Origin of the sequence: Catonella massiliensis (genome assembly GCF_016651435.1) — a bacterium.
In the GTDB taxonomy this organism is placed as follows: Bacteria; Bacillota; Clostridia; order Lachnospirales; family Lachnospiraceae; genus Catonella; species Catonella massiliensis.
This window is the reverse complement of the sequence record NZ_JAEPRJ010000001.1, coordinates 1,325,112-1,382,782: the sequence shown is the minus strand read 5'-3', so window position 1 is coordinate 1,382,782 and position 57,671 is coordinate 1,325,112. Positions and strand designations below refer to the sequence as shown.

56 protein-coding genes (2 of these 56 cut by a window edge) are annotated in these 57,671 nt (G+C 37.5%); 54 read left to right on the top strand and 2 right to left on the bottom strand.

Annotated features, from left to right (window positions below; genetic code table 11):
- Nucleotides 1–878, top strand: the 3' portion of a protein-coding gene (locus JJN12_RS06225; RefSeq protein WP_208428875.1) for a cysteine desulfurase family protein. Its footprint begins 304 nt before the window's first position; only the last 878 of its 1,182 coding nucleotides appear in the window; the start codon falls outside the window, past its left edge; its stop codon occupies nucleotides 876–878.
- Nucleotides 878–2,083, top strand: coding sequence for a tRNA uracil 4-sulfurtransferase ThiI (gene thiI / locus JJN12_RS06220; protein ID WP_208428874.1), 1,206 nt, complete (start codon nucleotides 878–880; stop codon nucleotides 2,081–2,083). The genes JJN12_RS06225 and thiI overlap by 1 nt, the downstream gene beginning before the upstream one ends.
- 56 nt (nucleotides 2,084–2,139) lie before the next feature.
- On the opposite strand, the gene JJN12_RS06215 is transcribed toward thiI, so the two are convergent.
- Nucleotides 2,140–2,373, bottom strand: coding sequence for an HPr family phosphocarrier protein (locus tag JJN12_RS06215; protein WP_208428873.1), 234 nt, complete (start codon nucleotides 2,371–2,373; stop codon nucleotides 2,140–2,142).
- A gap of 108 nt (nucleotides 2,374–2,481) precedes the next feature.
- On the opposite strand from JJN12_RS06215, the gene mtaB reads away from it, so the two are divergent.
- The 49 genes from mtaB (at nucleotide 2,482) to trmD (ending at nucleotide 53,774) form a co-directional block, all read left to right on the top strand.
- Entirely contained in the window at nucleotides 2,482–3,858 is a 1,377-nt protein-coding gene (gene mtaB / locus JJN12_RS06210) for a tRNA (N(6)-L-threonylcarbamoyladenosine(37)-C(2))-methylthiotransferase MtaB (protein WP_328706791.1), read from the top strand.
- 99 nt (nucleotides 3,859–3,957) lie between these two features.
- Complete coding sequence (locus JJN12_RS06205; RefSeq protein ID WP_208428872.1) at nucleotides 3,958–5,250, top strand: methionine gamma-lyase family protein; 1,293 nt, start codon at nucleotides 3,958–3,960, stop codon at nucleotides 5,248–5,250.
- A 73-nt stretch (nucleotides 5,251–5,323) separates the two neighbouring features.
- The gene (locus JJN12_RS06200) at nucleotides 5,324–6,178 is read left to right on the top strand and encodes a YitT family protein (protein ID WP_208428871.1); all 855 of its coding nucleotides are present in this window, start codon (nucleotides 5,324–5,326) and stop codon (nucleotides 6,176–6,178) included.
- Between the two features lie 303 nt (nucleotides 6,179–6,481).
- Nucleotides 6,482–8,233, top strand: a complete 1,752-nt coding sequence (locus JJN12_RS06195) for a peptide ABC transporter substrate-binding protein (RefSeq protein ID WP_208428870.1) — start codon at nucleotides 6,482–6,484, stop codon at nucleotides 8,231–8,233.
- Nucleotides 8,234–8,295: 62 nt separating this feature from the next.
- Complete coding sequence (locus JJN12_RS06190) at nucleotides 8,296–9,240, top strand: ABC transporter permease (protein WP_208428869.1); 945 nt, start codon at nucleotides 8,296–8,298, stop codon at nucleotides 9,238–9,240.
- 9 nt (nucleotides 9,241–9,249) lie between these two features.
- On the top strand, nucleotides 9,250–10,191 hold the full coding sequence (locus tag JJN12_RS06185) for an ABC transporter permease (RefSeq protein ID WP_208428868.1): 942 nt from the start codon (nucleotides 9,250–9,252) through the stop codon (nucleotides 10,189–10,191).
- A gap of 17 nt (nucleotides 10,192–10,208) precedes the next feature.
- A complete protein-coding gene (locus JJN12_RS06180; protein WP_208430341.1) occupies nucleotides 10,209–11,213 on the top strand; it encodes an ABC transporter ATP-binding protein in 1,005 nt (334 codons plus the stop codon).
- Nucleotides 11,214–11,225: 12 nt separating this feature from the next.
- Nucleotides 11,226–12,248, top strand: coding sequence for an ABC transporter ATP-binding protein (locus JJN12_RS06175; protein WP_208428867.1), 1,023 nt, complete (start codon nucleotides 11,226–11,228; stop codon nucleotides 12,246–12,248).
- A gap of 186 nt (nucleotides 12,249–12,434) precedes the next feature.
- On the top strand, nucleotides 12,435–12,731 hold the full coding sequence (locus tag JJN12_RS06170; RefSeq protein WP_208428866.1) for an IreB family regulatory phosphoprotein: 297 nt from the start codon (nucleotides 12,435–12,437) through the stop codon (nucleotides 12,729–12,731).
- Complete coding sequence (gene ruvX / locus JJN12_RS06165) at nucleotides 12,731–13,153, top strand: Holliday junction resolvase RuvX (protein WP_208428865.1); 423 nt, start codon at nucleotides 12,731–12,733, stop codon at nucleotides 13,151–13,153. Before JJN12_RS06170 ends, ruvX begins: the two co-directional genes overlap by 1 nt.
- A 19-nt stretch (nucleotides 13,154–13,172) precedes the next feature.
- The gene (locus tag JJN12_RS06160; protein WP_208428864.1) at nucleotides 13,173–13,481 is read left to right on the top strand and encodes a DUF1292 domain-containing protein; all 309 of its coding nucleotides are present in this window, start codon (nucleotides 13,173–13,175) and stop codon (nucleotides 13,479–13,481) included.
- A 41-nt stretch (nucleotides 13,482–13,522) separates the two neighbouring features.
- Nucleotides 13,523–13,984: a Fur family transcriptional regulator gene (locus JJN12_RS06155; RefSeq protein WP_208428863.1), complete on the top strand. Its 462-nt coding sequence runs from the start codon at nucleotides 13,523–13,525 to the stop codon at nucleotides 13,982–13,984.
- A 295-nt stretch (nucleotides 13,985–14,279) separates the two neighbouring features.
- Nucleotides 14,280–15,935 (top strand): ribonuclease J, encoded by a 1,656-nt coding sequence (locus tag JJN12_RS06150; RefSeq protein ID WP_236013855.1) that lies wholly within the window; start codon nucleotides 14,280–14,282, stop codon nucleotides 15,933–15,935.
- Between the two features lie 17 nt (nucleotides 15,936–15,952).
- On the top strand, nucleotides 15,953–16,417 hold the full coding sequence (locus JJN12_RS06145) for an endolytic transglycosylase MltG (protein ID WP_208428861.1): 465 nt from the start codon (nucleotides 15,953–15,955) through the stop codon (nucleotides 16,415–16,417).
- Entirely contained in the window at nucleotides 16,417–17,067 is a 651-nt protein-coding gene (locus JJN12_RS06140; RefSeq protein ID WP_208428860.1) for an O-methyltransferase, read from the top strand. Before JJN12_RS06145 ends, JJN12_RS06140 begins: the two co-directional genes overlap by 1 nt.
- A 36-nt stretch (nucleotides 17,068–17,103) precedes the next feature.
- Nucleotides 17,104–18,333 carry a peptidase U32 family protein gene (locus JJN12_RS06135; protein ID WP_208430340.1) on the top strand — a complete coding sequence of 410 codons (1,230 nt, stop codon included), beginning with the start codon at nucleotides 17,104–17,106 and terminating at the stop codon, nucleotides 18,331–18,333.
- A 9-nt stretch (nucleotides 18,334–18,342) separates the two neighbouring features.
- The gene (locus tag JJN12_RS06130; protein WP_208428859.1) at nucleotides 18,343–20,064 is read left to right on the top strand and encodes a phospho-sugar mutase; all 1,722 of its coding nucleotides are present in this window, start codon (nucleotides 18,343–18,345) and stop codon (nucleotides 20,062–20,064) included.
- A gap of 30 nt (nucleotides 20,065–20,094) precedes the next feature.
- A complete protein-coding gene (pepF, locus tag JJN12_RS06125) occupies nucleotides 20,095–21,894 on the top strand; it encodes an oligoendopeptidase F (RefSeq protein ID WP_208428858.1) in 1,800 nt (599 codons plus the stop codon).
- Between the two features lie 173 nt (nucleotides 21,895–22,067).
- Nucleotides 22,068–23,672 carry an ATP-binding cassette domain-containing protein gene (locus JJN12_RS06120; protein WP_208428857.1) on the top strand — a complete coding sequence of 535 codons (1,605 nt, stop codon included), beginning with the start codon at nucleotides 22,068–22,070 and terminating at the stop codon, nucleotides 23,670–23,672.
- Nucleotides 23,673–23,773: 101 nt separating this feature from the next.
- The gene (gene yfcE / locus JJN12_RS06115; protein WP_208428856.1) at nucleotides 23,774–24,325 is read left to right on the top strand and encodes a phosphodiesterase; all 552 of its coding nucleotides are present in this window, start codon (nucleotides 23,774–23,776) and stop codon (nucleotides 24,323–24,325) included.
- Between the two features lie 2 nt (nucleotides 24,326–24,327).
- Entirely contained in the window at nucleotides 24,328–25,005 is a 678-nt protein-coding gene (locus JJN12_RS06110) for an HAD family hydrolase (RefSeq protein WP_236013715.1), read from the top strand.
- A gap of 178 nt (nucleotides 25,006–25,183) precedes the next feature.
- Entirely contained in the window at nucleotides 25,184–26,080 is an 897-nt protein-coding gene (locus JJN12_RS06105) for a sulfide/dihydroorotate dehydrogenase-like FAD/NAD-binding protein (protein WP_208428854.1), read from the top strand.
- 27 nt (nucleotides 26,081–26,107) lie between these two features.
- Nucleotides 26,108–27,505, top strand: coding sequence for an NADPH-dependent glutamate synthase (gltA, locus tag JJN12_RS06100; protein WP_208428853.1), 1,398 nt, complete (start codon nucleotides 26,108–26,110; stop codon nucleotides 27,503–27,505).
- Nucleotides 27,506–27,840: 335 nt separating this feature from the next.
- The gene (rpmB, locus tag JJN12_RS06095) at nucleotides 27,841–28,026 is read left to right on the top strand and encodes a 50S ribosomal protein L28 (protein ID WP_208428852.1); all 186 of its coding nucleotides are present in this window, start codon (nucleotides 27,841–27,843) and stop codon (nucleotides 28,024–28,026) included.
- Nucleotides 28,027–28,219: 193 nt separating this feature from the next.
- The gene (gene pyrE, locus JJN12_RS06090; RefSeq protein WP_208428851.1) at nucleotides 28,220–28,894 is read left to right on the top strand and encodes an orotate phosphoribosyltransferase; all 675 of its coding nucleotides are present in this window, start codon (nucleotides 28,220–28,222) and stop codon (nucleotides 28,892–28,894) included.
- Between the two features lie 317 nt (nucleotides 28,895–29,211).
- Nucleotides 29,212–30,030, top strand: a complete 819-nt coding sequence (locus JJN12_RS06085) for a hypothetical protein (protein WP_208428850.1) — start codon at nucleotides 29,212–29,214, stop codon at nucleotides 30,028–30,030.
- The gene (locus JJN12_RS06080; protein ID WP_208428849.1) at nucleotides 30,027–31,643 is read left to right on the top strand and encodes an ATPase, T2SS/T4P/T4SS family; all 1,617 of its coding nucleotides are present in this window, start codon (nucleotides 30,027–30,029) and stop codon (nucleotides 31,641–31,643) included. Before JJN12_RS06085 ends, JJN12_RS06080 begins: the two co-directional genes overlap by 4 nt.
- Nucleotides 31,624–33,219 (top strand): hypothetical protein, encoded by a 1,596-nt coding sequence (locus tag JJN12_RS06075; protein WP_208428848.1) that lies wholly within the window; start codon nucleotides 31,624–31,626, stop codon nucleotides 33,217–33,219. The genes JJN12_RS06080 and JJN12_RS06075 overlap by 20 nt, the downstream gene beginning before the upstream one ends.
- 26 nt (nucleotides 33,220–33,245) lie before the next feature.
- Nucleotides 33,246–33,653 carry a hypothetical protein gene (locus JJN12_RS06070; RefSeq protein WP_208428847.1) on the top strand — a complete coding sequence of 136 codons (408 nt, stop codon included), beginning with the start codon at nucleotides 33,246–33,248 and terminating at the stop codon, nucleotides 33,651–33,653.
- A gap of 135 nt (nucleotides 33,654–33,788) precedes the next feature.
- Entirely contained in the window at nucleotides 33,789–34,265 is a 477-nt protein-coding gene (locus JJN12_RS06065; protein WP_208428846.1) for a hypothetical protein, read from the top strand.
- 46 nt (nucleotides 34,266–34,311) lie between these two features.
- A complete protein-coding gene (locus JJN12_RS06060) occupies nucleotides 34,312–34,797 on the top strand; it encodes a hypothetical protein (RefSeq protein ID WP_208428845.1) in 486 nt (161 codons plus the stop codon).
- 9 nt (nucleotides 34,798–34,806) lie between these two features.
- A complete protein-coding gene (locus JJN12_RS06055; RefSeq protein ID WP_208428844.1) occupies nucleotides 34,807–35,223 on the top strand; it encodes a hypothetical protein in 417 nt (138 codons plus the stop codon).
- A 2-nt stretch (nucleotides 35,224–35,225) separates the two neighbouring features.
- Complete coding sequence (locus JJN12_RS06050) at nucleotides 35,226–36,728, top strand: hypothetical protein (RefSeq protein ID WP_208428843.1); 1,503 nt, start codon at nucleotides 35,226–35,228, stop codon at nucleotides 36,726–36,728.
- Nucleotides 36,729–36,730: 2 nt separating this feature from the next.
- Nucleotides 36,731–39,985, top strand: coding sequence for a DUF5704 domain-containing protein (locus tag JJN12_RS06045; RefSeq protein WP_208428842.1), 3,255 nt, complete (start codon nucleotides 36,731–36,733; stop codon nucleotides 39,983–39,985).
- Between the two features lie 248 nt (nucleotides 39,986–40,233).
- Complete coding sequence (locus JJN12_RS06040) at nucleotides 40,234–41,325, top strand: prephenate dehydrogenase (RefSeq protein WP_208428841.1); 1,092 nt, start codon at nucleotides 40,234–40,236, stop codon at nucleotides 41,323–41,325.
- Between the two features lie 16 nt (nucleotides 41,326–41,341).
- Entirely contained in the window at nucleotides 41,342–42,259 is a 918-nt protein-coding gene (locus tag JJN12_RS06035) for a diacylglycerol/lipid kinase family protein (RefSeq protein WP_208428840.1), read from the top strand.
- Between the two features lie 5 nt (nucleotides 42,260–42,264).
- A complete protein-coding gene (locus JJN12_RS06030; RefSeq protein ID WP_208428839.1) occupies nucleotides 42,265–42,744 on the top strand; it encodes a methylglyoxal synthase in 480 nt (159 codons plus the stop codon).
- A 3-nt stretch (nucleotides 42,745–42,747) separates the two neighbouring features.
- Nucleotides 42,748–43,773, top strand: coding sequence for a tRNA preQ1(34) S-adenosylmethionine ribosyltransferase-isomerase QueA (gene queA, locus JJN12_RS06025; RefSeq protein WP_208428838.1), 1,026 nt, complete (start codon nucleotides 42,748–42,750; stop codon nucleotides 43,771–43,773).
- A 212-nt stretch (nucleotides 43,774–43,985) separates the two neighbouring features.
- On the top strand, nucleotides 43,986–45,086 hold the full coding sequence (hrcA, locus tag JJN12_RS06020) for a heat-inducible transcriptional repressor HrcA (RefSeq protein ID WP_208428837.1): 1,101 nt from the start codon (nucleotides 43,986–43,988) through the stop codon (nucleotides 45,084–45,086).
- 14 nt (nucleotides 45,087–45,100) lie between these two features.
- The gene (gene grpE, locus JJN12_RS06015; protein WP_328706790.1) at nucleotides 45,101–45,682 is read left to right on the top strand and encodes a nucleotide exchange factor GrpE; all 582 of its coding nucleotides are present in this window, start codon (nucleotides 45,101–45,103) and stop codon (nucleotides 45,680–45,682) included.
- A gap of 71 nt (nucleotides 45,683–45,753) precedes the next feature.
- Nucleotides 45,754–47,622 (top strand): molecular chaperone DnaK, encoded by a 1,869-nt coding sequence (gene dnaK, locus JJN12_RS06010; RefSeq protein WP_208428836.1) that lies wholly within the window; start codon nucleotides 45,754–45,756, stop codon nucleotides 47,620–47,622.
- Nucleotides 47,623–47,805: 183 nt separating this feature from the next.
- Nucleotides 47,806–49,074, top strand: coding sequence for a molecular chaperone DnaJ (dnaJ, locus tag JJN12_RS06005; RefSeq protein ID WP_208428835.1), 1,269 nt, complete (start codon nucleotides 47,806–47,808; stop codon nucleotides 49,072–49,074).
- A gap of 119 nt (nucleotides 49,075–49,193) precedes the next feature.
- Entirely contained in the window at nucleotides 49,194–49,943 is a 750-nt protein-coding gene (locus JJN12_RS06000) for a hypothetical protein (RefSeq protein ID WP_208428834.1), read from the top strand.
- 129 nt (nucleotides 49,944–50,072) lie between these two features.
- Complete coding sequence (ylxM, locus tag JJN12_RS05995) at nucleotides 50,073–50,429, top strand: YlxM family DNA-binding protein (protein ID WP_208428833.1); 357 nt, start codon at nucleotides 50,073–50,075, stop codon at nucleotides 50,427–50,429.
- An 11-nt stretch (nucleotides 50,430–50,440) separates the two neighbouring features.
- On the top strand, nucleotides 50,441–51,781 hold the full coding sequence (ffh, locus tag JJN12_RS05990; protein ID WP_208428832.1) for a signal recognition particle protein: 1,341 nt from the start codon (nucleotides 50,441–50,443) through the stop codon (nucleotides 51,779–51,781).
- Between the two features lie 77 nt (nucleotides 51,782–51,858).
- Nucleotides 51,859–52,101 carry a 30S ribosomal protein S16 gene (rpsP, locus tag JJN12_RS05985; RefSeq protein ID WP_208428831.1) on the top strand — a complete coding sequence of 81 codons (243 nt, stop codon included), beginning with the start codon at nucleotides 51,859–51,861 and terminating at the stop codon, nucleotides 52,099–52,101.
- A gap of 18 nt (nucleotides 52,102–52,119) precedes the next feature.
- Nucleotides 52,120–52,347 carry a KH domain-containing protein gene (locus JJN12_RS05980; RefSeq protein ID WP_208428830.1) on the top strand — a complete coding sequence of 76 codons (228 nt, stop codon included), beginning with the start codon at nucleotides 52,120–52,122 and terminating at the stop codon, nucleotides 52,345–52,347.
- Nucleotides 52,348–52,493: 146 nt separating this feature from the next.
- On the top strand, nucleotides 52,494–53,039 hold the full coding sequence (gene rimM, locus JJN12_RS05975) for a ribosome maturation factor RimM (RefSeq protein ID WP_208428829.1): 546 nt from the start codon (nucleotides 52,494–52,496) through the stop codon (nucleotides 53,037–53,039).
- Nucleotides 53,040–53,048: 9 nt separating this feature from the next.
- Nucleotides 53,049–53,774, top strand: coding sequence for a tRNA (guanosine(37)-N1)-methyltransferase TrmD (trmD, locus tag JJN12_RS05970; protein WP_208428828.1), 726 nt, complete (start codon nucleotides 53,049–53,051; stop codon nucleotides 53,772–53,774).
- Between the two features lie 323 nt (nucleotides 53,775–54,097).
- Here the strand turns inward: trmD and JJN12_RS05965 are convergent, their stop codons facing one another.
- Entirely contained in the window at nucleotides 54,098–54,358 is a 261-nt protein-coding gene (locus JJN12_RS05965; protein WP_208428827.1) for a helix-turn-helix domain-containing protein, read from the bottom strand.
- A gap of 264 nt (nucleotides 54,359–54,622) precedes the next feature.
- On the opposite strand from JJN12_RS05965, the gene JJN12_RS05960 reads away from it, so the two are divergent.
- The 3 genes from JJN12_RS05960 to JJN12_RS05950 all read left to right on the top strand — a co-directional run.
- A complete protein-coding gene (locus tag JJN12_RS05960) occupies nucleotides 54,623–56,056 on the top strand; it encodes an Ig-like domain-containing protein (protein WP_208428826.1) in 1,434 nt (477 codons plus the stop codon).
- 184 nt (nucleotides 56,057–56,240) lie between these two features.
- Entirely contained in the window at nucleotides 56,241–56,978 is a 738-nt protein-coding gene (locus JJN12_RS05955; RefSeq protein WP_208428825.1) for a hypothetical protein, read from the top strand.
- A gap of 27 nt (nucleotides 56,979–57,005) precedes the next feature.
- Nucleotides 57,006–57,671, top strand: partial view of a YARHG domain-containing protein gene (locus JJN12_RS05950; RefSeq protein WP_208428824.1) — the 5' portion only. 105 nt of this gene lie beyond the right edge of the window; only the first 666 of its 771 coding nucleotides appear in the window; its start codon is at nucleotides 57,006–57,008; its stop codon lies beyond the right edge, outside the window.

Here is a 57,671-nt window from a genome sequence, read left to right as displayed (position 1 = left end):
TATTTCAGTCGGTAGAGGTGCTTGCAAAAGAGGGCTATGATATAACCTACCTCCCGGTAGATAAACTTGGTCACATAAGGGATGAAGACCTCATTAAGTCCATAGACTCTGAGACAATAATGCTCTCCTTTATGCTTGTAAATAATGAAATCGGTGCGCTTGCGGATGCAGAACATATAATAAGGCTTGCTAGAGAGAAAAATCCTGATATCTTGATTCATATAGATGCAATCCAAGGCTATGGGAAGTTTGAGATAAACACCAAAAAGCTGGGTGCAGACTTTATTTCAGTAAGCGGACACAAGTTTCATGCCCCAAAGGGGATAGGCTTTCTTTATGTGAGAGACGGAGTGCGTATTACACCTTATATACACGGGGGAGGGCAGCAGAAGAATCTCCGCTCAGGTACCTTGAATGTACCGGGAATTGCAGCTATAGGAGCTGCTGCTAAGGCCGTTTATGAGGGACATAAGGAAAAGATGGACAAGCTTTATGCCATCAAAGAGAAGTTTATAAGAGATTTACTCACAGCCTTTCCTGATTGCACTATAAATGGTGTAGATACTGAGGAGAATCTAAGTGAGAATGTGAGAAAGACAGCTCCACAGATAGTAAGTGTAAGCTTTAGAGGTGTAAAGGCGGAAGTTCTCCTACATGCACTTGAAGAAAAGGGGATTTATGTGTCTTCAGGCTCTGCCTGCTCCTCTCACCATCCTGATTTTAGCGGAACACTAAAGGGAATTGGGCTTGATGATGATTTGCTTGATTCTACACTTAGATTTAGCTTTGGGTTATTTACTGAGCAGGAAATGACTGATTATGCCATAGAGGCACTTAAAGAACTGGTGCCAACACTTTCAAAATACAGGAGAAGATAATGTTTGAATATAGAGCTTTTTTGATAAAGTATGCAGAAATCGGAGTAAAGGGTAAGAACCGTTATTTATTTGAGGATGCCCTTGTAGGACAGATTGCGAATGCCTTAAAGAAAATAGAGGGTGACTACAAGGTATATAAGCAGCCTGGCAGAGTCTTTGTAGAGGCCGGAAAGGGAAGCATTGACTATGAGGGTGCTCTTGATGCCTTAAAGAGGGTAATGGGAGTACTTCACATCTGTCCTATCTACATAGTGGATTCGACAGACCTTGATAAGGCTTATGAAGAAGTGGTTAATTATATTGGAGAATGTTATCCTACGGAGAGCTTTACCTTTAAGGTAATGGCAAAGAGAAGCAATAAGAAAATGCCAAAGACTTCTCCGGAAATATCTGCTGATATTGGAGGACTCATCCTTGATAAGTACGGAGACAGGCTTACTGTGGATGTGAAGAATCCTGATAAGTTCATCACAATAGAGCTTAGGGATAAGGCATATATTTACTCTGAGACGATAAAGGGTGAGGGAGGTCTGCCTATTGGCACAGCAGGTAAGGCTATGTGCCTGCTTTCGGGAGGAATTGACAGCCCTGTTGCAGCTTACATGATGGCTAGAAGAGGAGTTAAGGTAGAGGCTGTGTATTTCCATGCACCACCTTACACAAGTGAGAGGGCTAAGCAAAAAGTAGTTGACCTTGCAAGGCTTACAGCCAGATATGCAGGAAGCATCAAGCTCTATGTGGTTAATTTTACCGATATTCAGCTTGCCATTTATGAGAAATGCCCTCATGATGAACTTACGATTATAATGAGAAGATATATGATGAAGATTGCTGAGGATTTAGCCTTAAAGGATGAGTGCTTCGGACTGGTAACAGGTGAGAGCATAGGTCAGGTGGCAAGTCAGACTATGCAGAGCCTTTTGTCTACCAATGCAGTATGCAGCCTACCTGTGTACCGCCCTGTAATCTGCTTTGACAAACAGGATATTATCAATATCTCTCAGAGAATAGGTACTTTTGAGACCTCAATTCTACCGTTTGAAGACTGCTGTACTATATTCGTGGCTGAGCATCCTGTAACCAAGCCTTTGCTTTCTAAGATTGAAAAGGATGAGAAAAAGCTGGATGATGTAATAGAGGAACTTTATAAAAAGACTATGGAGAGCATAGAAGTGATTAACTGTGAGCCTATGGAAGTTGAGTAGTTATACAAAAAGGAAAGCCGGCTTTCATAAAGAGAGCCGGCAAAAGATTTAGCAGATTATTCTACGATGAAAGGCTTAAGTGCATTCACAATAGTGTCTGCCTGAGCATCATTGTGGATATTAAGGTCAATAGGCTTTGAGAGATCAAGACTGAAAATACCCATAATTGACTTAGCATCAATTACATATCTTCCTGAAACGAGGTCAAAATCTGAATCAAACTTTGTTACCTCGTTAACAAATGCCTTTACCTTATCGATGGAATTTAAAGAAATCTTAACTGACTTCATTTTTAATCCTCCTCCTTGTTGAAATTAATTGCTACATACAACTAAATGATAAGGTTTAGAGAACAAAAAGTCAATATGCATATTAAATAAAAAGGAAATTTAAAAACTGTGAAAAACAACGATATTTTAAAATCCGTAGCATTTTTGAGCCTTGGATGCAAGGTTAATGCCTATGAAACCGAGTCAATTAAAGAAATGTTCAAGAATGCGGGTTATGAAATTAGACAATTCAACGAAGCCGCTGATATATATATTGTAAATACCTGTACTGTTACCAATATCGCAGATAGAAAATCCAGACAGATGTTACACAGGGCAAAAAAGCTTAATCCTGATGCGGTAGTGGTTGCAGTAGGCTGTTATGTACAGGCACCTCAGTCTAAGCTTGAGGATGACGACTTAGTTGATATACTTGTGGGAACAAGGGGAAAGTCCTCGGTGCTTGACCTTGTTGAGGAATATATAAGAAGCAATAAAGAGCGTGATTTTAAGCATAATGTAGTTAAAGAAGGAGAAGAAAACAAGGACTGGTCTTATGACAGCGGTGAAGTAAATGCCGCGGGTGGCAAAACCAGGGCAAATCTAAAGATACAGGATGGCTGTGATCAATTCTGTACTTATTGTATCATTCCATTTGTGAGAGGCCGTATCAGAAGCAGGGATATGGAAAGTATCATCGAAGAGACTGAAAGACTGGCAAGGGCGGGCTATAAAGAGATGGTGCTTACCGGCATCCACATAGGCTCTTACGGCAGGGATATAGACGGAGAAAGCAGGATGCTGGAACTCCTTACTAAGCTAAATGAGGTAGAGGGTGATTTTAGAATACGCTTAGGTTCTGTGGAGCCTAGGCTTATCACAGAGGAGTTCTTAGAAGGTCTTGTTAAGCTTAAGAAGGTATGCCCTCATTTTCACCTATCGCTTCAAAGTGGGTCCACAACGGTGCTAAAGAGGATGAACAGGCATTACTCAGCGGAGGAATATCTTGCCTCAGTTAATCTTCTTAAAAAATACTATGACAGGCCGGGGATTACAACAGATATAATTGTTGGTTTCCCTGGAGAAAGTGATGAGGAATTTGAGGAAACTGCTGCCTTTGTGAAGAAAGTAGGCTTTCTCAAGGTACATGTCTTTCCTTATTCCAAGAGAGATGGCACCTATGCTGCTAAAATGAGTGAACAGGTTGCGCCTGAGATTAAAAAGAAAAGAGAAGACAGGCTCATAGCCATCTGTGAAGAAGTGGCAAAGGAGTATCTTGAGAGCTTAAATGGTGATTCTGAAAGAGTTTTACTTGAAGAAGAAATTAAAGGCAGGGAAGATTATATCTTAGGGCATACTGACAGATATATAGAGGTTGCTGTACCAAAGTTTATGTTAAAAGGCAGGGAAGATGCTGATAAGGAATTTATCGGGGTTAAGGAACTGATGGCGTCTGATGCTTCTGACAAGGCTCTTAGCAATATGATGATTGCAAAGATATTGTAAGAGCATTAAAATGGCTCTTGGTGTTGTTATTTCAAAAGAGGGCGTGCCAAAGTCAGATGTCTAAAATTTTGAACAATGTAACATAGAAAGAGGATGTAGATGTTAAAAGAACAATATCGGGAAATGGGAATCAGTGAAGAGGTATTTGACTACTGTGAAAAAATATGCCAAAGCCTTGAAGATAGATTTAAGAGGGTAGATGAAATTGCGGAAATAAACCAGCTTAAGGTACTTAAAGCCATGCAGAAGAATAAGGTTTCTGACATTCATTTTGCAGCAAGCAGCGGCTATGGCTACAATGACCTTGGAAGAGATACCCTGGAAGGAGTGTATGCTGATGTATTTCACACAGAGGCTGCCCTTGTACGACCGGCTATACTATGTGGAACACATGCCCTTACAGTTGCTCTCTTTGGCAATTTAAGGCCCGGAGATGAGGTGCTTTCTCCTGTAGGAAAACCCTATGATACTCTTGACGGAGTGATAGGAATAACTCCTACAGCCGGTTCTCTGGCTGAATATGGAGTAACCTATGCACAGGTTGATTTGTTACCTGATTTTTCTTTTGACTACGAGGGAATAAAGGCTGCAATAAGTGATAAGACAAAGCTTGTTACTATTCAACGTTCAAAAGGCTATGCAGTTAGACCTACATTTTCAGTTGAAAAAATAGGGGAGCTCATCAGCTTTATAAAGAAGATTAAGCCTGAGATTATCTGTATGGTTGATAACTGCTACGGAGAGTTTGTTGAAGAGTTTGAGCCATCTGATGTAGGTGCTGATATGGTTGTAGGCTCTCTTATCAAGAATCCCGGGGGAGGTCTTGCACCGATTGGAGGCTATATAGCAGGAAAAGAAAAGTATGTGGATATGGCGTCCTACCGTATGTCCTGCCCGGGGCTTGGGAAGGAGATAGGGGCTTCGCTAGGTCTTAATCAGGCGCTTTTCCAGGGGCTTTTTATGGCGCCTACAGTTACGGCAGGAGCTGTTAAGGGAGCGATATTTGCTGCAAATGTATATGAAAGCTTAGGATTTGATGTGCTACCGGATAGCAAAGAAGACAGATATGATATAATTCAGGCAGTTTCCCTTAAGTCAGGAGAACGACTTAAAGCCTTTTGTGAGGGAATTCAGGCGGCTGCACCTGTAGACAGCTTCGTAACTCCTGAGCCTTGGGATATGCCGGGATATAATGACCAGGTTATAATGGCTGCCGGTGCCTTTGTACAGGGCTCATCCATAGAACTCTCTGCTGACGGCCCCATGAGAGAGCCTTATGCGGCGTACTTTCAGGGAGGACTTACATTTAACCATGCCAAGTTTGGAATAATGATGAGTTTACAGAAAATATTTGAAAAAGGTCTGCTTGAATCAGGTGTTTTAAGAAAGTAATATCTATACTTATGTACTGGCAAAATCAACAAAATTATGATATAATATCTAAGAATTTTGTAAGTTTTGGGGGATGAATATGAAAAGTAAACTTCGCTGTTATATTCGGGATATGGCGGTTATCACCTTTGCTACTTTTATAGTGGCTGTAGCCGTATTCTTCTTTATGATGCCTAACAATCTTGCTATAGCAAGTATAGCAGGTCTTGCTGTAGTGTTGCAAAAGTTTATTCCTTTAAGTGTGGCAACTATAAGTTTGATATTTAATGTGGGATTGCTTATTATAGGCTTTATATTTGTAGGCAGAGAGTTTGGTGGAAAAACTGTATATACTTCGGTCATACTGCCTATATTTGTAGGTATTTTTGAAAAACTCTTCCCGAAGTACAACGGTCTCACAGGTGATCCGTTCTTGGATATGATTTGCTATATCTTTATCGTTAGTATAGGGTTAAGTCTGTTATTTAACCATAATGCTTCATCCGGTGGACTTGACATCATTGTCAAAATACTGAATAAATATCTTCATATAGACAAGGGCAAGGCAATGTCTATAGCAGGGATGTTAGTTTCGCTCTCCGCTATTTTTGCTTATGATACGAAAACAGTTGTGCTTAGTGTGCTTGGAACCTATTTAAATGGGATCATACTTGATTACTTCCTTTTTGGTACCAATATCAAGAAGAAGGTCTGTATTCTTTCACGCAAGAATGAGGAGATTAAAAAATACATCCTTAAAAATATGCATAGTGGAGCCACCCTTTACAAGGTAATCGGAGCCTATAACAACGAAGAACACGAAGAAGTTGTCGCTATTGTAAACAAGAGAGAATATGGTGTGCTTATGCAGTTTATAAGAAGAACAGATCCAGATGCCTTTGTAACAGTATCTACAATCAATGAGGTTATGTATAAGCCTAAGTGCTAGGTAAGAGTAAATGCTGTTGTGATGTCCGGTATTCTGTTGTAATAACTACTATTGATACTCTCGTTATATTGCAAGAATATCAATTTAATCGACAATCTAATTATTTGTACTTTATTAATAATAAGGCATTATTTTGTGCCTTATTATTTTACTTTTATGCGCTTTATCGGTTTAAAGTTTTTAAGCGTTAAATAAAATTACCTAAAAAAATTTAAAATAATTACAAATATTTGTTTACTTTTCCGAAAAATTTTGTTATAGTAAGTATGAAAAAATATTATATAACTAATAAGGAGGGGTAACATGAGAAAAAGAAAAGTATTTCTATCAGGTATTTTGGCTGTAACGATGATTCTATCAATTACTGCCTGTGGTGGAGGAGCATCTAAAAATGACTCAGCCTCCGGGACGGTAACAAGTACAGCGAAGAATTCTTTGGTAAGCAGCTCTGCGAGTGCAGGAAATGCGTCAGCTTCGGTTGAAGGCGAAGAGAAAGATGCGGAACAGTATATCAATGCATTTGTAAATGCTGATCCTGCATCTATTGATGCACAGAAAGGTTCAGACATATATGGCAATGTTATTGTAAATGGAATATATGAGCCTTTACTCAGATTGTCAGAAAAGCCTGATGGAATGACAGAGCTTATTCCTGCTGGTGCGAGTGAATATAAGGTATCAGATGATAAAACAGTTTATACTTTTACGATTCGTGACGGAATGACTTGGGAAGACGGACAGGCACTGACGGCTAAAGATTATGAATATGGTATAAAGAGAGCGGCAGATCCCAATACTGCTGCAGAGCAGGGATTTTTGCTTGCTCCTATAAAGAACTTTAGCAAGGTAAATTCGGGGAAAGCAGGGGTAGATGAGCTTGGAGTTAAGGCTATAGATGATAAAACCCTTGAAATTACCCTTGAAGCACCTACTTCATACTTTATGAAACTTCTTCCATTCAGAATAATGTTCCCTCAAAGAAAGGACATTGTAGAACAGTATGGCGAGACCTTCGGTGCAGAGGCAGATACAGTTATGGGGTGTGGTCCATATAAGCTCACAGAATGGAACCACAATTCTAACCTAACTCTTGAAAAGAGTGATACCTATTGGGATAAAGAAAATGTAATGAATGATACTGTCAATATTAGAGTAATGTCTGATGTTAATACAGTTATGAATGCCTTCCAGACAGGTGAAATTGATGTGGTTTCTACCTCTCTTGAGGAGTGGAGAGAAAAATTTAACAATAGGGAGAATACAAAAAGTGCAAAGATTCTTCTTCCTTCTGTAGATTATATGACTATTAATCACAAGGATAAACTTCTTTCCAATAAAAAAATCAGGCAGGCTCTTTTAATTGCCCTAGATAGAAAGGGATTCAATGAAACTTTCTTTAAGGGTAAGAATATCGAAGCTCTTCATTGGGTTCCAGGTTGTATAAGTTGTGGTGATGTAAACTATAGAGAGTTTGCAGGAGAACCTGTGAAGAAGGTTGCAGAGGCAAATCCTGATCCTAAGAAACTCTTCATCGAGGGAATGAAGGAACTTGGCTTGGGCGAAGATCCATCTAAGGTAGAAATTAATTTTATTTGTGTAAGTAATCCTCGTCTTAAATCCTTTGGTGAATACATACAGGAATGTTATTCAAAAGTGCTTGGAATCAACCTTAAAATAGAGCAGATGGAATGGCCAATACTTTCAGGTAAGGTTAATAAGGGAGACTACCAGTTAGCTTATCTGGCTTGGACGGCTGATTATGATGATCCAAGTGCGATGCTTGCACTCTTTACATCAAATGCAGAGGCTGTAAATACTGGTTGGAAGAATGAAAAGTATGACAATCTCATTAAAGATGCTTCTGAAGCAAGTGATATGTCAAAGGCTGCTGAGTTATACAAGGAAGCTGAGGAGCTTCTTATGGATGAGGCAGTTGTAATTCCTATCATCAACGGTGAATCCACAATGTATTGGAATGACTATATGAGAAATGTTACACTGAACCAGTTTACTTCTACAGGATATAAACCAAGATATACAGTTGGTAGACCTTAACATTTATATTTAATAATGGCAGGCGGTAAGATTTAATCTTACTGCCTGCTTCAAGGGGAAATATGTTAAAATTCATAGTTAAAAGATTTTTATATATGGTACTTACCTTGTTTATTATTATTACTGCCACATTTTTTCTTATGCATGGTGCAGAAGGGGACCCTCTCTCAGCTGCAGGCAAGACTCTGCCTAAGCAGACTCTTGAAAACTATAGAGTAAAATATGGACTTGATAAACCGGTCATAGAGCAATATGCAATTTTTATGAAGAATATTCTCACAAAGGGAGATTTTGGCTCATCATATAAATATCCTGGACGAGAAGTGGGCAAGACAATTGCCAAGACTGCGCCTGTGTCGGGTAGAGTTGGTGCCCAGGCTATGCTTGTTGGAATTTTGATTGGTATCATCCTTGGTATAACTGCGGCATTAAACAGAGGGAAGTGGCCTGATTATGTAATAAGCATAATAGCAATTTTAGGTATTACAATTCCTGTTTTTATAATGGGTTCATTGTTGCAGTTGTTTTTTGCGGTTGAACTAAAGTGGTTTCCTACAAGTGGGTGGAAACATATGGGATTTGGGAAAGATTTTAAATACTCGGTTTTGCCTGCACTTGCAATGTGTTTTGGATCAATTGCAACTTATGCAAGATACATGAGAAGTAATGTTTTAGAAGTTTTAAGTGAGGATTATATCCTTACTGCAAGGGCTAAAGGTGTATCAAAATTTAATATAATTAGAAAGCATGTTTTTAGAAATGCAGCACTTCCTATAATTACCATAATCGGTCCTCAGATTGTAGGTATTTTTACCGGATCATTTATTATTGAAGGGATGTTTAGTATACCGGGATTAGGTAAGTACTTTGTAGATTCAATTACTGCAAGAGATTATCCAATGATAATAGGAACAACAATCTTTTATGCAGTACTTTTCCTAGTATCACAATTGATGGTTGACATTCTTTATGGGGTTGCAGATCCTAGGATTAAACTGGAGGACTAGGGAGAACTTATGGATAGTAGAGATAAAGTACGATATGAAGAAATTGACAGTAGTAAATTCAAACTTATTGGAGCAGATAACAAATCTTCAGAATTCATAGCCAGACCTGTAGTTACATATTGGTCAGATGCTTGGAGAAGATTTCGGGCAAATAAGGCCGCAATGGTTGCATTTGTGATTTTAATATTACTTACTGTTATGGTTATAATTGGACCTATTATTAGCGGGTATTCGTTCAAAGAAGCAGTTGGAGAGCCTAATCAGTTTCCTAGCGCAAAGTTTTGGTTTGGAACAGATGAGATAGGTAGAGATTTATTCACAAGACTTTGGAAGGGTGGAAGAATCTCGATTTTTATTGGTATAGTAGGAGCACTTATAAGTACTGTTATTGGAAGTATTTATGGAGCAGTTTCTGCTTATGCAGGTGGTAAAGTTGATGTGGTTATGATGAGAATCGTAGAAATTTTATCATCAATACCGTACCTTCTTCTCGTAATCGTTCTTAGACTCGTATTAAAGTCAAACGGGCTTGGAACACTTATACTGGCAATGACAATTACAGGTTGGTGTGGGTTGGCCAGACTTGTAAGAGGACAGATACTGTCGCTAAAGAGAAAAGATTTTATAATGGCTGCAGATGTACTGGGTGTAAGCAAGAGTGATATTGTAGTAAGGCATTTGATACCTAATACGATTAATGTAATACTTGTATCAATCTCTTTTGATATACCGGGATATATTTTTGGAGAAGCGTTTTTAAGTTATCTCGGCCTTGGAGTCCAGGCACCAAATACATCTTGGGGTGCCATGGCAGCTTCAGCACAGCAGGTATTTCAATTTTATCCGTATCAGCTGATTTTTCCTGCTCTCTTGATAGGACTTACAATGCTGGCATTTACTTTATTAGGTGATGGTTTGAGAGATGCACTTGACCCAAATCTCAGACAGTAGGGGGAATGATGGAAAATATGAAAAAAGAGAAAGTTCTAGATGTTAATAACCTCAATATATCATTTAATACTTATGCCGGAGAAGTAAAAGCTGTAAGAGGGGTAAGTTTTGAAGTATATGAAGGGGAATCGTTGGCGCTTGTAGGAGAGTCGGGATGTGGAAAAACAGTTACTTCAAAAGCTATATTACAGATATTACCGTCTACTGCGGTTGTTAAGAAAGACTCTTCAATTAATTATTGTGGTGAAGAAGTCCTAACAATGAACAGAGAAAGGATGAAACAGTATAAAGGCTCTGATGTAGCAATGATATTCCAGGATCCTATGACATCGCTCAATCCAACTATGAAAATTGGCAAACAGATAATGGAATCAATACTTCTCCATACAAAAATGAGTAAGGAAGAAGCTAAGCAGGAGGCAATAAGACTGCTAAAAACAGTTAACATTCCTAATGCGGAAGAAAGGGTAAATCAATTTCCTCATGAACTATCTGGGGGAATGAGACAAAGAGTTATGATAGCTATTGCACTTGCTTGTAATCCAAAGGTAATACTGGCGGATGAACCAACAACTGCACTTGATGTGACTATTCAGGCTCAGATTCTTGATTTATTAAGAGAATTGAGGGATAAAAGAAATACCGCAGTTGTATTAGTTACACATGATTTAGGGGTAGTTGCTGATTTTGCCGATAGAATCCAAGTTATGTATGCTGGGGAAATAATGGAAACAGGAACGGTTGAAGAGATATTTAATGACGCTCATCATCCATATACTTGGGCTCTTTTGATGAGTGTACCAAGACTTGATACGGGTAATAAGGAAGAGTTATATTCACTGGGAGGGACACCCCCTGACTTGTTGATGGAAATTAAAGGCTGCCCATTTGCAGCACGATGTGATTATGCTATGCAGATATGTACGGAGGCTAAGCCACCATGCAGTGAGTATTCAGATAAACACAAATGTAGGTGTTGGCTTGCACATCCAAAGGCGCCTAAAGTAGAAAGACCATATTAGGAGGAATAGCGGATGAGTAATGAAGAAAGAGAAGTTTTAGTCGAGTTACAAAATCTGGACGAATTCTTCAAAATTGGGAAAAACAAAATATTAAAGGCAGTGGAAAAAGTAAGTTTTAAGATATACAGAGGTGAAACTTTTGGATTAGTAGGAGAATCAGGGTGTGGAAAAACAACTTGTGGCCGTACGATAATCAATTTATATAAGGCTACAGGCGGCAAGGTGATATTTGAGGGGGAAGATGTATCTAAAATAGATAAGAAGGATATTAAATCATTTAAGAAAAAAGCACAGATGATATTTCAAGATCCTTATTCTTCACTAGATCCTAAAATGACAATTGGTGAAATTATAGCAGAAGGAATAAGGGTTCATTTTAGTGAACTCTCCGAAGGGGAGATACAGGAAAGAGTTAGTGAACTTCTTAAAACGGTGGGTCTTAATGCTGAGCATGGTGCGAGATTTCCACATGAACTTTCGGGTGGTCAGAGACAGAGAATAGGTATTGCCAGAGCACTTGGAGTTGAACCATCTTTCATTGTTTGTGATGAGCCTATTTCGGCACTTGATGTGTCTATACAGGCTCAGGTTGTAAATTTATTGATTGAGCTTCAAAAGAGCAAAGCCCTTACATACCTGTTCATTTCACATGACCTTTCGATGGTTAAACACATATCAGATAGAATTGGTGTTATGTACCTTGGAAGTATGGTTGAGATTTCTCCCAAAGATAAGCTTTATGACAGACCTCTACATCCATACACAAGAGCCCTTATATCAGCTATACCAATTCCCAATCCTGCGGTGTCGTCGAAGGATAGGGTAAAACTTGAAGGAGAAATCCCTTCTCCAATTCATGCGCCTGAAGGTTGTAAATTTAGTACCAGATGCAGATATTGTGGCGACAAATGTAAAACCTGCAGGCCCGAACTTAAAGAAGTTGATAAGGATCATTTTGTTGCCTGTCACTTGTATGATGAAGGGATTGAGGCTGCTATAAGGTCTATGGAAAGTATAGATAGACAGTTTAAATAATAGTTTACTTATAAACTCAAAATATATAAAAAGCGCATATATAACAAATAACTTGTGGTATGTGTGCTTTTTTTGATTTGTTGATAAAAACGACACTTGAAATATATCTTTTTTTATATTAAAATTAAATGAAGTCTAATTTGAATTTATTAAACATCATAATACATTTGGAAGGAAGAGAAACCAGTGCCGGATTTGAATAATACACAGTATTTTAAAGAAGTGACATTAGCTCCTGAGATAGAAGTAGGGGATGTGCTTAAGAAAGTCTATGAGGCTCTCAATGAAAAGGGATATAACCCTGTCAATCAGCTCGTTGGGTATATTATGTCTGGGGACCCTACCTACATTACCAACCACAACAACGCAAGAAGTATGATAATGAAGGTTGAAAGAGATGAACTTGTAGAAGAGCTTATGGAGAGTTATATAGAATCTTTTACCCAAACAGGTAAGAAGTCTATGTTTATGGGCAAGAGATAATGAGAATAATGGGCCTTGATTTGGGTTCAAAGACCTGTGGTGTGGCTGTTAGTGATGGACTTGGACTTACAGCACAGGGACTTGAAGTCATTAGGAGAAAAGAAGAAAATAAGCTAAGACAGACTCTTGCCAGAATTACCGAGCTTGCACAAGAGTATGAGGTGTGTAAGATAGTATTAGGTTATCCGAAAAATATGGATGGTTCTGTCAGTAAAAGGTGTGGGCTTTCTGAAGAATTTGCTAAGAAACTGGCAAAAAGAACCGGAATAGAAGTTATACTATGGGATGAGAGGCTTACGACGGTAAGTGCCCATGAAGTGATGATAGAAGCAGGGCTTAAGCGTGAAGAACGTGAAAAAATAGTTGATAAGGTCGCTGCAACTTTTATATTGGAAGATTATATGAATTCAAATAAAAATTAAACTAAGAAATGGAGAAACTATGTTAGAGAATGAAGAATTAAGAACTATTGATTTTGTTGATGAAGATGGTGACAACGAGGAGTTGACCGTACTCTGCCAGACTAGACTTGCAGGGGTGAACTATCTTCTTGTATCAGATGCTGAGATTGAAGATTTGGAAGATGATGATGCCACAGTTGATGTATTTATCATCAAGGAAGAAGAGGTATCTGAGGACGGAGAAGACGTTTTGTACAAGATTGTTGAGGATGAAAAAGAAACTCTTACAGTATCTAAAGTATTTGAAGAAATGATGGATGATGTGGATTTTGAAATAGACGAAGAATAATTGTAAACGAAGTATATCAGAACCTGAGGGATAGGTGAGCCATGCAAAACGAAAAAGGGAATGAGAAATTTAAGGCATTACTTAAGTCAAACGGATTGAAAGTTACAGGGCAGCGATTGGCTGTCCTTGAAGTGTTGCAGCAAAGAGTGGATGAACACCTTACTGCAGAAGAGATTTTTGATTTGGTAAGGAACGACCATCCTGATATTGGCTTGGCAACAGTTTATCGTACCATACAGCTGTTATCAGATATGGGACTTATAGACAAACTCAGTCTTGATGACGGATTTACCAGATATGAGATAGGAAAGTCGTCTCCAAGCGGACATAGGCATCACCACTTGATTTGCCTGAACTGCAATCGTGTATTTTCATTTGAAAAGGACTTTATGGAGCCTCTTGAAAATGAGATTAATAAGCTGACGGGATTTAAGGTTGTTAACCACGAGGTTAAACTGTACGGCTATTGCAAGGATTGTCAGGAAGCGGGTATACAGGACTGATTTACTCCTAAATTAAGGAGGACAAATGTCGGATATAAATAATGACAAAAAATTTGGAAAGCTTGTTGAAAGCATAGGAAAAGCTACAAGCAGATACAGAAAAACTAAAAAAGAGGCTGATGGCAATGTAAGTGCAGCAAAGAAAACAGTTAAGTCTGTGACAAACAGCAGAAAGAAGGCTAAGCTTACTGAAGAGGAAATTAATATTGAAAAACTTCCTGCTGTATCCAAGAGGCCAAAGGAAAACTCAAGAGAGATTAAGCCAAGAAAGACTAATAAAGAAGTAAAGAAGTCTATGAATGGTCTTAAGATTATACCTCTGGGAGGCCTTGAGCATATAGGAATGAATATAACCGCCTTTGAATACGAAGACAGCATTATTGTTGTTGATTGTGGTATGTCATTTCCTGAGGACGACATGCTTGGAATTGACTGTGTCATTCCAAATGTAAGCTATTTAAAAAAGAATATTGATAAAGTAAAAGGCTTTGTTATTACGCATGGTCACGAAGACCATATAGGTGCTCTTCCTTATATCTTAAAGGATATCAATGTACCTGTGTATGCAACAAGGCTTACAGTTGCTATACTTGAGAGTAAGTTAAGCGAAAAAAATATGCTTAAGACTACCAAGCGTAAGATAGTAAAATACGGCCAGTCCATCAATCTGGGCTGCTTTAGGATTGAATTTATAAGGACTAACCATAGCATCAGTGATGCGGCTTCGCTTGCAATATATTCTCCTGTAGGGATTATTGTACATACCGGAGACTTCAAGGTAGACTATACTCCTGTGTTTGGTGATCCTATTGATTTGCAGAGATTTGGAGAAATAGGCCGTAAGGGAGTTCTTGCACTTATGTGTGAGTCTACCAATGTTCTTAAGCCTGGATTTACTATGTCCGAGAGGTCTGTAGGAAGAACCTTTGACAGTATTTTTTCGGAAAATAAGAATAACAGGATTATAGTTGCAACCTTTGCTTCCAATGTGGACAGGGTTCAGCAGATAATCAATTCAGCAGAGAATTTTAACAGAAAAGTAGTTGTAGACGGAAGAAGCATGGTCAATATTATTTCCATTGCGAGAGAGCTAGGCTACATCAATCTCAAGGAAAATACACTTATAAATATTGACCAGATGAAGGACTATCCGGATGAACAGATTGTGCTTATTACTACAGGCAGTCAGGGAGAGGCCATGGCTGCACTTTCCAGGATGGCAGCTTCTATACACAAGAAAGTAAGCATAAAACCAGGGGATACCATAGTGTTTAGCTCAACTCCTATCCCAGGTAATGAAAAGTCTGTATCAAGGGTTATAAATGAGCTTTATTTAAAAGGAGCCAAGGTCATTTTCCAGGATGCCCACGTATCAGGACACGCCTGTCAGGAAGAAATCAAGCTTATGTATTCGCTTGTTAAGCCTAAGTTTGCTATTCCTATCCATGGAGAGTACAGACATCTGGTACGCCATGCTGAGCTTGCTGAAGAGATGGGCATACCAAAGGAGAACATCTTCATCTTAAAGAATGGTAATGTTCTTGAGCTTAAGGAAGATAGCGGGAAGGTTATAGACCAGGTAGAATGTAAGGGTATAATGGTTGACGGACTTGGCATAGGTGATGTAGGTAACTCAGTAATGAGGGACAGACAGAAGCTTTCCGAGGATGGACTTGTAATAGTTACATTTGCAATGGAGAAGGGCAGCAACCTTTTGATGTCTGACGCAGAAATCGTGACCAAGGGCTTTATCTATGTAAAAGAATCAGATACAATTCTTAAAGAAGCCCTGCATACTGTAAATGATGCCTTGATTAAGTGTCAGGATAAGGGGATAACTGAAAGAAATAAAATCAGAAATGAAATCAGGGATGCTTTAAGTGACTTTATATGGAAACAGACTAAGCGTTCACCTATGATTATTACTATCATTGCTGATATAGAGTATTAATGTATGGAGGTGACCTGTTGGCCGCGAGTAGAAGAACAGAAAGAATTGTGCTAAATATATTTGGGGCAGTTATACATATCTTTCTGAATATTATATTTTACCTGGTAATAATCTATCTGGTAGTTAAAGCAAGTCATTACGCCTATAATTTTGCTTATCAGGTGTTTGGCTCTGTATCTGTTACTAAGGATTCGGGATATACTACCGAGCTTGTTATAAACAAGGGTGAATCAACCATGGATATAGCAAAGTCTCTAGATGCAAAGAAGATTATTGCTAACAAGTATTCATTTTATTTGAGGGCAAAGCTAACCAAGCAGAATATTTTGCCGGGAACCTATACTGTTAGCAGTGATATGGATTATGATGCTATTTTTAAGGTCATAACTACTCCAAACAAGGCTACGGAAAAGTCCACAGACAAGGATGTAAAAAAGAGTACAGAAAAAACCAAAGATAAGACTACGGAGAAAAATAAATAATGGTGGAGCACGAGAGATTTGAGAGCTTTTTAGAAAGTCTGCCTGAATCCCTGCCCAAACATCTTGTAGACTTAGAGATAGAGAATATTAAAGAAGGCATTCCCATTATAAGAAAGGGAGGAGAACGCCTCATTAGATTTATGCTGGAGCTAAAAAAGCCTGTAAATATACTTGAAGTAGGTACTGCTACAGGTTTTTCAGCATTGCTTATGCTTGAGTATATTGGTAAAGAAGCTAAAATAACTACCATTGAGAGAATGGAAGAAAGGGCAGCAAAGGCAGAGGAAAACTTTAAGAAATATGACAAGAGGGGTCAGATAACCCTTATAAAAGGGGATGCTCTGGATGTCTTATCTGAACTTACGGCAAATGGCAATGAGTACGACTTTATATTTATGGATGCCGCAAAAGGACAGTATATCAACTTTTTTGAAAATATTAAAAAGCTCCTTTCTAATGGAGGAATACTCGTTACAGATAATATGCTTCAAGAGGGAAGACTTCTTGATTCAAGATATACTGTGGTTAGGAGGGAGAGAACAATTCACCAAAGAATGAGAGAGTATGTAAATGTCCTCGCTACAGACAAAGAGCTAGAGACCATGTTTCTTGAAACGGGAGATGGCATGGCAGTATCTGTTAAAAAGTAAATTAGAATGGAAGATTAGATGGAAGGAAATTTAGTTATAAAAAAACCGGAACTGTTAATACCTGCAAGCTGTCTTGAAGTGCTTAAGCTTGCAATAAAATATGGCGCTGATGCTGTTTACATTGGCGGTGAGATGTATGGACTAAGAGCTAAGGCTAAGAATTTCTCTAAGGAGGATATGACAGAAGGTATTAGATATGCTCACGAAAAAGGAAAGAAAGTCTTTGTTACAGCCAATATCACAGCCCATGATAAAGATTTGGAGGGTGTTAAAGAGTATTTTAAAGAGCTTAAAGAGATTAAGCCTGACGCAATCATAATCTCAGACCCGGGCGTGTTTATGCTTGCTAAAGAGATAGCACCTGAGATAGATATTCATATAAGTACACAGGCGAACAATGTTAATTATGCGGATTTTAATTTTTGGTATGGGCTTGGAGCCACCAGAGTAGTATCTGCAAGAGAGTTATCGCTTGCAGAAATTGCGGAGATTAGAAATCACATACCGGAGGACAAAGAAATAGAGACCTTTGTACACGGAGCTATGTGTATGGCTTACTCCGGAAGGTGTCTCCTCTCAAACTATATGACGGGAAGAGACGCCAATCAGGGAGCCTGTACCCACCCTTGCAGGTGGAAGTACCATGTTGTGGAGGAGAACAGACCGGGCGAATATATGCCTATAGAGGAGAATGAAAGAGGAACCTATATATTTAACTCTAAAGACCTCTGTATGATAGACTATGTGCCTGAGCTTGTTAAGGCGGGTATAGACAGCTTTAAGATAGAAGGACGTATGAAGACCGCTCTGTATGTAGCTACAGTAGCCAGAACTTATAGAAAGGCTATTGATGACTGGTTTGAGTCGGCGGCATTATATGAGGCAAACAAAGGCTGGTATGCACAAGAGATTAAAAAATGCACCTACCGTAATTTTACTACAGGATTTTTCTTTGACAAGCCTGACAGCGATTCACAGATATATGATAACAATACCTATGTGACAGGATGTAAGTATTATGGGTACATTGACAAGGTAAATGAAGACGGAAGCGCTGTATTTGAACAGAAGAACAAATTCAGCGTTGGGGATAAGATTCAGATTATGAAGGCTGATGGCAGGGATATTAATGCCACCGTGCTTCATATGTGGGATGAAAATGGAGTAGAAATTGAATCCTGCCCACACCCTCAGGCTATTGTCAAAATCAAGTTTGACACAGAGGTTGAGGTTATGGATATAATGCGCAGTGTAGATGCAGAATAGGAGGAAGGTATGGACGACAAGAAACTTTATGAAGAGTGGTTGACAAGCCCGGTATTTGATGAGGCTACTAAGGCTGAACTTAAAGCTATAGCCGGCAATGATGCAGAAATCAGAGACAGATTCTATAAGGATCTCGAATTTGGTACAGGTGGACTAAGAGGTATAGTAGGGGCAGGTACTAACCGCATGAATCTTTATACTGTAAGAAGAGCAACACAGGGACTTGCAAAGTACATCATAAGTAAGGGTGTTCAAAGTAAGGGAGTAGCTATTTCTTATGATTCCAGACATTTTTCGCCAGAATTTGCAGAAGCAGCGGCACTTACTCTTAATGCAAATGGCATTAAGTCATATCTTTTTGATGCGCTCCGTCCAACACCTGAGCTTTCTTACGCAGTTAGAGAGCTTAAGTGTACCGCAGGAATAATGGTAACAGCCAGTCATAACCCACCGGAATATAATGGCTATAAGGTATATTGGGATGATGGCTGCCAGATAACACCTCCTGTAGATAAGGATATAATTGACCTTGTTAAGTCAACAGATTTTTCTGATATAAAGACTATGGATAAGGAAGAGGCTGTAAAAGCTGGTCTTTTCCATATGATTGGCGCCGATATAGATGACAAGTATGTGGCTGAACTTAAGAAGCTCATTCTCAGCCCTGAAGTGATTAAAAAACAGGCAGAGAATCTTAAGATTGTATACACTCCTTTCCATGGAACAGGAAATGTGCCTGTACAGAGGATGCTTAAGGAGCTTGGCTTTAAGCAGGTTTACATAGTTAAGGAGCAGGAAGAGCCTGATGGAGACTTCACCACACTTGACTATCCAAATCCGGAGGATGAGAAGGCTTTCACTCTTGCACTGAAGCTTGCAAAGGAGAAGGATGCGGATATTGTGCTTGCAAATGACCCTGATGCAGACCGTCTTGGCGTGTATGCAAAGGATAAAAAGACAGGAAATTATATACAATTTACAGGTAATATGTCAGGTATGCTTCTTGCAGAGTATGAGCTTTCAATCAAGAAAGAAAGAGGACTGCTTAAAGATGACAGTACCCTTATTACAACAATAGTTTCTACAAATCTTGCATTTAAGATAGCTGAGTACTACAAGATTCATCTGATTGAGGTATTGACAGGATTTAAGTTCATAGGCCAGCAGATTAAGGGATTTGAAGAAAAGGGCAAGGGCACCTATGAATTTGGATTCGAGGAAAGCTATGGCTGTCTCATAGGAACACATGCAAGAGATAAAGATGGTATTATGGCAGTTGTAGCTCTTTGTGAGGCTGCTGCCTACTATATGGATAAGGGGCTTACTCTTTGGGATCAGATGGTAAATATGTATGAGAAATACGGATATTTCAAAGAGGGAATCTATACCATGACTCTTGCAGGAGAAGACGGTGCAAAGCGCATCAATGAAATCCTTGACAATCTCCGTAAGAACCCTCCTACTGAGCTTGCAGGCTACAAGGTAGTTAAAACAAGAGATTATGAAAATGATGTAGTAAAGGATTTGGCTACAGGAGAGACCACCACTACAGGACTTCCTAAGTCAAATGTGCTTTACTTTGATATGACAGATGATGCCTGGTTCTGCGTAAGACCATCAGGAACAGAGCCTAAGATTAAATTCTATGCAGGTATTAAGGGAAACAGCTTAGAGGATGCTGATGAGAAGCTTAAAAAGGTACTTACAGAACTTAAAAAATTAGGGGATTAATGACTAATATTTGTTACAAGGAGTTTATCAATGGAAAATAAATTGCCAAAGAGAAGTGAGGTAGATGTAGAACTCACTTGGAAGCTAGAAGATATCTTTGCTTCTGAAAGTGAATGGGAAAAAGCATTGTCAGAGGCGAAGTCTTTAGCGGATGAATTAGCAGGTTATGCAGGAAAGGTAGCTGAATCTGCAGAGACCTTATATAAGGTTCTTGAAATATATGAAAAAGACAGCTTGATTATGCATAAGGTTTATGGCTATGCATTTAAGTCGAGGGATGTAGATACAACCTCCACCTCTGCACAGACTCTTTATTCAAAGTCTATGTCAGCCGGTGTGGAAATATCTGAAAAGCTTGCCTTTTTAGAGCCTGAAATCATCGCTGTGGATGATGCTACATTGGAGAAGTTCTATGGTGAGAAGCCTGAACTTGACAAATATAAGATATACATAACTGAGGTTAGAAGAGGTAGGGAGCATTCGCTAAGCCCTGAACTTGAAAAACTACTTGCAGGAACCAATGAACTTGCGGATCTTCCTTATGAGGGCTTTGCAACCCTTGGCAATGCAGATCTCAAATTCCCTGAGATAACTAATGAAAAGGGAGAGAAGATACAGATTACAAACGGAAGATTTGTTCCTCTTGAAGAAAGCAAGGACAGAAGGGTTCGTAAAGAAGTATTTGAGAAGTACTATGAGACTTTTGGAAGTTTTAAGAATACTTGGGCAACTTTATATGCAGGACAGGTCAAACAGCTTATGTTCTATGCAAGAGCTAGAAAGTACTCTTCAACATTAGAAGCAGCTGTTGATGGCAACAATGTATCGCCTGAGGTGTATAAAAACCTTGTAGAGGCAGTAAATGACAATCTTGACAAGATGCATAGATATGTAAGGCTTAGAAAGAAACTCTTAGAACTTGATGAGCTTCATATGTACGATATCTATGTGCCTATAGTTAAGGACTATGATGCAAAGTACACTATTGATGAGGCTAAGGAGTTAGTCCTTAAGGCTGTAGAGCCTCTTGGCACCAACTATGTAAACCTCATAAAGAAGGCATTTGCAGAGCGCTGGATAGATGTAGTGGAGAATGAAGGAAAGCGTAATGGAGCTTATTCTTCAGGTGTTTACGGGGTACATCCTTTTGTTCTTCTTAACTTTAACGGAACCCTTGACAATGTATTCACCTTAGCTCATGAGATGGGACATGCAATGCATTCCTATTTCTCAAACGAGGCTCAGAATTTCCTTGACTCAAGATATAGAATCTTTGTTGCGGAAGTTGCTTCCACTACAAATGAAGTGCTTCTTATGGAGTACATGCTTAAGAATGCAAAGGACAACAAGGAAAGAGCATATCTTCTTAACCATTATATGGACAGCTTCAAGGGAACTGTATTCAGACAGACCATGTTTGCAGAGTTTGAGAAGACTTCTAATGAAATGGCTGAAAGTGGAGAGCCTCTTACACATGAGAACCTTACAGAGCTTTATTTGAATTTGAATAAGAAGTATTACGGCGAGGCTATGATTAGCGATGACCTCATAGGCTATGAGTGGATGAGGATACCTCATTTCTACTACAATTTCTATGTATATCAGTATGCAACAGGCTTCTCAGCTGCAGTTGCCATTGCTAACCGTGTACTAAAAGAGGGTGAGACTGCTGTAAGTGACTATATGAAGTTCTTAAGCAGTGGCTGTACCAAGGATCCTGTAAGCCTCCTTAGGATTGCAGGAGTTGATATGGCAACCAAAGAGCCAATCAACTCAGCTCTTCAGGTATTTGAAAGAGTTATAGAGGAAATGGAAGAACTCACAAAATAACAAGTTAATTAGATAAAAGAGCATTTTACCAGACAAAAGCTACTTGCAAATGTCTGATGAGATGCTCTTTTCAAATTAATCTAATTTTGTTACAATATTAGATATGTTTGTAATAAAGATTATTGTAATGATTTACAAAAAAAGGTATTTTGGTGTGGTAAAGGGGGAGTTCAATGAAATTGATTAGTAAAGAGAATAAATTTAAGTTAGCTATATGTTTGTTTTTCTCTATATTAGGGGATGTATTTATAATGCAGGCTCTTCTTGGCATGAGTAATGTTATGGATATGGCGGTAAAACTTAAAACAGATGGCATAGTTAAAGAGATACTGCTTACTACACTCTATCTTGTCTGTCAATGGGGCTGCAGCTATATGAAAATGAAATTCTGCCAGAAGTTTATGTATGATACCAGAGATAGTATTTTACTTAGTATAATTAAGAGCTTGTTTAGATTACCTCTTTCAAAGGTTAAAGAAAAAAATTCTGACTATTATATGAGTTTATTGAATAATGATATCGAGGATTTTAGGACTGGGTATCTTTGGGGAGTGTTTGGTATATTGTCATATTCTACTTCTGTGATAGTCGCTGCTATTACACTATTAAGAGTACATTATTTTATGCTGATAGCTACAGTAATTCTGACAATTATTCCTATATTGGTAAGTAAGATGATGACAGGTAAAACAATCAGCATAAATAAAGAGAGGACTGCTGCAAATGAGGCATACTTAAGCAGGTTACAGGAAATGGTAAAGGGCTTAGATGTTATTAAAAGGTCAAATAATTCTGAGTCTTATGCCAGTGTTTTTGAGAAAGCCAATAGCAGACGTTCTAATTCATATAAGAATTATGGTGTAGTTACTAATATGATATGGATGACTATGTATAGCATAGGAAGTATTAATCAGTTATTGCTTATCGGAATATGTGCTTTTCTAATAACAAAAAATATAATTGAACCTGGACTTATAGTAGCAACAACATCAGGCTTTGCTATTTTTTCAGATGCCTTTTCAAATGCAATTGAAAATGGTGTTGAAATGAAATCAGCAAAGGTATTTTTAGATAAATTCAGACCTTATTTAGGTAAGAACAATGAAATTGCTGATAATGAAAGTTTAGCTATAAGAAAAAGTGAACGAGACAAGGCTTCGATAGATATAGAAAATCTTAGCTTTGCTTATGATGATAAAAGGATATTTGATGAATTTTCGTTAAATATTGATAGTGGTGAAATAGTTGCTATCACAGGTGAAAGTGGTTCCGGAAAGTCTACTTTAATCAATCTATTGCTTAAGTCTTTTAAGGGATACAGTGGTAAAATTAAGTATGATAATGAGGAGTTAAGGGACATTAAAGAAGATGAGCTATACAGTAAGGTCTACTTAGTCCCTCAGGATAGCTTTATATTTAAGTCATCATTATATGATAATGTTACTATGTTTAATGGTAATTCAGAGGGCGATAAGGAGAGATTTAGGGATATAATTGAAAAGGTAAATTTAAAGAAATTTATGGAATTACATAAGGATGATGAACTAAATCCTGACGAAATGTCAGGAGGAGAGAAAAAGAGGGTATCTATAGCAAGGGCATTGTTTAACAACCCTGAAATCATCATTTTAGATGAACCGACATCTGACTTGGATCCGGAAAACAAGGGGATTGTAAACGATATCATATTTAGCCTTAAAGATAAAACGAGGCTCGTAGTTACCCACGACTGGGCAGAAGAGTATTTGGAGAAGTTTGATAAGGTTGTGAGGTTATAAAGGATGCAATCACACAAATTTTGTGCTAAAATAATCTTTACACTTATAAAAAGCATCAGTAAAGAACAAAATTATATTCATACAGCGTGAAAGGAAAAATAATGAAATTACTTATAGCGTCAGACATTCATGGCTCAGCTTATTATGCTAAGAAGGTAGTGGAGTGCTTTGAAAAAGAAAAGGCTGATAAACTCCTTCTTTTAGGGGATATTTTGTATCATGGTCCAAGGAATGACCTGCCCTTTGAACACAATCCTAAGGAGGTTATAGCCCTCTTAAATCCTCTAAGCGATAAAATCCTCTGTGTCAGAGGAAATTGTGAGGCAGAGGTAGACCAGATGGTACTTGATTTTCCATGTCTTGCCGATTATATAATTGTAAATGTAGATGGAATAAATATTTTCGCAACACATGGACATATATTTGGCGAGAACAATCCTCCAAAACTCCACAAGGGTGATATCCTACTATGTGGGCATACGCATGTGCCAAAATGCGTAGCTTACGATAACTATATTTATATGAATCCGGGCTCTGCTTCCATACCTAAGGAAAACAGCCACCATGGCTACATGACTTATGACAACAAGGAATTTGTGTGGAAGGATTTTGAAGGAAATATAAAAGACAGCTATATCTGCAAGGAGGAATGAAATTGACAAAAAGATATGCTATTTTTGACCTTGATGGAACTCTTCTTGATACCCTGGATGACCTTACCGACTCTATGAACTACATACTTGGCAAGCACAATTTTCCTCTAAGAACAAGGGATGAGGTAAGAAATTTTGTAGGAAACGGTGTCAGAAAACTGGTAGAGAGGGCAGTTCCTCCCGAATACAAAGCAGATGATGGATTTATAGATAAGTTCTATGATGATTTCAGCCTTTACTATAATTCTCATTCGGATATAAAGACCTCACCTTACCCGGGAACCCTTGATATGCTTGATAAGCTTCTTGAAAATGGCTTTGACATAGCCATAGTGTCAAACAAGATAGACTCGGCAGTCAAGAGCCTAAGTGCCAAGTTCTTTGGAGAGAGGATAAAGTCCGCCATAGGCGAAAAACCAAGTGTAAGGCATAAACCTGAGCCTGACATGGTATTTATGGCAATGGAGGAAATGGGTGCAGACAAGGAAAATTCAATATACATTGGAGATTCGGAGGTAGATATACAGACAGCTAAGAATTCAGGCATACCTTGCATTTCGGTACTATGGGGCTTTAAGGATAGGAAGTTCCTGGAGAACTCAGGTGCAACCGTTATAGTTGAATCAATGGAGGAGCTTGGAGAAAGACTTGTTAATTATCAAAAATCTCAAAATAATTAGTTATAACTAACTACATATAGTAGATTTTTTTGCATTTATTGATAAAAAATCTCTAATACTGGTTTTATTATTTTCAATTTTGTGATATTATTATCAAGGTGAAATTAAATCGTGCTGTATAAACTTGAAAGCTTAGTGATGTACAGGTTACGTATAGTGAATTTAGGAGGATGAAAAAATGTTTAAGGTTGTAAATAAGCGCTACTTAGCCAACAATATCTGGTTAGTAGATGTAGAGGCACCTAATGTTGCCAAAGCTTGCCTTCCGGGACAGTTTGTTATTGTAAGGCTTGATGAAAAAGCTGAGAGAGTTCCACTTACCATTTGTGATTATGATAGGGAAAAAAATACAATAACACTTGTTTACCAGGCAGTTGGAGCTTCCACAATGCGTATGAGAGATGCTGATGAGAATGGATACCACGATGTAGTGGGACCTCTTGGACAGCCTTCTGAGCTTTGTACTATGCCAAGAGAAGAACTTGCTAAAGAGAAGATTCTTTTTATGGCGGGTGGTGTTGGTACTGCTCCTGTATATCCACAGGTTAAGTGGTTAAAGGAAAATGGATACGAAGCCGATGTTATTATAGGTGCAAGAACAAAGGAGCTTATTATTCTTGAAGAAGAGATGAAGCAGTGGGCTGCTAATCTCTATATAGCGACTGATGATGGATCTTATGGCTTCAAAGGTAATGTAAATGACTGCCTTAAGGATCTTCTTGCTAATCATGGTAAAGAATATACAAGAGTTGTTGCTATCGGACCAATGATAATGATGAAGTTTGTCTGTCTTACAACTAAAGAACTTGGTATACCTACTATAGTAAGTATGAACCCAATCATGGTTGATGGTACAGGTATGTGTGGTGCCTGTCGTCTTTCAGTAGGCGGTAAGATTAAATTTGCCTGTGTAGACGGACCTGAGTTTGACGGACATCTTATTAACTTTGATGAGGCTATGAACAGACAGCGTATGTACAAGTCTGAAGAAGGAAGAAAGTTGTTGAAGGAACAGGAAGGTGAGACACATAAGGGACCTGGTTGTGCTACACCTAATCCTCAGAAGGTAGATTAATTCTAAGTTATAAAGGAGATAATAAAAATGGCAGTTAATCCAATGGTTAGAATTCCTGTCAGAGAACAGGAAGCTAAGGAAAGAGCACATAACTTTGAAGAAGTTTGTTATGGATATAATATTGAAGAGGCTATGGAAGAGTCTACAAGATGCTTAAATTGTAAGAATCCCCGCTGTGTAGGTGGATGTCCTGTAGGTATCGATATTCCGGGCTTTATCATGAGAGTTAAAGAAGGGGATGTTAAGGGCGCTTATGAGACTATAAGCAAATACAGTGCACTTCCTGCTGTATGCGGCCGTGTCTGTCCTCAGGAATCACAGTGTGAGAAGTACTGTGTAAGAGGAATAAAGGGTGATTCAGTATCTATTGGTAAGCTTGAGAGATTTACAGCTGACTGGGCTCGTGAGCAGGGTATTCGTCCTGAGCCTGCAAAGGCTAAGAATGGCAAGAGAGTAGCAGTTATTGGTGCAGGCCCTGCCGGACTTACAGCAGCTGGAGATCTTGCTAAGGCAGGCTGTGAAGTAGTTATCTATGAGGCTCTTCATGAGGCAGGCGGCGTACTTGTATATGGTATTCCTGAGTTCCGTCTTCCTAAGGAAACAGTAGTTAAGTACGAGGTTGATAACGTAAAGGCACTTGGCGTTGAGATTAAGACTGACTACGTAATCGGAAGATCTCTTACTATAGACCAGCTTATGGAAGAGGAAGGCTTTGATGCTGTATTTATCGGCTCAGGAGCAGGTCTTCCTAAGTTTATGGGTATCCCTGGTGAGAATGCAAATGGTGTATTCTCAGCAAACGAGTACCTTACAAGATCAAACCTTATGAAGGCTTTTGATGATAATTATGATACACCTATACATCCTGGCAAGAAGGTTGTAGTAGTAGGCGGTGGTAACGTGGCAATGGACGCTGCAAGAACTGCTCTTAGACTTGGTGCAGAGACACATATCGTATATAGAAGATCTGAGGAAGAGCTTCCAGCCAGAGTAGAAGAAGTTCACCACGCTAAAGAAGAAGGCATTATCTTTGACGTACTCACCAATCCTATTGAGATTATTGAAGATGAGAACGGCTGGGTAAAGGGATGTAAATGCGTTAAAATGGAGCTTGGAGAGCCTGATGAGTCTGGCCGTAGAAGACCACAGGAGGTTCCTAACTCAGAATTTGTTATCGACTGCGATACAGTAATCATGTCACTTGGTACAAGCCCTAACCCACTTATTTCTTCAACAACTGAGGGACTTGAGGCAAATAAATGGGGATGCCTTGTTGCTAAGGATGAAAATGGTGAAACAACCAAGGTAGGCGTATATGCCGGTGGTGATGCAGTTACAGGTGCAGCTACAGTTATTCTTGCAATGGGTGCAGGTAAGCATGCCGCTAAGGGTATCTTAGAGTATCTTGGCGTTGAAAAGGCTTAATTTTTTAAGGAATAGCTTTCATTGATGTGATGCTGTTAATTATAAGATCACAACAATTAAAGATTCCTGATAAGCAGGATTATTACCGATATAATTGGGTCTTCTATGATGAAAGTTATGTCATAGAAGACCTTTTTAATTTTATATTTTTTAAGATTTTCTTATCTTGCTGAAAGAAAGCTAGCTGTATAATGCTGTTTTAGCAATAAGCAAAGGCAATACATCGACTTTAAAAAATTTGGGCTTGCAATTATGCAGAGTTTCTGCTAAAATTAGCTAGTGTGTTTTGTGTGTGTAAACCTAAAATATCCATTGGAGATAGAGGAGGTGCTGTAATGGCAAAGTGTGATGTTTGTGGAAAAGGTGTTAGCTTTGGTATAGCTGTGAGCCATTCCCACAGAAGAAACAACAGAGCTTGGAAGGCTAACGTTAGAACTGTCAGAGTTAAGACTCCTGGTGGTGCTAAGACTATGCATGTATGTGCTTCATGCCTTCGTAGCAATCGTGTAGAACGTGCTTAATTAAATGATTATAAAAGAGCTGTTACCGGAGTAGTGACAGCTTTTTTGTTTGTTAAGAAATTCTGACTGAATCTCATAACAAATATATTCTTAATGTGATATACACTTTTAGGCGGGAAGACTAATATACTATGTAATCACATGATTTGGAAACTCTTGCAAGATTGAATTGTGTTTTTTTAGGAGGATAGGTATGGAACAGTATAAGCAGGAATTTATTGAATTTATGGTGGAAAGCGAAGTTCTTAAGTTTGGAGATTTTACACTTAAAAGTGGCAGACAGTCACCATTTTTTATGAATGCAGGCGCTTATGTGACAGGAAGCCAGTTAAGAAGACTTGGCAAATTTTATGCAATGGCTATTCATAATGCCTATGGGGATGATTTTGATGTCTTATTTGGACCTGCGTATAAGGGTATTCCTTTGTCAGTGGCAACAGTGGCTGCTTTTGATGAGCTTTACGGTAAAGAAATCAGATACTCTTCGAACAGAAAAGAAATTAAAGACCATGGCGATACCGGAATATTACTAGGAAGCAAGATTAAGTCAGGTGATAAGGTAGTCATCATAGAAGACGTTACTACTTCAGGTAAGTCAATTGAAGAGACCTATCCTATAATCAAATCAATGGGAGATGTAAAGGTAGTAGGTATGATGGTTTCTCTTGACAGAGGAGAAAAGGGCAAGAGTGAAGAAAGTGCACTTAAAGAAGTTTCATCTCTTTACGGATTTCCTACAGGTGCTATAGTTACAATGAAAGAAGTTATAGAATATCTTTATAACAGGGAAGTTAATGGAAAGATTATTATTAACGATGAGATAAAGGCAAGAATTGACGACTATTATAAACAGTATGGAGCAAAGTAGTTTTATTAGACAACTACCTATACTTTGTGCAAGTTATACTAAAAAAACTGGAAATCAACTGGGTTTAAAGTTTGTGTGAGTTATACAAAAATAAGGCCCTAATTTCTACACATAATACCCTCTAAAAAGCCTTTACAAAAGGGATTTTAGAGGGTATTATTTTATCTATGAATCAAGTTTGAATTAAATCTGATTATTGAGTTCTAAGTATTTATTTGGATAATATAGAGCTGGATTACCAATATAATATTTACTCAGTTATTTAGTTTTAAGTCCAGGGTATTCTAAATAATTATTTTGTGCGTAGGAGGTTGTTTATGCTCGTTGCTTTTTGGAGCAGTGCAGAGATTAGAACAGGCGTTACCACTAATGCTGCATTAATCTCGCATTTTTATGCTCAACGATATAAGAAAAGAGTTGCATTGTTTGAAAATCATGTTCCGGGAAGGTATAGCCTAGAGGACATACTGGTTGGAAAAAGGAATTTACCTTTTGCATTTGAAGAACCGATTTATTATGGCAGAAACAATTATATTAACTATTATTATGGTTTAATGAAGGCGGGACTTCCGGTAAACGGAATAGGAAATGCAGCAGTGCGTATGGCAGACGGAAAATTGTACTATTTTCCGCAGGTTTCATCCAACCATAATCTCTTCGATTATGAAATGAATAAGATAATCGATAGATTGTTGGATGAGCTATTGGTTAGATATGAAGTAGTTTTTGTAGATTTGAAAAAAACACGTACTTTGACTACGAAGAGAATAATAGAACGTTCAGATCTGGTTTTTGTAAATGTTCCTCAAGATGAATTGGGTAGTGTTTTGAGTGAACATTCATTTGATAAAGATAAGACCTGCCTTTTAGTAAGCAGATATAAGAAAAACGAAAACATTGGATTTGACAAGTTCATTTCAACTTATAGCACGGATGATGTAAGCATATCATATATACCTTATTGTGAATCTCTACTAGGAATTTGTAAAAATGGAAGTTTATCAAGTTTTCTAACAAAAAATCTCTGGTCAACAAGGGGCGAAAAGACATTTGAACTGATATCGCAGCTTAGAAAAATAACTGCTTATATAAAAATTCAGTCAGATAATGACTCCCAAACGGAGATTAATGTATGACAAAAAAATCCCTTAGGAAAATAAATACAACTGATAAAGTTAATGGTTTTGAAGAGCTTTTGGCGGCAATTAAGGAAGATTTTACGCAGCTTTTAAGGGTTAATCTTAATATTGGTCCATTTCTTCTACGGGAAAGACTGATAAGAATTGAAAAAAGAGAAGAACTAAGAGAAGCTCTTAGAACCTGTGGCTCAGGTAATGAAGCGTCAAAGATATTTATTAAAAGTTATATTACCAATCTGCTTGCAGACAAATATAAAATAACTGAGGATAACATAGATACATACTTAAAGGAAGATTCGGAATATAAGTTTAAGGTAATGCTTGAAAAAAGCACCTTAAAATACGGCAATATGGGGCTTGAAAAGCTTATTGATAAATATTTCTCTGATATGTTAATGAAGTCTGACAAGAGAGATATAGATGAAAAAGCACTTAACAGGGCGTTTGGCAGGGTAAGCTATGAGGATATTACTTTTCCTGAAAAAATGGAGATTTTATGCCAGCAGATATATGAGAATTATAAGGGAAATGGCATAATAGACTCTTTGCTGCCTATGGTTATAGACGGGATATCAGGAGGGGTTTCCAGTGATAATGGAGAATATTATGTATGGCTTATGTACAAGGGAAATACCGTCAGTCTGTCATTCCTTAAATATAAGGGAGAAGCTGAGATTAAGAGAATATGCAGGAATCTCTGCAAGAGCTATGGTATAGGTCAGTTATCTGAAAGGCGCGGATATGTTGTGGCTGAGCTAAACGATGGCTCAAGAGCCTCTGTGTCAAGACCGCCATTTTGTGAAAGCTGGAGCTTTTTCATAAGAAAGTTCAGGATGGAGAAGATTCTTGAGCTTGAAGATATAATTACGGATGATGGTTCAGAAGATATAATAAAGCTTCTAAAATACCTGATTACAGGTGAGAGGTTAATAGCAATAACAGGAGAACAGGGTTCAGGTAAAACCACCCTTTTAGCTGCAATGGTTAAGTTTATTCCGAGCTGGTTAAATATAAGAGTAGCAGAGATGTCATTTGAGCTGCATCTAAGAGCAAGGCTTCCAGGCAGGAATATAGTAAGTTTCAAGGAGACTGAAGGTGTTGGGATACAGGAAGGGCTTGATTTTACAAAGAAAACAGATGGAAATGTAACCATACTTGGGGAAGTTGCCACCATGCAGGCAGTATTATTCCTAGTACAAATTGCTCAAAATGCTTCCGCATTTACACTATTTACACACCATGCGAAGGATACAACGGCTCTTATTCACTATATAAGAAATTCTTTGCTTATGCAGGGAAACTTTAGAAATGAGGTTATAGCACTAAAGCAAGCAGTTAACTCTGTAAGAATTAATATTCACGTTAAGAAGAATCAGTTTGGCAAAAGATATATCGATAAAATAAGTGAGATTGTACCAAGTGATAGAGATGAAGCATTTACAGAGAGGCTTGTTGCATATAAAAGTGGTGATAAGTATGTGCTTAAGGATGAACTTAGCAGGGAGACACAGGAGGCAATATATGGGAGGTTACCGGAAACAGAAACAAGTAACTTTATAAAATTTATTAAACAGTGGCAGAAGGTGAAAGATGGAAAGAGTTTTATTTAGCATATATAAGTTATTATGTTTCAGCACCTTTGGAAGAATAATAATAAGTAAAACAGAATACGAAGTTGGAAGATACCTGCCATTTGATAATTATGGAATGGGAGTCACTACAGCCAGGGTTTTTCTATCAAACTTGTTTAAGGCGTTCTTTATAGCAGGATTAGCTTTCTCCATAGCTTTTTTTGATATCAAGTATCTTCCTATTGCCATTATGTTAGGTGGAGCCACCTACAAAGACAGCTTTGTAAAATGGAAGAGAAAGCAGGAAAAGACGATACTTAGACAGCTATCCTCATACCTAAATGAGCTTAGAAGAGAATATTACCGTTTTAATGATGTAGAAGAGGCCTTTCTCGCAGCATTTTCTGCAGCAGGTGAGGAGCTTAAACTTCATCTGGGACTTATAGAGGAAGCAATGGATGGAGACGGCGTACCTGAGAGGTACAGGGATGCGTCCCCCAATAGGTTTTTATTCATTTTCATTGCGATATGCCAATGTGCAATAAAGTATGGAGACAATGACAACACTTTTGTTTCAAACATTGATGAATTGCAAAAGAACATTGACTCTGACCTCCTAAAATGGGAGAGGGAAGACTTTATATTCAGTGCAGTCTTCTTCGCTATCTGTTTTGCCCTTATAAGCCTTCCTATTATGGAAAGATGGGCCATCTCTCAGGTCGAAGGGTTAACGGAGTTTTATGACGGATTTAAGGGAAGTGTGACAAGGGTAGCCTGTCTGGTTATAACATTATTATTTGTTATATTTTTTGAAAAGATGCAGGAAATAAGGTGTGATGGGATTACGCCTCTTTTATCGGGGATTATGGAAATTGGCTTGGTTAATAAAGGCTTTAAGTGGCTTTTTGACAAGACTTCCACAGGTAAGAGTTCAATCGCTGAAATATTTGATAAGAATTTTCCGGAAAAATCCTATCAACATTTCATTTTGTCAAGGATTTTTTGGTTCATAGGCAGTTTTGTTATAGGATCACTCTGGATAATCTACTGGCAATTATCTTTAGTTTTAATGATTCCTGCCATACTGATAGCCTTTTGTATGAGCTTCATTCCTCATTTAAGTTTGGTAATAGATGGTATGTTCTATGAAGCTATGCTTGAGGAGGAAATAGGACAGGTAAGGCTGATGACGATATCTCTCGCCGGAGTTATAGGGATGACTGTTGAAGAAATACTGCTTTGGATAGAGAACTTTACCTCATTTTTAAGGGATAGTGTTTCAACCTGCATAGATGAACTGGATGTAGATGAACATGATGCGCTAGACTTACTTCGAGATAGGTGGAAGACTACGAGCTTTATCAATGTCATAGATGATCTGATTGCAAGTGACAAAATAGGGATAAACGAAGCCTTTAAGGATTTGCTTTCAAGAAGAGATTACTACAGTGCGAAAAGGAGGCAGGAGCAGGAGCTTATAGTCAGGAAAAAAGAGGCTATTATTTCTACATTTTTATATCTGCCCTTCATGCTGTCAGTAGGGGCATATATGATAGCGCCGTTTTTGGTAATAAGCGTAAGGAATCTTTTAGACATAACAGTTAAATTAAGTTAATTATAGTTAAAAGAAAGGGGTTTTGTATGAGTAATGGATTAAAAGGATTGACATTGGCGGCAGGAGTAATTATTACCTGTATAGTTATAAGCATTGCATTCTTTGTAACAAGGGAGGCTAAGGACATAGCGGCACAGGGAATAAATCAGATGGGTGAATATACCACTGAAATGGGTAACGGAGGAATTGAGTTTTACAATGGCCTGACTTTATCAGGTAATGAGGTTATAAGGACTGCAAAGAGACTTAAGGGGAAAACCAATATTTATGTGGTTACTAACGATACCAAGGCAGGTGCTCCAGGTGGAATAAAGGTTGAGACAACCAATTGGCTGACCAACAATGTGTACCAATATGGCAATTTTATAGGAAAGGTAAAGTATAAAGATGACGGAAGTGTTGACAGATTAACCTTTATACAGCAGGAACATTAGAGCGCCTATGTTAAAAGTACTTGAGTTACTTAGAAAAACAGGGTATTTGATTTTATTTGTTGTTGGCATCAGTCAGATATTATTGTATGAAGCTTATTTTAGCAAATTGTTAAGGGTATTGAAGGTGGAGCTTATATGGAGGTTTTTGGCAAATTTTGGAGTATAGTAGTCGGTTTTATACTGATATTTATCTGCCCTGTTTACATTATGGAAATGAGGCTTAAAGCTCTTGAAGACATTCAGGTTATGAATGTTTCCGACAGATTCATAGACAAGGTAAAATATACAGGTTATATAGACAGGAAGGAACTTGATAATTTTTACCTGAATATGTCAAAAATAGGAGGTAGTAAAGAGCTTAACCTTGTTCATAAAAAAAGAGCGATAAGACCTGTAGTAGAGAATGGGGAGGTTGTGGACAGCAGGGAATTCTATGTTGATGTTTTCGATGCTGAGATTAAGAAAAGCCTTAAAACCTCTTCTAAATACAGGTTTAAAATCGGCGATGAAATATGTCTGATAATCAGGGATAAAGAGAGGTTGTTAAACATATTTCCAAAGAAAACAATAGAGATGGGAGGTATGATAGAAAACGAATATATTAAAGGTTAGTTCGCTTATTTCTGTCTTTTTGATTATCCTCGTACTTTCCGGAATAGTGGAAACTTATGCAGTTTTTACTGATACAGAGAGAGGACTTTTAGCTAAAAATAAAATGATGGAGATAGCAAAGTCAGGGGCGGCAGATGCACAAGATGATTTCAGATTATCAAAATATGATTTGAGTGAAGGTTATGTTAAAGAGCATATCAAGAAAGAGTTATATGGCACCAAGGAAGATTTGTCGGAAACAGAAAGGCAGATATTATCAAGTGAGTACTTAGATAGTTCCGAAAAAGATATTCTTTCCTTACTCCCTAAAAGAGGTAATTACTCAAAATATACTAGGGATGTATACAGAGTTAGAGCAAACAATACAGAAAGAATATACTTTTATGAGGCAGACAATGTTTATCATAGTTCTTATCTTTGCAGTCATTTGCCTTCTGATAAAAGCGGCATTAGCGTATATTCCTCTATGGAGGAATGTGCCCTAAAGGGAGCATATCCTTGCAAAGCCTGTGTTCTGGGCCTTTATAAATAAGGAGGGAAATTGGAGAATTCATTAAAGATGCTGACAATTGCAGCAGGAATCTTTATAACCTGTGTGGTTATTAGCTTCAGCCTTTTGCTAATGAGGGAAGGCATTTCGTTTGGCAATGTATTTGTAAACGAGCTAAATGAAAAGGAGAGAGATTACAGAGAATACAACATAGCTAAGTATGATTCTGAAATCCTTACTGGAGCGGAGGTAATCAACTTTACCGGTAAATATCAAAATGATCTGGATGTAATAGTGATTACAGACCTTGGCAGCAGAATATTTTCTAAGAACAACAAGTTCAATATTGCAGCCAACATCCCTGAGAACGGCTTCTATATCGAGCCTTATGATGATTATATAGGGCATATAAACAGGGATGGTAACGGAAAAATAAATAGAATACAGTTTGAAATAAAGAGGGGTTAGAGATGATAAAAAATAATCTTAAAAAAATGGTTTTTATTAATGTGGTGCTGATATTTGCTTTCATTTTAAGCACTGTAAATATGCCTGTGGTATATGCTAAGAGCTACGCTACTGAGGGTGAACTGGTTGACTATCTGGTTGAAAGGAGCAATCTAGGCGTCTTTGAGGACAACAGTTTCACCGGCAAAAAGCAGGGGCTAAATAAGTTCGGTATTGAAGGACTGGATTATTTAACATCACCTGAAGAGTCTGTCACAGTTGAAAAGCTGGCCTCTGTTTGTGCTGATATTTTAAGATTTACAGGAGAAGATAAAGGAATCATCCTTAGTGATGATTATTCTCAGTTTCTTTATGTTTATCCTAAGACAAAAGCAGTTTTATTTGAAGATGGTATATGGTCTGATGATTCTTATTATTTGGTATCACGTCAGTTAAGATGGGAATTAAAGCTAAGAGTTATAATGAAGAAACTTGGAAGAGTTAATGATATAAAGTCTGCAAGTAATAGACATCAATTAGACCTTATTACAGTATTAAAAAAAGGAATCATAATTGGTAAATCAATGGGCAGATACACGCAGAACAGAAATCTTATGCCTAAGAGGAAGGTAAGCCTTGCTGAAGCTAAAAAAGTCATTGAAAGGGTATATGATTCGAAGAAGAGATATCCAATGAGCCCTGATGGACAGCTTCTAAGAAAGACTAATCTGCCTTTCTGGGCTTCAGATTACAAGTATATTCTTGCTTCTTATCCGGATTCATATTATGAAACAATGCTTTCTTATGAAAGTCATCTTGCAACCAGCTTTAAATTACATAGTGACTATGATCCACCAAAGTATACATATAGCAGAATTTTAAATGGATTTGCATTTGGAACTAATGATAATATCTACGAAGAGGCAGATAAAGTGCGTAGATTTCAAAATCACAGGATGAATGTAGACTACAGAACCATTGATAAAAAATGGAGAGATAAGCTTATTTCATTCTATAGAAGGAAAGAATATACCAAGAAAAGTGATTTAAATGGAATGAAGAAGGACATAGATAAATATATCAGGTTTGTTAAGGAAAATAAGGTTATAATTGAATCAAAACCTGTCGCAACAGATGCAAGTTCTGCATATTATTGGGATTTCATACCAAGTTTTCATACTTACATGAAATTCAGAATAGTATCCTGTAAAAATCTTGATAAAAATTTGTATAAGATAATATACGGAAGCATTACAGGAGACTGGTCCCATGGACTAGCAAAATACCGTGAAAAGAAAGTAAAGCTTGGAGAATGGTGCGAAGGGGTCTATCAAGTTAATTATCCACTGGGAATGATAACACCTCATGATTTTGAAGAATATCCGTGGAGATGCGTATGGATGGCCGATTTAGATTTAGCAAAAGGGGTTGCCAAAAAAACTAAAAAAATGAGGGTTGTTAGAGTGACCGAGAAAACTAAGAACTTTTTTGCACCGCCTAATGAAACTTGGTTGGGTTGGGAATAATTATGAATAGGAGAGGGAAAGCCTGCTTTTTATTCCTTATACTGACTATTATCCTCACCTTTACTTCTGTAAGCCTAGTAAAGTCGGCTGTATCTTTTGAGGTAAACCCGGAAAATGGCGATATAATCTGGTATTCTTCAGCTATATCAGCAAGAACCGGTACAAGATGGCAGCCAAAAGGCTACTTTATTTCATTGGAACCCTCGGATAAAAAAGATGTTGGTTATCCTTTAAGGAAGAAATCGCCTATTATTACCTTGTATACCAACAATGAAACTGTAAAAACAGAAAAGCAGAAGTCTTCCTTGGGTTTAAGTAAAGTAAAGAATTCAATCTCAGGAAAGTATATTAAGGATCAAATCATGTCTAATAAGACTTTTTATTCCGAACTTATAAAAAAGTACAGGAACGGGGATAAGAAGCTATATATCGATACAGTTTTTGAGACCTATGAGCTGGTAAATGATGCTTATACAAGAAAAAAAGTTATTGATGCTTTTAGGAAGAAGAACAAGGCGGACTTTGAAAAGCCAAATGGTAAGTATATATATGTAGATGGGCACAAATATGAATATGATAGTGAGAGAGATGAAGTAAAAAAAATCAGAAAAAATGATTTGACAGATATTGATAAAATCCAGGGGGCAGAGGGATGGAGTGAAGAGACTAAAAAGCAGTGGTTGAGTGACAAGTATTATAATTATGCGATTAATTATGAGATCTATTCTAATGTACTTGTTAAGTATGTAGACAAGAAAGGTAAGCCGCTTTGGGATGAGGAGCTTACAGATAAGAATAATGCTTCAGGTTCAAAGATGTTAAATATTAGTTCAAAGGACCTGAGCAATCCTCATTATGCCTATCATAGGGATGAAAAAGATAAGGAATTAACTCAAAGTGAGGAAAAGAAGTATTTTGGTGATGAGGTCACTATAAGGCTTCCTAAAGAGATAGTAGTAACGAGAAATAAGAAAAAGGTAAAGTATAAGCTTATTTCCAGTGAGTACAGGGAAGCAAGTACACCTAATGTGCCTGAAAACATCAAGATAGGAAATGAGGCTTCCCAGCAGAAGGTTGTGCTAGGCAATGAAAAGTCTGTTGTAGTGGGTGTATATGAAGGACCACCTCCAACCGTATATGAAAAAGAAGAGGAGATATCCGGAGAAATTGGTACACCTGAGCCAAAGGGGGTGATTGGCTCGGGTACCATGGGTAATTCTCCATTTGACATTGAGAAAGGAATACCGGTCAGTGAATATTATTTTAAAAACGTTGTTACTGAGAATTATCTTCTTAAATACCGCTTTAAGAGAAAAACAGGAGAAAAACTGATAGATGTAAGAAGTTATATTAATTGGCATCTGCACTGGACAACAGGCAAGGGTAAAAAGCGTAAACGCCATTCTAAAGTTAAGAGAGTGGATTATCTAACCACAGTTCAAAGGAAGTATTCATATTGGTATATTGACAGTCTTTTGGTGTATACGCTTGATGGCGCGGTTTTGGTTAATGCCGCTATACCTGATACAGGAAGTATGATGATGCCAAAAGAGCCAGTTACACCAAAAGTAGAGTATATTACAGGCTTATCATTTGATGAGCATGTAAAGCCACCACTTGAAAGCCTAACATCAGTTCATCTGGGAGATAAATCGGCAAAAGGGCGTACTATACCGCCTTATAATCCTTCATCTGCTGTTGAATCTCATATAGGTGACCTGATGGTTAAAAATGACCGTCTTGTCATAGATGATGAGCTTATTATGGATGATAAGGAAGTAAGAAAATCTGCGCCAAAGCCCGTGAAACCGGCAACAAAGGGTAAGAATATAAGTGATAAAGTACTGTATGAAGATGGAAAGACGATAGATACACAGGTACAAAATGGTATTTACGAAAGTAGTGGGCAAGTATTTTACACGCTTAGCGACAGCGTAAATCCTGAAGGAGAAACAAGTCTGGTATTTGATATTGATGATGTAAATCCGGTTAAGGTGCATACTCCTGTGGTCTGCGATTACAGTATCGAAGACGCCAGAAAGTGGTGCCAGCTGATAAAGCCCGACAAGTCTTTATACCAGCTTGTGCTTGAAAAGGACTTTGGTATTGACATCAAAACAGTCGGAAACCACTTGGATATAAAGGGGTATGGTGAAAGGGATTATTCAAAATATACACTGAAAAAGGAAGTCGTTTTTCCTTTTGAAGTTGAAGTGGATGGTAAAACCTATTTTGCAAATGAGCCAATAACAGTGAGCGGCAATACGGTTTTTCATCTTCCTATGACAGTTAATGAGGGGAAATACATTGTTGTAGTAAGAGCCTATGCTCTAAATCATATATCGAATTCAGATGCTGAAGAATATGCCAATCTTTCGTATAAGAATTATATAGCTGAAAATAAAATCAATGTGGAAGTAAGCGGCAGACTCATAGATTTTACCTTATTAGATGTTAAAAATACATCAATGTGGGAAGGAAGGAATAAGCAATTTGTCTTTGGTAAGGGTGTTAGACTATACAATTTACCTCTTATCAAAGGTGATAATCCTAAGTTTACCAATGAGGGAGCCTTCAAGAAGGGATATGCGGTTTCCTTTGAGATGACAACCATAGGGAATTATATTGGTGAAGCATACGGCATAAGGATGGATTTTGACTTTTATGTTATTGACACAAAGGCAGGAAGCAGGATACCTGTTGATATTTATTATGAAGAGGTGTCTGGTAAAGATAATAAGAAGCTGGGCTTAATAAAGGTTGGAGGTAAAAGAGACAATAGTAACATTCATTTTACTAAAGTAGGAGATAGAGATATTGGCTTGTACAGGTATGATAAGGCACTACTGCCAAAGCAGCTTTTGGCGGCGGGAAGTAATATGAACCTGCAGAGATGGAGGGGAGAATATTCTTTACCGGAAAGGATATATGTCTGCAAAAAGGGATTCAACCTCGAAGGGTATATGAAAAAGCATTCATTTATATATTTTGATGAAGATTTTTGGATTAAATCCGGCTATCTTACTGTCTTAGCAGACATTTCTACCTTAAAAGACGGGAAAAAGGTATTAAGCTATATCAACTCCGATAATGAAAAGGATGGGTTCTTTAACAATTGGAGATATGAAACATTTGGAAGAAGGAAGAAAGACATCAATGGGGATGAGATAAAATTTTTACACGGGGATCTCTTTGTGTTTGACCTGTCTAAGAAAATATGGCAGGAGAGAAGGACCAAAGTTAAAAAGGTTTATTAAAAGCATTGACAAAACCAAGGCTTGAAGCTATCATTTTTATATTGACTTAGGGTGATAGGAGTATTTGATACCCTGTGATGCAGGTTTGCTACAGATTGCTGTAGCAGACTTGTTTCATAATGAACGTATAGAAATAGGCTTGTTTTATGAGTTAATATGCAGAAAATAAGCTTTATTAGTTTTGACTTGTTTGGAGAGTTTATATGTGAAATTATGCCTATTGGTTTTAGCTTATTTGGAGAGTATATATGCAGAGAATAGGGTTTATTGGCTTTGGCCTCATTGGAGGCTCACTTGCTAAGATATGGAGAAAAAAGCATCCTGATTATATATTTACAGCGTATAATTATAAAAAAGATGAAGATACTGAACTTTTATTGGCTAAGGATGACGGAGTTCTGAATGAAATAGTAACTGATTTGACACAGTTTTCAGAATGTGATTTGATAGTGCTTTCTGCTCCGGTGATGAGCAATATATCTTATCTCAAAGAACTTAAAACCATAATAAAAAAAGACTGCATAGTTACTGATGTTGGCAGCGTTAAGGGAGCTATAGCTACAGAAGCTGTTAACCTTGGAATGAAAGAGCAGTTCATAGGCGGACACCCTATGGCGGGTTCAGAGAAGACAGGCTATTCAAACGCAAATGTGCATTTGTTTGAAAATGCATATTACATACTGACACCTTTTAATGACACTGATGAGACTAAACTGGCAAAACTTAGAGAATTAGTAGATGAAACAATGGCAGTTTCCATAATTATTGATGCAAAAAAGCATGATTATATAACTGCTGCAATAAGCCATGTTCCTCACGTTGTTGCTTCGTCACTTGTTGGAGTAGTAGCTAAAGCAGATGAGGAAAATGGCTTACTTGCGATGCTTGCTGCCGGAGGATTTAGGGATATAACTAGGATAGCTTCATCCTCTCCTAAGATGTGGAAGGATATCTGCCTTACAAATAGAGACAGCATAGGAGAATTCCTCGATAAATACATTACTGAACTTAAAGAAATAAAGACTCTGATTGAAGATAAAGACGAGGAAAGACTGTATCATTTTTTTGACAGTAACAAAGACTACAGAGATTCTCTCCCTCTTAGAAAAAGCAATATGGCGGTCTCTCACGAAATTCTTTTATATGTACCTGATGAACCTGGCTCAATCGCCATAATGGCTTCAATACTTGCAGCCAAGGGTATTAGTATTAAAAATATTGGAATAGCGCACAACAGGGAGTTCTCAGACGGGGTACTTAGAATTGAATTTTATGACAGCCATTCAAAAGAAGCTGCACTTGTGGCTATAAAAGAGAGAAATTATAAAATTTTTGATTAAAAAGGGAGGCCATATAATGCCCAAACTTTTATTTATATACAATCCCAATTCGGGTAAAGGTAATATAAGAAAGGAAATATCCTTAATCCTTGAAAAGCTGTCGCTTAAGGGCTATCAAATAACAGTATTTCCAACGGCTAGAAGTGGTGATGCAGATGAAATGGCTAAGAATGAGGGTCATAAGTTTGATTTGCTTGTATGTGCAGGAGGAGATGGTACATTCAACGAGGTTGCCAGAGGCCTTATGGAGTCCAGAAAGCTAGGAAATAAAATCCCTGTGATTGGGTATATTCCTGTAGGCACAGTTAATGACTTTGCAACAAGTCTCGATATACCAAAAGATGTATCCGATGCAGTAGATGTTATTATCTACGGAATGTATAAAGAGGTTGATATTGGTTCTTTCCATGTTGGAGACCAGGGCGAGCTGTATAGCTATTTTACTTATGTTGCTGCTTTTGGCGCATTTACAGAGGTTTCTTATGAGACTTCTCAGGATGTAAAGAACGTTATAGGAAAGGCAGCATATTTTCTTGAAGGAGTTAAAAGCCTTCAAAAAATCAGACCATATCACTTAAGAATAACCTATGATGATTATGTTATTGAAGATGATTTCATATTTGGTATGGTGGCTAACTCAAAGTCAGTTGGGGGATTTAAGGGGATTACAGGTCCTGAGGTGTATTTGGATGATGGAGAGTTTGATGCAATATTTGTAAAAACACCTAAGTCACCACTTGACTTGCAAAATATTATTAATTCATTTATCCTTATGGATATGAAAACAGATAATATCTGTCATTTTCACTCAGGCAACATAAAGATAGATGCAGATGAAGGCTTGCAATGGACTCTTGACGGCGAAGCCGGAGGACTACATCAAAATGTTCAAATAAAAAACCATAAACAGGCGTTAACAGTAAAGGTAAGGTAAGAATAATGGAAAACTTAAACAATGAATTTATTACACTCACAATCGGAAAGCAAAAGAATATAGCACTTATTGCGCATGACGGGAAGAAAAAAGAGCTTATACAGTGGTGTTTGGACAACAAAGCTGTTCTTGAAAAGCACTTTCTATCGGGAACCGGAACTACAGCAAGGATGATAACAGATGCAACTGGGCTGCCTGTCCGTGGTTACAACAGCGGACCTCTTGGCGGAGATCAGCAGATAGGTGCTAAAATTGTTGAGGGGAAGATTGATTTTGTTGTTTTCCTTTCAGATCCTCTTTCTGCACAGCCACATGATCCTGATGTAAAAGCATTTTTAAGAATCTGTCAGGTTTATGATATCCCAATTGCCACCAATAAAGCAACCGCTGATTTTATGATTACCTCTGCTCTGATGGATAAGGAATATGACCATATGATAATTGATTTCAACAAGAATATAGCTGACAGAGCGAGGACCTTATAGTATATGAAAACCAGTGATTTTTATTATGATTTGCCTGAAGAACTTATAGCTCAGGATCCTTTAGAGGACAGAACTGCATCAAGGCTTTTGGTTCTTAACAGGGAAACAGGGGCTATAGAACATAAGATATTTAGTGATGTAATAGATTATCTTAATGAGGGGGATTGTCTGGTTATTAACAATACCAGAGTTATTCCTGCAAGACTTATAGGCGAAAAGGAAGGCACAGGCGGCAAGGTTGAGGTCTTGCTGCTTAAGAGAAGGGCAAATGATGTGTGGGAAACCCTGGTAAAGCCGGGAAAGAAGTTAAGGCCCGGAGCCAGGGTTACTTTTGGAGACGGAAGACTTAAAGCTGAGATTTTGGAGATTGCAGAAGAAGGAAACCGATTAGTCAGATTTTATTATGAAGGCATATTTGAAGAGATACTTGATTCCCTGGGTGAAATGCCGCTCCCTCCATATATTACACACAAGCTTGAAGATAAAGAAATGTATCAGACTGTTTATGCTAAGTATGATGGCTCAGCAGCAGCTCCTACAGCAGGTCTGCACTTTACCAAAGAGCTTCTGTCTAAAATAGAAGAGAAGGGTATAAAAATAGCAAGTATAACATTACATGTCGGACTTGGAACCTTCAGGCCTGTTAAGGTAGATGATGTAAACAATCATCACATGCACACTGAATGGTATGAAGTAAACGCTGAGGCAGCTGACATTATTAATGAAACTAAAAGAAACGGCGGAAGAGTAATCTGCGTAGGTACTACGAGCTGTAGAACCATAGAGTCGGTTGCAGATGAGACGGGGTGTATGACGGCAAAAACAGGAGAAACTGATATTTTCATCTATCCCGGCTATAGATTTAAGGTTATGGATGGGCTTATAACAAACTTCCACCTTCCTGAGTCCACCCTGGTTATGTTGGTTTCTGCATTTGCAGGAAAAGAAAATGTACTTGCTGCTTATGAGACAGCTGTTAAAGAAAGATACAGATTCTTTTCTTTTGGTGATGCTATGATATTGATTTGAGAGTATATAATCTCTTATATAAAGGTGTAATCAAAAAATATGTATATGAGGCACTCTAAGAAGAGTGTCTTTATTATTTTAAAGGACACAAATATTACACAATTTTTATTGCAATTTTCTATTGACAAATTATATATAAGGTGGTATCTTACTAATAGATGTTAGCACTCTAGTTAAGTGAGTGCTAATAATTAAAAGAAAGGAGAGATGAGATGGAACTTGACGATAGAAAACTTGAGATACTTAAAGCTGTCATCAAGAACTATCTTGAGACAGGCGAGCCTGTCGGCTCCAGAACAATATCTAAGTTTTCTGAGTTGAAACTTAGCTCTGCAACAATTAGAAACGAGATGTCTGATCTTGAAGATATGGGGTATTTGGTAAAGCCTCATACTTCGGCAGGAAGAATACCTTCGGATGATGCTTACAGATTATATGTCGATTCGCTTATGCAGACCAAAATAAAGGAAGAAGAAAGTCTTAAAAAGGATTTGATTGAAAAGTCAGATAAGCTTGAGACTTTACTTCAACAGGTTGCCAACTTACTTGCAATGAATACAAATTATACTACAGTTGTATCTGCTCCTAAATATGAAAGCAACAATATTAAATTTATACAGCTTTCAGAGATTGATGAAGAAAATCTCCTTATAGTAATTGTGTTGGAAAAGAATGCTGTTAAGAACACAATAATTAGGCTTGATGAAGCGGTTGAGAAAAGTTTACTTCTTAAGCTTAATATTATGCTTAATTCATTTCTTGCTGGACTTAATATGAAGGACATAAACATAGGAGTTATTGCAAAGATGAAGGAACAGGCAGGAGAATATGTGAACCTTGTCGGAAGAATAATAGATGCAATAGGATCTGTATTCTCTGAAGATGATTCACTTAGAATATATACAAGTGGTACTACGAATATTCTAAAGTATCCTGAACTTAATGATAGTGACAATATGCAAAAGCTTCTTTATACAATCGAGGAAAAGAAAGAACTGAGTGCTCTTCTTACAGACAGGATGGATGATGGCAATGACGATGGCATTCAGGTCTATATAGGAAATGATACGAATGTTGAAAGCTTAAAGGATTGTTCGGTTGTGACTGCAACTTATGAGATTGAAGAGGGTGTATACGGCAAAATAGGCATTGTCGGTCCTAAAAGAATGGATTATGCTAAAGTTGTCGGCTCACTTAAAAATCTTATGAGGCAGTTAGATAGCATATTTAAGCATCAGAGTGAGGATAAAACTACAAAGGCAATTAAGCTTATAGATATGAAAAATGACGTAAATTATGTAAGTGATACATAGAAAGGTGGTAGATTGTGAAAGATAAAAAGAAACATTCTGAAGAAAAAATAGAAAATGTTGATACTGAGGAAACAACTTCAGCTGAAACAGTTTCTGAAAAATCTTTAGATGAAAAAGAATTAAATAAGATAAAAGAAGAAAGAGAAGCATCAAAAGAGGAAGAATATAAAAACAAGATAGATGAGTTAAATGACAAGCTAATGCGCCAGATGGCTGAGTTTGACAATTTCCGTAAGCGCACTGAGAAGGAAAAGTCGCAGATGTATGACTTAGGTGCGAAGGGAATAGTTGAAAAGATTCTTCCTATCATTGATAACTTCGAAAGAGGACTTGGCAGCCTTTCTGAAGAAGAAAGGGAAGGAGCCTTTGCTAAAGGCATAGATAAGGTGTATAAGCAGCTTATGCAGTGCCTTGCGGATGTAGGAGTTACTCCTATAGAAGCTGTTGGCAAGGAGTTCAACCCTGAAATACATAATGCAGTTATGCACGGTGAAGATGAAAATCTTGGCGAAAACACCGTAGCAGAAGAAATGCAAAAAGGCTATATGTATAAAGAAAGTGTAGTAAGACCAAGTATGGTTAAAGTTGTTAACTAGCATTTGCGGGATTGCAATATAAGCAGTTTCGTATCACATTAAAATATAAATATTAAAGCGAGGTAATTATTATGAGTAAAATAATTGGTATTGATTTAGGTACAACAAATTCATGCGTTTCAGTTATGGAAGGTGGACAGCCTGTGGTTATTCCTAATGCTGAGGGTATGCGTACAACTCCTTCAGTAGTTGCATTTACAAAGAATGGTGAGCGTCTTGTGGGCGAGACTGCAAAGCGTCAGGCTGTAACCAATGCAGATAGAACAATATCTTCTATCAAGAGACATATGGGAACTGACTATAAGGTAAATATTGATGGCAAGTCATACAGCCCTCAGGAGATTTCAGCTATGATTCTTCAGAAGCTTAAAGCTGATGCAGAGGCATATCTTGGAGAAAAGGTAACAGAGGCAGTTATCACTGTTCCTGCTTACTTTAATGATGCGCAAAGACAGGCAACTAAGGATGCAGGTAAGATTGCAGGTCTTGATGTAAAGCGTATCATCAACGAGCCTACAGCCGCTGCTCTTGCTTATGGTCTTGATAATGAAAAAGAACAGAAAATTATGGTTTATGACCTTGGTGGCGGTACTTTCGATGTATCTATCATCGATATCGGTGATGGTGTTATTGAAGTTCTTTCAACCAACGGCGATACCAAGCTTGGTGGTGATGACGTAGATAATGTACTTACCAACTACTTCATCGCAGACTTTAAGAACAAAGAAGGTGTAGACCTTTCTACTGATAAAATGGCTCTTCAGAGACTTAAAGAAGCTGCTGAGAAGGCAAAGAAGGAACTTTCTTCTTCAACTACAACCAATATCAACCTTCCTTTCATTACAGCTACTTCTGAAGGACCTAAGCACTTTGAACTTGACCTTACGAGAGCTAAGTTTGAGGAGCTTATCCACGATATAATTGAGAGAACTGCTATTCCTGTTCAGAATGCACTTAAGGATGCAGGGCTTACTGCAAATGATATAGGTAAAGTACTTCTGGTTGGTGGTTCTACACGTATTCCTGCAGTTCAGGCAAAGGTTGCACAGCTTACAGGTAAAGAGCCAAGCAAGAACCTTAACCCTGATGAGTGCGTAGCTATCGGTGCTTCTATCCAGGGTGGTAAGCTCGCAGGAGATTCAGGTGCAGGTGACATCCTTCTCCTTGATGTAACGCCACTTTCACTTTCAATTGAGACTATGGGTGGTGTTGCTACAAAACTTATCGAAAGAAATACAACTATTCCTACCAAAAAGAGCCAGGTATTCTCTACAGCGGCAGATAATCAGTCTGCAGTTGATATCAATGTAGTTCAGGGTGAAAGACAGTTTGCTAAGGATAACAAGAGCCTTGGACAGTTCAGACTTGACGGAATTGCTCCTGCTCCAAGAGGAATCCCTCAGATTGAAGTTACCTTTGATATAGATGCAAACGGTATCGTAAATGTTTCTGCTAAGGACCTTGGAACAGGCAGAGAACAGCATATCACAATCACTGCAGGCTCAAACATGAGTGATGCAGATATAGATAAGGCTGTTAAAGAAGCTGCCGAGTTTGAGGCTCAGGACAAGAAGCGTAAGGAAGGCATTGATGCAAGAAATGATGCTGATGCTATGGTATTCCAGACAGAGAAGGCACTTAATGATGTAGGCGACAAGATTACAGAGGCTGATAAGAGCTCAGTAGAAGCTGACCTTAAGGCACTTAAGGATATTCTTGAAGCTACACCTGCTGACAACGTATCTGATGAAGATATTGATAAGCTTAAGGTTGCTAAAGAAAAGCTTATGGCTAGTGCACAGAGCCTCTTTACCAAGGTGTATGAACAGTCACAGGGCGCTGCGGGAGCAGGTCCTGATATGGGAGGACAGACAGGTCAGACTACATCTAATTCAGGTAGCAATGATGATGTTGTTGATGGAGACTATAGAGAAGTATAATATTTGATAGAAATAGGGCTGTCGCACTAAGCTTTGGCGGCAGCCCAATGCCTGTATAAAGATATAAAATAATCACACTTTACCATAGATATACATAACGAAATGTGTTATAGTTATAAGGCGTTTGTGGTCAATAGGGTGAGTTGTATGTGTTTAAAATAAATTGATGAAAGTGGGATAAATATGGCAGATCAGAAAAGAGATTATTATGAGGTTCTTGGTGTGGCTAAGAATGCGTCTGCTGATGAATTGAAGAAAGCGTACAGAGTGCTTGCTAAGAAGTATCATCCTGATGCCAATCCGGGTGATAAGGAGGCTGAAGCTAAGTTTAAAGAGGCTTCAGAGGCTTATGCAGTACTTAGTGATGATGAAAAGAGGAAACAATACGACCAGTTCGGACACGCTGCATTTAGTAATGGAGGCGGACCTGGAGCAGGCGGATTTGACTTTAGTGATATAGATCTTGGAGATATCTTTGGGAGCTTCTTTGGAGGAGGCGGCGGTGGATTTGACTTCTTTGGCGGCGGAGGCGGCGGCAGAAGAAGTAGCAACAGCCCTCAAAAGGGAGCAAATATCCACTATAGCCTTAGAATTAAATTTGATGAAGCTGTAAAAGGATGTAAGAAAGAGATTACTCTTGATATGAAGGAGGAATGCGCTACCTGTCATGGTAGTGGTGCCAAAGCAGGTACAAATCCTGTAACCTGTAGTAAGTGTGGAGGTTCAGGTCAGGTAACCTATACCCAGCAGTCGCTCTTTGGCATGGTTCGTAATGTACAGACCTGTCCTGATTGTCACGGAACAGGTAAGATAGTCAAGGATAAATGCCCGGATTGCCGTGGTACAGGCTACATCACCAGACGAAAGACCATAGAGGTAGACATACCAGCAGGTATTGATGACGGACAGGCTATCAGAATCAGAGATAAGGGAGAGCCTGGTACAAACGGGGGACCTCGCGGAGATTTGCTTGTAGAGGTACATGTTCCATCACACCCTAACTTCCAGAGAGACGGTTATGATATTTATTCATCAGTGCCTATTTCATTTACACAGGCTGCTCTTGGAGGCGATATCAGGATAAGTACAGTTGATGGTGATGTTATATATACAGTGAAGCCTGGAACTCAAACAGATTCGAGAGTAAGGCTTAGAGGTAAGGGTATGCCTACACTGAGAAATAAGGACGTAAGGGGTGATCATTACATTACCTTCATAGTTCAGACTCCTGCCTCTCTTACCAAAGAACAAAAGAGAATCCTTGAAGAACTTGATGAAACCTTTGAAACCAGATACAGGGCAAAGGGCAATCCGGCAGAAGCAAAGCCTAATGCAAGCCAATCAACTTCGTCAGCTGCTAAAGATGAGGGAAAAGGTAAGAAGGGCAAGAGTTCCAAGAGGAAGAGCTTCGTTGACAATATTAAAGACATTGGCAGGGACTTTTTTGAATAAAATTTGATATATTATTACAATTTAGATAGTGCCTTTAGGTGCTATCTAAATTTGTATATGCCGAATATTCCACTAGGATAAAGTTTGTGAATTAAAGATAAGTCAAAAAGAGGTAGTTTATGTATGAATTGTTGGAAGCTGGTAATTCAGAAAATAGAGTTATTGCAGTTAAAAACGAGGGAATGGAAATAATAAAGATTCCTTATTATTTTAACTCGTTTCATAATTCGAATATATACTTTAAGGTTGATGAAGTGAAATCATTTGATAAAGTAAACTCAGATATTCTAGATAGATTGTGCAGTTATTTTGGCAAGCCTATTCAAATTATGATTTCATCTAATAAGAAAGATGTTGCAAATGTGCTGGAAAATTTTGGATTTGAACGAAAGAGAGCCTGTTACGAGGTTGAAGTAACTAAGGCTGAGTATTGCCTATATGAAAAAGATGATGAGATTAAACTTATAACTGCACATAAAGGTAGTAAAGAATTTGAAGTTTGTGCAGACTTAATGCTTGAACGCTATATCAAAACACATCTGGAAATCAACCCTTGGACAGGTAAAAGATCTGATTTTTTTAATATTCTTCCGGAAAAAGTTGTATATGAGAAAAAGGGTGACAGTATAGAAAATCTGGCATTTATAGAAAATGAAGAGGTTGCTTATGTTTTAGGAAAGGATATAGATTCGTTCAGGAAATTTTCTTCAAATTTGATTTTTAATTTATTTGAAAAATATAAGAATATATACTTTGAAGCAGATGATTGTGACGAATTTGCTATGGAAATAAAAAAATTATTTAATATAGATGATAATATTACTTGGGACACATATATTTATAATGGCAATTTTGAGTGTTGTAATTAAAAAATGACATACATAGTTGTTGAGTGTGAATTAGCCTAATAAAAAGTTTTATGATGTCAAGAAAAAAACTTGACATCTCTTTTTTCTTCTGTTACAATACCTAAGGATTAAAAAGATGGTGAGTTTATTATGGAAAAGAAAGCAGATATACTTGACGAGAGACTTAGAGTTGCCGAACTATATGATTATTATGGTGTGCTATTAAAAGAGGGTTCAAGCAAACTCCTTGAAGCCTATGTACATGAAGACCTGTCTCTTTCAGAAATAGCTGAAACAGAAGGTATATCAAGGCAGGGAGTACACGATAATCTTAAAAGAAGTATCAAACAGCTGGAAGAGTTTGATAATAAACTGGGACTAATTAAAAAATCCGAAGAAATATCCGTTACCTTGGATATGCTTAAAGAAACAATAAGCAAATCTACAGACGAGAAGCTTAAAGAAAATGTAAGGATAGATCTTGACAGACTTTACAATATATTCTAGAAGGAGGAGCTATGGCATTTGACAGTTTAACAGAGAAGCTGACAAAGGTTTTTAAGAACTTACGCGGCAAGGGTAAGCTAAATGAAAATGATGTCAAAGCTGCCCTTAAAGAAGTAAAGATTGCTCTGCTTGAAGCGGATGTTAATTTTAAGGTTGCGAAGAACTTTATCAAGACCGTTGAAGAAAGAGCAATAGGACAGGATGTTATGAACTCCTTAACACCCGGTCAGATGGTTATAAAAATAGTAAATGAAGAAATGACAGCCCTACTTGGTTCTGAGAAAACTGAACTTACCTTAAAACCAACTCAGGAAATAACAGTTATAATGATGTGTGGTCTACAGGGTGCAGGTAAGACAACTACCACAGCTAAGCTTGCTGCGAAGTTCAAAGGTACAAGAAAGCCTTTGCTTGTTGCCTGTGATGTATACAGGCCTGCTGCGATAAAGCAGCTTCAGGTAAATGGTGAGAAGGTTGGAGTTCCGGTATTTACTATGGGTGACGGCCACAAGCCGCCAAACATTGCTAAAGCAGCCTTAGAACACGCTAAGAGCAATGGCTACAATATGATATTTCTAGATACTGCAGGACGACTTCAGATAGATGAAGATATGATGCAGGAGCTTGTAGATATAAAGGAAGCCGTAGAAGTTACACAGACACTTTTAGTAGTAGATGCAATGACAGGTCAGGAAGCTGTCAATGTCGCAACTACCTTTGACTCTAAGATTGGGCTTGATGGAGTTGTGCTTACTAAGCTTGACGGTGATACCAGAGGCGGTGCTGCTCTCTCTATAAGAAGTGTAACAGGAAAACCTATTCTATATGCAGGAATGGGAGAGAAACTAACAGATCTTGAACAGTTTTATCCTGACAGAATGGCTAACAGAATACTCGGAATGGGAGATATACTCACCCTCATTGACAAGGCTCAAAGTGCCCTTGACGCTGAAAAAACCAAGGAACTTGAGCAAAAATTCAAGAAAGCCGAGTTTGACTTTAACGATATGCTCTCACAGTTTGAGCAAATCCAAAAGCTTGGAAGCATTAAGGACATTCTTGGAATGATGCCTGGAGGCCTTGGTGGAAAGCTTGATGATGCGGCTGTTGATGAAGGAGCCTTAGATAAGGTTAAAGCAATTATTTTTTCAATGACTAAGGCTGAAAGAGGGAACCCTAATCTCCTTAATCCTTCCAGAAAGCACAGAATAGCTAAGGGAGCCGGAGTTGATGTAGCTGAGGTAAATAAGCTTGTCAAGCAGATGGAACAGATGAAGAAGGTTATGAAGCAGATGTCCGGAATGATGAAGGGTAAGGGAAAGAAGAAGTTCGGGCTGCCTTTCGGACTTTAATTAGGTGTTAATGCTATGCATTTTCATATATGATACAAGTATCAAAAATTAAAACAAACACATAGGAGGAAAGAAAAATGGTAAAGATTAGATTGATGAGAATGGGATATAAGAGACATCCTTTCTATAGAGTAGTGGTTGCTGATGAGAGAGTAGCTCAGCACGGTAACTTCATTGCTCAGGTAGGAACTTATGATCCAAATAAGGAGCCAAGTGCAATCAATATCAATGCTGAAGAGGCTAAGAAGTGGATTGCTAACGGTGCTAAGCCTACTGAGGTTGTAGCTAAGCTCTTAAAGAAAGCCGGTATAACTGAGTAATCATCGGAGGTAGTCATCATGAATGAATTAGTAAAGGTTATTGCTATGGCCCTTGTTGATCATCCTGATGAAGTCACAGTTACACAGACAGAGGAGAATGGAGAAACTATTCTTCATCTTCATGTTGCTGAAAGTGATATGGGTAAGGTTATTGGCAAGCAGGGCAGAATTGCAAAGTCTATAAGGACTGTTGTTAAGGCTGCTGCCACAAGGGATGATAAGAAAGTCACCGTTGAAATAAAATGATGACAATGGGGGAGGAGTAATCCTTCCCTTTTTTAGTTTGATGCCAAGTGTAGGATTTATAGTGGTAGCAGTAAATGCCTGATAAAATGTAAAAAGTGACACTAACAACCGGAAAATAGTTTGTTATTATGTTTAATGAGGATGGTATGGAAAATTATTTTAGAGTAGGAGTACTTGCAAGTACACATGGACTTACAGGTGGGATTAAGGTATTTCCAACAACTGATGATACAGAGAGGTTTGACAGCCTAAAAAGAGCCTTTATTGACCTTAGTTCAGGAAAAGGGGCTATAAAAGGTAGTGGGATTCTTGAAGTGGAAGTAGATAATGTGAAGTACTTCAAGAATACCCCTATAGTTACCTTTAAGGGTATTGATAATGTTGACCTGATAGCAAAATACAAGGGAATGGATCTTTTGGTTGCAAGAGAGGATGCGCTTCCTTTAGCTGAGGGTGAACACTATGTATCGGATGTAATAGGCTGTAAGGTGACCTCTGATACTGGTGAAGAGTATGGGACAGTATCTGAGGTCATGGATACAGGTGCCAATAAGGTGATAGTTGTAAAGCCTAATGAAGCTCATAGTGAACTTAAAGAATTCTGCCTTCCTCATATACCTGAGTGTGTACTTGAAATCAATACTGAAGAAGGCTTTGTTAAGGTACATATTATGAAAGGCTTGCTTGACTAAGGGGGTATTATGAATTTCCATGTAATGACACTTTTTCCTGAAATGATAGATAATATAGTAGGAGAAAGTATCTTAGGACGTGCCATAAACAAGGGACTCATCAGTGTAAATGCTGTAAATATCAGGGATTACACCCTTGATAAGCATAATAAGGTGGACGACTACTGCTATAGCGGCGGAGCTGGTATGCTTATGCAGGTAGAGCCTATTTACCGCTGTCATAGTGCTATTTCTGATAAAATCGGCCACAAGCCCAGAACTATCTATGTAACCCCACAGGGAAGAACCTTTACTCAGAAAACAGCGGTAGAGCTTGCGAAAGAAGATGAACTTGTATTCCTTTGCGGGCATTATGAAGGGGTGGATGAGAGAGCCTTGGAACTGGTTTGTACCGATTTTATTTCGATTGGTGACTATGTACTCACTGGAGGAGAGCTACCTGCTGTTATTATGATAGATGCTATATCAAGGCTGGTGCCGGGTGTGCTTAACAATACTGAATCTGCTGTGGGAGAATCATTTACGGACGGTTTACTTGAACACCCACAATATACTAGGCCTGAGGTGTATATGGATATGAAGGTACCGGAAATACTTCTTTCAGGCCATCAGGCAAAGATAGAACAGTGGAAACTTGAAGAGGCACTTAAAAGAACAAAAGAGCGCAGACCTGAGCTGTATGAGGAGTACATAAGAACTCATGCCCTGCCTAAGAAAACTAAGCTGCCTGAATAATTAGTTTATGGATGTTTTTAAAGTCCCTTGAAAAAGTTGAGGGTTTATGAGAAAAGTCCCTTGGAAAAGTTGAGGGTTTGTAGAAAAAGTCCCTTGAAAAAGTTGATGGTTTATGGAAAAAGTCCCTCGAAAAAGTTGATGGTTTATGGAAAAAGTCCCTCGAAAAAGTTGTGATTTTGAAAGAAAATCCTCAGACTTGCACTGTATATGGCCTTTTTTCTCAAAGAGGTTTAGCTTTATAATGAGTTATAATTTTGATTTATATAACATTTCAAGCAGGCCTGTTTAGTATATAAAGATTTATAGAAGCTACAAATATACTGTTACTGTATATCTGTAACTTCTATTTTTTTGAAAAATTCATTAAAATCACAGTTTAAGATATCAGTTAATGCTATAAGCATATCTACAGAAGGGTTGTTCCAACCATTTTCTACCTTTGAAAAAATTCCGGTAGTTACATTTACACCTTTAAGCTGTAATTTAGCAATGACTTCAGTAGCTTTAAGCTTATTTTGCTTTCTGAGTCTTCTTATGTTACTTCCAACAAGTGGATTGTTATGTTGATTTATTCTCTCTGCCATATTCACCTCTATAAAAAATATATCCAAAATAGAAGATTTAAAGTATCCAAAATGGAAGTTTTGTGATATAATAGTTAAAAATCTGATAGTGCAAATGGATAAAGTAAAAAATATATCCTTATTGTTAAATATAGGTAATAAGTTTCTGCCTAATAGGATATATTTCTGAAATACCACACTATCTAGTGAGAGGAGGATAAAACTTATGAATAAGTGAAGTTGGCATTGAAACTATAACTTTTTTATTGATGGGAGGATTAAAAAATGTGTAAGTATCAAAAAAATATCGTTAAAAGTTCTGTGATTTTGGTTGCTATTGTTATTCTTTTTTTTACGGGACGGAGTGCAGTTGTTTATGCATCAAAATCGAGTGTTTCACAACAAATAGCTAAGTTAAATCGAGAATTAAAAGAATTGCAAATGAATTATAAAGTTGAATCAAATAGACTAAAAGCTCAAACCAAGGGATGTGAAGTTATTCTTTATCCGAAAACGATTTCATTCAACCCACGTATTCTAAGTGTATATAGCCTTTTTACAGGTAATTTTAGTAGCTCTTATAGTTACTTTTGGGTAAATAACCCAGGTAATCTTGATATTTTTGGCAATGGCTGGGTTAGGCTAACAGGAAGATATTTGTCGTATAATGGTATAACTTGTGCAGAGTGTAATGCTGTTAAAGTTACAGCAAACCCAGAAAAAATCGAGAAAAAGATTAAGCAAAAAAAGTCAGAAATCAAAAAATTACAAACTAAGTTGAAAAATAGTGCGACACTAAGTGATGTTCTTTTGCTGACTAATAAGACTAAAAAAATATCTAAACAGTGGAAATATTCAGATGCTGCAAATAAACTATCATATAAATCGCTTAATAGCAAAATTGCAATAGTAGATAGCAATGGCAAAGTTACCGGTAAAAAAGTTGGAAATACTGTTATCGTAGCTACAGATACTGTGAATGGAAATAAATATAAGTGCAAAGTGACTGTTGGAAAGCCAATTAAGAAGTTAAGCTTTGAATATGACGTTTACGACGAATATTATGATGATTTAGATGATATTAATGACTATATTAAAGATTATTCCTATACTGATGAGGAGGGTCGTATAGTTTGGCTGTACTTAAAGGCGGATACAAAAGTAATTGCAGAAAAAGTAAAAATATCCATAGATAATAAAGAATATGCTGATGATTTAAGCGAATATTTTGAAAATAATGATGGTAAACTAGTACCTATATATGTTAAAAGAGAAGGCATTTTTAAAGTAACAGCAAAAACATCAAGTGGATTGAAGGCAACTTGCGATGTATATGTATATGGGTTTAAGGTTACGGATATAAAATTAGAGCAACCTGAAATCAAAGTAGCTATAGATACTAATTCTAAAGAAAAAGTAGCCTTTGATTTACCAATAGATATTACTACTGATTATGATGGTGGAGATTTTGTTGGCTATTATAATTATTCAAGTGCTGGCTTGCCTTTGATATCAAACTCTTCAGATGAGAATATAGTGGAGGTTTCTGATACAACAATTTTTCCAAAGAAAATAGGAGAAGCAACAGTTACTGTAGAAACGTTGGATGGGAAAAAAGTTACTTGTAAAGTAACTGTTGTTGATAGAGTTGGTAACGAGGAGTTATTTAAAACTCAGCAAAAGAGTAAGTATGACTGGGGAAATAATTCCACCGATTAATCTGAAGACAATTCCGAAGATTAAAAAACATCTTAGTATCATGGGTGTCAAAAAATAGACACCCTATGATACTAAACTTGTACCGATTCGTTTTATTTACTCTTGTTAATGGGATTATTTGAAGGTTTATACCTTTGATATTGTACCTTAGTATATTAAATAACTTAATTGAAAGAGAACAAATATGGGTAGAGAAGAATTATTAAAGTACTACGAAAAATTTTTAATATTACTTTGTAAAATTGTTGAATTACAGAGTAGTTTAGAAGAAAAAGGAAGCTTAATAGCTTTGGCAAATGAGAATAAAACAAAGATGGTTGAACAAAGCCTTTTCGTGACTTATTTTAGTATAATCAGCGTCTTTTTGATAATTATCGGATTTATCGGTAAATTAGGCAAATATAGTGCTGTCGCAGGCATAGTTTCAGGAATAGTATTATTTTTCGTTTCGATATTTATTGATGATAAGGTATTCAAACCTAAAAGAGAAGTAAGTGGTGAAATGTATTATAACAATGTAATAGAACCATTAGAAAAGGACGCTTTTGTAATTAAAGATGCTATTGACAAGCTATGCGAATCTTCTGACATGAAGAATTATGAAACGATGATTCCAGAGAAATATCAAACTATAGAAGCGTTAAATCAGTTTGTAATAATATTGAAAGATGGTAGGGCAGATAGTCAAAAAGAAGTTTTTAATATTTATGAAGAAGAAGAACATAGAAGGGAAATGATTAATCTGCAACAAATGCAAATACAGAATCCAGTATCTATAATTGAAATGCAAAAGCAACAAAATCAGCTATCTGAAGAACAGTTAGATGAACTGAATAATATAAAGATGGGACAACGAAAGATTTCCAAGCAAGTTAGATATGGAAATGTTGTTAGTACGTTAGATTTTCTGTTCAAAAAATAAAGTATATTTTGACTGTAAGAGGTGACCATGAAAAAGAACTTAGTTATTGTACTGGCACTTTTGACTTGTTTTATTATATATGCTTGTGCTGATGAAATTAACAAATCAGTAAAGGAAACAAGTCAATATGATATGACGACTTCAGTAGATAAAGAATCAAATAAAACAAATAACACTAAAATTGCTACTGATAAGGGCTCAACTAAGAGTTCAAAGAAGAAAAAGACAAAAGAGAAAACAAAAAGTAAAAATAAAGCGCAAAAGAATTCTTCAGGAACAAATAAATTTAGTGACAATGCACTTATTAATGCAGCTGCTAGTTACTATGCAACTGTAAATGGTATAAATAATGTTGGTGCAATGATTGATAGCTCAAGTGGAGATGACATAACTATTCAAATATATCAAGATAGTGGCACGAGAATAGACACGTTAGATTGGTATACTGTTAATACGTATACCGGCAAAGGTACCGATTTTTATGGCAACAGCATAGACATTATGAATCCGCCTGCATCAAGTGCAAGTAATTATGATAGCGGTGAATATATTTTTCCAAATAGTGACAGCGAATATCTCACTGAATCTGATTTATCATCAATGAGTTCAGAAGAGCTTCGAATTGCTAGAAATGAAATATACGCTAGATATGGTCGTATGTTTAAAGACCAAGCTTTACAGAATTATTTTAAT

Excerpts from the sequence above, each read along its gene's own strand:
- dnaJ (WP_208428835.1), top strand. The coding sequence starts at position 47,806 with ATGGCAGATCAGAAAAGAGATTATTATGAGGTTCTTGGTGTGGCTAAG.
- rimM (WP_208428829.1), top strand. The coding sequence starts at position 52,494 with ATGGAAAATTATTTTAGAGTAGGAGTACTTGCAAGTACACATGGACTT.
- gltA (WP_208428853.1), top strand. The coding sequence starts at position 26,108 with ATGGCAGTTAATCCAATGGTTAGAATTCCTGTCAGAGAACAGGAAGCT.
- JJN12_RS06155 (WP_208428863.1), top strand. The coding sequence starts at position 13,523 with ATGCAAAACGAAAAAGGGAATGAGAAATTTAAGGCATTACTTAAGTCA.
- ruvX (WP_208428865.1), top strand. The coding sequence starts at position 12,731 with ATGAGAATAATGGGCCTTGATTTGGGTTCAAAGACCTGTGGTGTGGCT.
- ffh (WP_208428832.1), top strand. The coding sequence starts at position 50,441 with ATGGCATTTGACAGTTTAACAGAGAAGCTGACAAAGGTTTTTAAGAAC.
- JJN12_RS06030 (WP_208428839.1), top strand. The coding sequence starts at position 42,265 with ATGGAAAACTTAAACAATGAATTTATTACACTCACAATCGGAAAGCAA.
- yfcE (WP_208428856.1), top strand. The coding sequence starts at position 23,774 with ATGAAATTACTTATAGCGTCAGACATTCATGGCTCAGCTTATTATGCT.
- JJN12_RS06175 (WP_208428867.1), top strand. The coding sequence starts at position 11,226 with ATGAGTAATGAAGAAAGAGAAGTTTTAGTCGAGTTACAAAATCTGGAC.
- JJN12_RS06130 (WP_208428859.1), top strand. The coding sequence starts at position 18,343 with ATGGACGACAAGAAACTTTATGAAGAGTGGTTGACAAGCCCGGTATTT.
- JJN12_RS06185 (WP_208428868.1), top strand. The coding sequence starts at position 9,250 with ATGGATAGTAGAGATAAAGTACGATATGAAGAAATTGACAGTAGTAAA.
- JJN12_RS06105 (WP_208428854.1), top strand. The coding sequence starts at position 25,184 with ATGTTTAAGGTTGTAAATAAGCGCTACTTAGCCAACAATATCTGGTTA.
- JJN12_RS06195 (WP_208428870.1), top strand. The coding sequence starts at position 6,482 with ATGAGAAAAAGAAAAGTATTTCTATCAGGTATTTTGGCTGTAACGATG.
- JJN12_RS05980 (WP_208428830.1), top strand. The coding sequence starts at position 52,120 with ATGAATGAATTAGTAAAGGTTATTGCTATGGCCCTTGTTGATCATCCT.
- ylxM (WP_208428833.1), top strand. The coding sequence starts at position 50,073 with ATGGAAAAGAAAGCAGATATACTTGACGAGAGACTTAGAGTTGCCGAA.
- JJN12_RS06065 (WP_208428846.1), top strand. The coding sequence starts at position 33,789 with ATGGAGGTTTTTGGCAAATTTTGGAGTATAGTAGTCGGTTTTATACTG.
- JJN12_RS05960 (WP_208428826.1), top strand. The coding sequence starts at position 54,623 with ATGTGTAAGTATCAAAAAAATATCGTTAAAAGTTCTGTGATTTTGGTT.
- JJN12_RS06120 (WP_208428857.1), top strand. The coding sequence starts at position 22,068 with ATGAAATTGATTAGTAAAGAGAATAAATTTAAGTTAGCTATATGTTTG.
- pyrE (WP_208428851.1), top strand. The coding sequence starts at position 28,220 with ATGGAACAGTATAAGCAGGAATTTATTGAATTTATGGTGGAAAGCGAA.
- JJN12_RS06000 (WP_208428834.1), top strand. The coding sequence starts at position 49,194 with ATGTATGAATTGTTGGAAGCTGGTAATTCAGAAAATAGAGTTATTGCA.
- dnaK (WP_208428836.1), top strand. The coding sequence starts at position 45,754 with ATGAGTAAAATAATTGGTATTGATTTAGGTACAACAAATTCATGCGTT.
- JJN12_RS06035 (WP_208428840.1), top strand. The coding sequence starts at position 41,342 with ATGCCCAAACTTTTATTTATATACAATCCCAATTCGGGTAAAGGTAAT.
- thiI (WP_208428874.1), top strand. The coding sequence starts at position 878 with ATGTTTGAATATAGAGCTTTTTTGATAAAGTATGCAGAAATCGGAGTA.
- JJN12_RS06140 (WP_208428860.1), top strand. The coding sequence starts at position 16,417 with ATGGTGGAGCACGAGAGATTTGAGAGCTTTTTAGAAAGTCTGCCTGAA.
- JJN12_RS06150 (WP_236013855.1), top strand. The coding sequence starts at position 14,280 with ATGAATGGTCTTAAGATTATACCTCTGGGAGGCCTTGAGCATATAGGA.
- hrcA (WP_208428837.1), top strand. The coding sequence starts at position 43,986 with ATGGAACTTGACGATAGAAAACTTGAGATACTTAAAGCTGTCATCAAG.
- JJN12_RS06200 (WP_208428871.1), top strand. The coding sequence starts at position 5,324 with ATGAATATGAAAAGTAAACTTCGCTGTTATATTCGGGATATGGCGGTT.
- queA (WP_208428838.1), top strand. The coding sequence starts at position 42,748 with ATGAAAACCAGTGATTTTTATTATGATTTGCCTGAAGAACTTATAGCT.
- JJN12_RS06075 (WP_208428848.1), top strand. The coding sequence starts at position 31,624 with ATGGAAAGAGTTTTATTTAGCATATATAAGTTATTATGTTTCAGCACC.
- JJN12_RS06160 (WP_208428864.1), top strand. The coding sequence starts at position 13,173 with ATGTTAGAGAATGAAGAATTAAGAACTATTGATTTTGTTGATGAAGAT.
- JJN12_RS06180 (WP_208430341.1), top strand. The coding sequence starts at position 10,209 with ATGAAAAAAGAGAAAGTTCTAGATGTTAATAACCTCAATATATCATTT.
- JJN12_RS06190 (WP_208428869.1), top strand. The coding sequence starts at position 8,296 with ATGTTAAAATTCATAGTTAAAAGATTTTTATATATGGTACTTACCTTG.
- JJN12_RS05955 (WP_208428825.1), top strand. The coding sequence starts at position 56,241 with ATGGGTAGAGAAGAATTATTAAAGTACTACGAAAAATTTTTAATATTA.
- JJN12_RS06045 (WP_208428842.1), top strand. The coding sequence starts at position 36,731 with ATGAATAGGAGAGGGAAAGCCTGCTTTTTATTCCTTATACTGACTATT.
- pepF (WP_208428858.1), top strand. The coding sequence starts at position 20,095 with ATGGAAAATAAATTGCCAAAGAGAAGTGAGGTAGATGTAGAACTCACT.
- JJN12_RS06080 (WP_208428849.1), top strand. The coding sequence starts at position 30,027 with ATGACAAAAAAATCCCTTAGGAAAATAAATACAACTGATAAAGTTAAT.
- JJN12_RS06215 (WP_208428873.1), bottom strand. The coding sequence starts at position 2,373 with ATGAAGTCAGTTAAGATTTCTTTAAATTCCATCGATAAGGTAAAGGCA.
- JJN12_RS06050 (WP_208428843.1), top strand. The coding sequence starts at position 35,226 with ATGATAAAAAATAATCTTAAAAAAATGGTTTTTATTAATGTGGTGCTG.
- JJN12_RS06070 (WP_208428847.1), top strand. The coding sequence starts at position 33,246 with ATGAGTAATGGATTAAAAGGATTGACATTGGCGGCAGGAGTAATTATT.
- trmD (WP_208428828.1), top strand. The coding sequence starts at position 53,049 with ATGAATTTCCATGTAATGACACTTTTTCCTGAAATGATAGATAATATA.
- JJN12_RS06040 (WP_208428841.1), top strand. The coding sequence starts at position 40,234 with ATGCAGAGAATAGGGTTTATTGGCTTTGGCCTCATTGGAGGCTCACTT.
- JJN12_RS05965 (WP_208428827.1), bottom strand. The coding sequence starts at position 54,358 with ATGGCAGAGAGAATAAATCAACATAACAATCCACTTGTTGGAAGTAAC.
- rpmB (WP_208428852.1), top strand. The coding sequence starts at position 27,841 with ATGGCAAAGTGTGATGTTTGTGGAAAAGGTGTTAGCTTTGGTATAGCT.
- JJN12_RS06205 (WP_208428872.1), top strand. The coding sequence starts at position 3,958 with ATGTTAAAAGAACAATATCGGGAAATGGGAATCAGTGAAGAGGTATTT.
- JJN12_RS06085 (WP_208428850.1), top strand. The coding sequence starts at position 29,212 with ATGCTCGTTGCTTTTTGGAGCAGTGCAGAGATTAGAACAGGCGTTACC.
- rpsP (WP_208428831.1), top strand. The coding sequence starts at position 51,859 with ATGGTAAAGATTAGATTGATGAGAATGGGATATAAGAGACATCCTTTC.